Source organism: Streptosporangium heterodermiicola (assembly GCF_051390675.1).
Taxonomy (GTDB): Bacteria; Actinomycetota; Actinomycetes; order Streptosporangiales; family Streptosporangiaceae; genus Streptosporangium.
Genome location: NZ_JBPJSR010000001.1, coordinates 1 through 57,081, shown reverse-complemented (window position 1 = coordinate 57,081; position 57,081 = coordinate 1). Strand labels below are relative to the sequence as shown.

Annotated in this window: 51 protein-coding genes (1 of these 51 only partly in view); 45 read left to right on the top strand and 6 right to left on the bottom strand. The window is 71.4% G+C overall.

All coding sequences use genetic code 11. The features are described from left to right. The 12 genes from ACSC1Q_RS00255 to ACSC1Q_RS00200 form a co-directional block, all read left to right on the top strand. Window positions 1-1,463: the 3' portion of an alkaline phosphatase D family protein gene (locus ACSC1Q_RS00255; RefSeq protein ID WP_436756587.1), read on the top strand. 232 nt of this gene lie to the left of the window's left edge; the window shows 1,463 of its 1,695 coding nt (coding positions 233-1,695); its start codon lies off the left edge, out of view; the stop codon is at window positions 1,461-1,463. Window positions 1,464-1,631: 168 nt separating this feature from the next. Beyond that, entirely contained in the window at window positions 1,632-2,222 is a 591-nt protein-coding gene (gene pdxT / locus ACSC1Q_RS00250; protein ID WP_436756586.1) for a pyridoxal 5'-phosphate synthase glutaminase subunit PdxT, read from the top strand. Window positions 2,223-2,225: 3 nt separating this feature from the next. Continuing rightward, window positions 2,226-2,978, top strand: a complete 753-nt coding sequence (locus ACSC1Q_RS00245) for a YebC/PmpR family DNA-binding transcriptional regulator (protein ID WP_329078906.1) — start codon at window positions 2,226-2,228, stop codon at window positions 2,976-2,978. A gap of 74 nt (window positions 2,979-3,052) precedes the next feature. Continuing rightward, window positions 3,053-4,327 (top strand): cation:proton antiporter, encoded by a 1,275-nt coding sequence (locus ACSC1Q_RS00240; protein WP_436756585.1) that lies wholly within the window; start codon window positions 3,053-3,055, stop codon window positions 4,325-4,327. A gap of 314 nt (window positions 4,328-4,641) precedes the next feature. Beyond that, entirely contained in the window at window positions 4,642-5,226 is a 585-nt protein-coding gene (ruvC, locus tag ACSC1Q_RS00235) for a crossover junction endodeoxyribonuclease RuvC (protein ID WP_436757219.1), read from the top strand. Beyond that, window positions 5,223-5,843 carry a Holliday junction branch migration protein RuvA gene (gene ruvA, locus ACSC1Q_RS00230; protein ID WP_436756584.1) on the top strand — a complete coding sequence of 207 codons (621 nt, stop codon included), beginning with the start codon at window positions 5,223-5,225 and terminating at the stop codon, window positions 5,841-5,843. Before ruvC ends, ruvA begins: the two co-directional genes overlap by 4 nt. A gap of 109 nt (window positions 5,844-5,952) precedes the next feature. Continuing rightward, entirely contained in the window at window positions 5,953-7,011 is a 1,059-nt protein-coding gene (ruvB, locus tag ACSC1Q_RS00225) for a Holliday junction branch migration DNA helicase RuvB (protein WP_436756583.1), read from the top strand. A 225-nt stretch (window positions 7,012-7,236) separates the two neighbouring features. After that, window positions 7,237-7,602, top strand: coding sequence for a preprotein translocase subunit YajC (gene yajC / locus ACSC1Q_RS00220; protein ID WP_436756582.1), 366 nt, complete (start codon window positions 7,237-7,239; stop codon window positions 7,600-7,602). A gap of 84 nt (window positions 7,603-7,686) precedes the next feature. Further along, on the top strand, window positions 7,687-9,462 hold the full coding sequence (secD, locus tag ACSC1Q_RS00215; protein ID WP_436756581.1) for a protein translocase subunit SecD: 1,776 nt from the start codon (window positions 7,687-7,689) through the stop codon (window positions 9,460-9,462). Further along, a complete protein-coding gene (secF, locus tag ACSC1Q_RS00210; RefSeq protein ID WP_436756580.1) occupies window positions 9,462-10,553 on the top strand; it encodes a protein translocase subunit SecF in 1,092 nt (363 codons plus the stop codon). The genes secD and secF overlap by 1 nt, the downstream gene beginning before the upstream one ends. Window positions 10,554-10,695: 142 nt before the next feature. Then, complete coding sequence (locus ACSC1Q_RS00205) at window positions 10,696-11,214, top strand: adenine phosphoribosyltransferase (RefSeq protein WP_436756579.1); 519 nt, start codon at window positions 10,696-10,698, stop codon at window positions 11,212-11,214. Between the two features lie 237 nt (window positions 11,215-11,451). Next, complete coding sequence (locus ACSC1Q_RS00200; RefSeq protein WP_436756578.1) at window positions 11,452-13,647, top strand: RelA/SpoT family protein; 2,196 nt, start codon at window positions 11,452-11,454, stop codon at window positions 13,645-13,647. A gap of 378 nt (window positions 13,648-14,025) precedes the next feature. On the opposite strand, the gene ACSC1Q_RS00195 is transcribed toward ACSC1Q_RS00200, so the two are convergent. Together ACSC1Q_RS00195 and ACSC1Q_RS00190 are read right to left on the bottom strand one after the other, a co-directional pair. Further along, window positions 14,026-15,255 (bottom strand): DUF349 domain-containing protein, encoded by a 1,230-nt coding sequence (locus ACSC1Q_RS00195; protein WP_436756577.1) that lies wholly within the window; start codon window positions 15,253-15,255, stop codon window positions 14,026-14,028. Between the two features lie 65 nt (window positions 15,256-15,320). Then, on the bottom strand, window positions 15,321-16,181 hold the full coding sequence (locus ACSC1Q_RS00190) for a peptidylprolyl isomerase (protein WP_436756576.1): 861 nt from the start codon (window positions 16,179-16,181) through the stop codon (window positions 15,321-15,323). Window positions 16,182-16,328: 147 nt separating this feature from the next. Here ACSC1Q_RS00190 and ACSC1Q_RS00185 point away from each other — a divergent pair, with 147 nt between their 5' ends. Genes ACSC1Q_RS00185 through aspS form a run of 3 tightly spaced genes read left to right on the top strand, consistent with a single transcriptional unit; the run spans window position 16,329 to window position 20,072 of the window. Further along, window positions 16,329-17,066, top strand: a complete 738-nt coding sequence (locus ACSC1Q_RS00185; protein ID WP_436756575.1) for an MBL fold metallo-hydrolase — start codon at window positions 16,329-16,331, stop codon at window positions 17,064-17,066. Window positions 17,067-17,070: 4 nt separating this feature from the next. Then, window positions 17,071-18,339 (top strand): histidine--tRNA ligase, encoded by a 1,269-nt coding sequence (hisS, locus tag ACSC1Q_RS00180; protein WP_436756574.1) that lies wholly within the window; start codon window positions 17,071-17,073, stop codon window positions 18,337-18,339. Beyond that, the gene (gene aspS / locus ACSC1Q_RS00175) at window positions 18,336-20,072 is read left to right on the top strand and encodes an aspartate--tRNA ligase (protein ID WP_436756573.1); all 1,737 of its coding nucleotides are present in this window, start codon (window positions 18,336-18,338) and stop codon (window positions 20,070-20,072) included. Before hisS ends, aspS begins: the two co-directional genes overlap by 4 nt. 376 nt (window positions 20,073-20,448) lie before the next feature. Here aspS and ACSC1Q_RS00170 read toward each other — a convergent pair whose 3' ends face one another. Continuing rightward, window positions 20,449-21,339, bottom strand: a complete 891-nt coding sequence (locus ACSC1Q_RS00170) for a peptidylprolyl isomerase (protein ID WP_436756572.1) — start codon at window positions 21,337-21,339, stop codon at window positions 20,449-20,451. Window positions 21,340-21,541: 202 nt separating this feature from the next. On the opposite strand from ACSC1Q_RS00170, the gene ACSC1Q_RS00165 reads away from it, so the two are divergent. Further along, window positions 21,542-22,003: a DUF2231 domain-containing protein gene (locus ACSC1Q_RS00165; RefSeq protein ID WP_436756571.1), complete on the top strand. Its 462-nt coding sequence runs from the start codon at window positions 21,542-21,544 to the stop codon at window positions 22,001-22,003. Between the two features lie 79 nt (window positions 22,004-22,082). Further along, entirely contained in the window at window positions 22,083-23,393 is a 1,311-nt protein-coding gene (locus ACSC1Q_RS00160) for a replication-associated recombination protein A (protein ID WP_436756570.1), read from the top strand. A gap of 171 nt (window positions 23,394-23,564) precedes the next feature. Here the strand turns inward: ACSC1Q_RS00160 and ACSC1Q_RS00155 are convergent, their stop codons facing one another. Further along, the gene (locus tag ACSC1Q_RS00155) at window positions 23,565-24,239 is read right to left on the bottom strand and encodes a TetR/AcrR family transcriptional regulator (RefSeq protein ID WP_436756569.1); all 675 of its coding nucleotides are present in this window, start codon (window positions 24,237-24,239) and stop codon (window positions 23,565-23,567) included. A 120-nt stretch (window positions 24,240-24,359) separates the two neighbouring features. Between ACSC1Q_RS00155 and ACSC1Q_RS00150 the strand changes: the two genes are divergently transcribed. The 17 genes from ACSC1Q_RS00150 to ACSC1Q_RS00070 all read left to right on the top strand — a co-directional run bounded on the left by ACSC1Q_RS00150 (window position 24,360) and on the right by ACSC1Q_RS00070 (window position 41,663). After that, window positions 24,360-25,286 (top strand): hypothetical protein, encoded by a 927-nt coding sequence (locus tag ACSC1Q_RS00150; RefSeq protein ID WP_436756568.1) that lies wholly within the window; start codon window positions 24,360-24,362, stop codon window positions 25,284-25,286. Further along, on the top strand, window positions 25,283-26,614 hold the full coding sequence (locus tag ACSC1Q_RS00145) for an isoprenylcysteine carboxylmethyltransferase family protein (protein WP_436756567.1): 1,332 nt from the start codon (window positions 25,283-25,285) through the stop codon (window positions 26,612-26,614). The genes ACSC1Q_RS00150 and ACSC1Q_RS00145 overlap by 4 nt, the downstream gene beginning before the upstream one ends. A 67-nt stretch (window positions 26,615-26,681) precedes the next feature. Beyond that, window positions 26,682-27,074: a DUF948 domain-containing protein gene (locus ACSC1Q_RS00140; RefSeq protein ID WP_436756566.1), complete on the top strand. Its 393-nt coding sequence runs from the start codon at window positions 26,682-26,684 to the stop codon at window positions 27,072-27,074. Continuing rightward, window positions 27,071-27,325: a hypothetical protein gene (locus tag ACSC1Q_RS00135; protein WP_436756565.1), complete on the top strand. Its 255-nt coding sequence runs from the start codon at window positions 27,071-27,073 to the stop codon at window positions 27,323-27,325. The genes ACSC1Q_RS00140 and ACSC1Q_RS00135 overlap by 4 nt, the downstream gene beginning before the upstream one ends. Before the next feature lies 1 nt (window position 27,326). After that, window positions 27,327-29,996 carry an alanine--tRNA ligase gene (gene alaS, locus ACSC1Q_RS00130; protein WP_436756564.1) on the top strand — a complete coding sequence of 890 codons (2,670 nt, stop codon included), beginning with the start codon at window positions 27,327-27,329 and terminating at the stop codon, window positions 29,994-29,996. A gap of 52 nt (window positions 29,997-30,048) precedes the next feature. Next, window positions 30,049-30,549: a Holliday junction resolvase RuvX gene (gene ruvX / locus ACSC1Q_RS00125; RefSeq protein ID WP_436756563.1), complete on the top strand. Its 501-nt coding sequence runs from the start codon at window positions 30,049-30,051 to the stop codon at window positions 30,547-30,549. Next, the gene (mltG, locus tag ACSC1Q_RS00120; RefSeq protein WP_436756562.1) at window positions 30,546-31,583 is read left to right on the top strand and encodes an endolytic transglycosylase MltG; all 1,038 of its coding nucleotides are present in this window, start codon (window positions 30,546-30,548) and stop codon (window positions 31,581-31,583) included. Before ruvX ends, mltG (ACSC1Q_RS00120) begins: the two co-directional genes overlap by 4 nt. A 163-nt stretch (window positions 31,584-31,746) precedes the next feature. Next, on the top strand, window positions 31,747-32,922 hold the full coding sequence (gene mltG / locus ACSC1Q_RS00115) for an endolytic transglycosylase MltG (RefSeq protein ID WP_436756561.1): 1,176 nt from the start codon (window positions 31,747-31,749) through the stop codon (window positions 32,920-32,922). Next, on the top strand, window positions 32,919-33,743 hold the full coding sequence (locus ACSC1Q_RS00110; protein ID WP_436757218.1) for a shikimate dehydrogenase: 825 nt from the start codon (window positions 32,919-32,921) through the stop codon (window positions 33,741-33,743). The genes mltG (ACSC1Q_RS00115) and ACSC1Q_RS00110 overlap by 4 nt, the downstream gene beginning before the upstream one ends. Window positions 33,744-34,090: 347 nt before the next feature. Continuing rightward, window positions 34,091-34,705 (top strand): translation initiation factor IF-3, encoded by a 615-nt coding sequence (infC, locus tag ACSC1Q_RS00105; RefSeq protein WP_436756560.1) that lies wholly within the window; start codon window positions 34,091-34,093, stop codon window positions 34,703-34,705. Window positions 34,706-34,835: 130 nt separating this feature from the next. Further along, window positions 34,836-35,030, top strand: coding sequence for a 50S ribosomal protein L35 (gene rpmI / locus ACSC1Q_RS00100; RefSeq protein WP_030920046.1), 195 nt, complete (start codon window positions 34,836-34,838; stop codon window positions 35,028-35,030). Between the two features lie 24 nt (window positions 35,031-35,054). Continuing rightward, window positions 35,055-35,438 (top strand): 50S ribosomal protein L20, encoded by a 384-nt coding sequence (gene rplT / locus ACSC1Q_RS00095; protein ID WP_012892552.1) that lies wholly within the window; start codon window positions 35,055-35,057, stop codon window positions 35,436-35,438. A gap of 81 nt (window positions 35,439-35,519) precedes the next feature. Then, window positions 35,520-36,335: a TrmH family RNA methyltransferase gene (locus ACSC1Q_RS00090; RefSeq protein WP_436756559.1), complete on the top strand. Its 816-nt coding sequence runs from the start codon at window positions 35,520-35,522 to the stop codon at window positions 36,333-36,335. Between the two features lie 79 nt (window positions 36,336-36,414). Then, window positions 36,415-37,497 carry a sensor histidine kinase gene (locus ACSC1Q_RS00085; RefSeq protein WP_436756558.1) on the top strand — a complete coding sequence of 361 codons (1,083 nt, stop codon included), beginning with the start codon at window positions 36,415-36,417 and terminating at the stop codon, window positions 37,495-37,497. A gap of 121 nt (window positions 37,498-37,618) precedes the next feature. Continuing rightward, window positions 37,619-38,668, top strand: coding sequence for a phenylalanine--tRNA ligase subunit alpha (gene pheS / locus ACSC1Q_RS00080; protein WP_436757217.1), 1,050 nt, complete (start codon window positions 37,619-37,621; stop codon window positions 38,666-38,668). Then, window positions 38,668-41,238, top strand: a complete 2,571-nt coding sequence (locus ACSC1Q_RS00075; protein WP_436756557.1) for a phenylalanine--tRNA ligase subunit beta — start codon at window positions 38,668-38,670, stop codon at window positions 41,236-41,238. The genes pheS and ACSC1Q_RS00075 overlap by 1 nt, the downstream gene beginning before the upstream one ends. Window positions 41,239-41,417: 179 nt before the next feature. Next, window positions 41,418-41,663: a hypothetical protein gene (locus ACSC1Q_RS00070; protein ID WP_436756556.1), complete on the top strand. Its 246-nt coding sequence runs from the start codon at window positions 41,418-41,420 to the stop codon at window positions 41,661-41,663. Between the two features lie 205 nt (window positions 41,664-41,868). On the opposite strand, the gene ACSC1Q_RS00065 is transcribed toward ACSC1Q_RS00070, so the two are convergent. Together ACSC1Q_RS00065 and ACSC1Q_RS00060 are read right to left on the bottom strand one after the other, a co-directional pair. Continuing rightward, a complete protein-coding gene (locus ACSC1Q_RS00065; RefSeq protein WP_436756555.1) occupies window positions 41,869-43,173 on the bottom strand; it encodes an MFS transporter in 1,305 nt (434 codons plus the stop codon). Window positions 43,174-43,379: 206 nt separating this feature from the next. After that, on the bottom strand, window positions 43,380-45,041 hold the full coding sequence (locus ACSC1Q_RS00060; protein WP_436756554.1) for a class I adenylate-forming enzyme family protein: 1,662 nt from the start codon (window positions 45,039-45,041) through the stop codon (window positions 43,380-43,382). A 268-nt stretch (window positions 45,042-45,309) separates the two neighbouring features. On the opposite strand from ACSC1Q_RS00060, the gene argC reads away from it, so the two are divergent. The 11 genes from argC to tyrS all read left to right on the top strand — a co-directional run bounded on the left by argC (window position 45,310) and on the right by tyrS (window position 56,475). Next, entirely contained in the window at window positions 45,310-46,332 is a 1,023-nt protein-coding gene (gene argC / locus ACSC1Q_RS00055) for an N-acetyl-gamma-glutamyl-phosphate reductase (RefSeq protein WP_436756553.1), read from the top strand. After that, on the top strand, window positions 46,329-47,483 hold the full coding sequence (argJ, locus tag ACSC1Q_RS00050; RefSeq protein WP_436756552.1) for a bifunctional glutamate N-acetyltransferase/amino-acid acetyltransferase ArgJ: 1,155 nt from the start codon (window positions 46,329-46,331) through the stop codon (window positions 47,481-47,483). The genes argC and argJ overlap by 4 nt, the downstream gene beginning before the upstream one ends. Continuing rightward, entirely contained in the window at window positions 47,480-48,457 is a 978-nt protein-coding gene (gene argB / locus ACSC1Q_RS00045; protein ID WP_436756551.1) for an acetylglutamate kinase, read from the top strand. The genes argJ and argB overlap by 4 nt, the downstream gene beginning before the upstream one ends. Before the next feature lie 56 nt (window positions 48,458-48,513). Further along, window positions 48,514-49,665: an acetylornithine transaminase gene (locus ACSC1Q_RS00040; protein WP_436757216.1), complete on the top strand. Its 1,152-nt coding sequence runs from the start codon at window positions 48,514-48,516 to the stop codon at window positions 49,663-49,665. Beyond that, window positions 49,655-50,656 carry an ornithine carbamoyltransferase gene (gene argF, locus ACSC1Q_RS00035; protein ID WP_436756550.1) on the top strand — a complete coding sequence of 334 codons (1,002 nt, stop codon included), beginning with the start codon at window positions 49,655-49,657 and terminating at the stop codon, window positions 50,654-50,656. Before ACSC1Q_RS00040 ends, argF begins: the two co-directional genes overlap by 11 nt. A gap of 5 nt (window positions 50,657-50,661) precedes the next feature. After that, window positions 50,662-51,168 (top strand): arginine repressor, encoded by a 507-nt coding sequence (locus ACSC1Q_RS00030; protein ID WP_436756549.1) that lies wholly within the window; start codon window positions 50,662-50,664, stop codon window positions 51,166-51,168. Window positions 51,169-51,415: 247 nt separating this feature from the next. Next, window positions 51,416-52,624 carry an argininosuccinate synthase gene (locus tag ACSC1Q_RS00025; RefSeq protein ID WP_436756548.1) on the top strand — a complete coding sequence of 403 codons (1,209 nt, stop codon included), beginning with the start codon at window positions 51,416-51,418 and terminating at the stop codon, window positions 52,622-52,624. Window positions 52,625-52,677: 53 nt separating this feature from the next. Beyond that, on the top strand, window positions 52,678-54,075 hold the full coding sequence (argH, locus tag ACSC1Q_RS00020; RefSeq protein WP_436757215.1) for an argininosuccinate lyase: 1,398 nt from the start codon (window positions 52,678-52,680) through the stop codon (window positions 54,073-54,075). Further along, a complete protein-coding gene (locus ACSC1Q_RS00015) occupies window positions 54,075-54,425 on the top strand; it encodes a hypothetical protein (protein WP_436756547.1) in 351 nt (116 codons plus the stop codon). The genes argH and ACSC1Q_RS00015 overlap by 1 nt, the downstream gene beginning before the upstream one ends. Further along, complete coding sequence (locus ACSC1Q_RS00010) at window positions 54,415-55,065, top strand: DNA-3-methyladenine glycosylase (protein WP_436756546.1); 651 nt, start codon at window positions 54,415-54,417, stop codon at window positions 55,063-55,065. Before ACSC1Q_RS00015 ends, ACSC1Q_RS00010 begins: the two co-directional genes overlap by 11 nt. 141 nt (window positions 55,066-55,206) lie before the next feature. Further along, entirely contained in the window at window positions 55,207-56,475 is a 1,269-nt protein-coding gene (tyrS, locus tag ACSC1Q_RS00005) for a tyrosine--tRNA ligase (RefSeq protein WP_436756545.1), read from the top strand. The last annotated feature ends 606 nt before the right edge of the window (window positions 56,476-57,081 follow it).

Below are 57,081 nucleotides of genomic sequence, written 5' to 3'. Positions count from 1 at the left end.
CGCTCGCCGAGGACGGCCTGGGCGGCATGCCCGCCCGGCCCTTCGCCGTCGAGTGGCACGTCTACGGCGACGAGAGGGGCCGCCGCGTGCTGCGCAGGGGCGTGGCCGTCGCCACCCCCGAGTGGGGCCACAGCGTCCACGTCGAGCTGAACGGGCTGCCCTCCGACAGGGACTACTGGTACCGCTTCAAGGTCGGCCCGTACGTCTCACCGATCGGCAGGGCCAGGACGGCCCCGCACGCCCTCTCCCACGGCTCGGCCCTGGCGATGGCGTTCGTCTCCTGCGCCCAGTACGAGCACGGCTACTTCACCGCCTACGGGCGCCTGGCGGAGGAGCGGCCCGACCTGATCCTGCACCTGGGCGACTACCAGTACGAGTACCGGCGCGACACCTACACCATCCCCGGCGGCAACATCCGCCACCACGAGGGGCCGGAGACCGAGAGCCTGGCGAACTACCGCCAGCGGCACGCCCAGTACAAGACCGACCCCGACCTGCAGGCCGCGCACGCCGCCGCCCCCTGGCTGGTCGTCTGGGACGACCACGAGCTGGACAACAACTGGGCCGACGAGGTGCCGGAGAAGCCCGAGGTGCCCCAGCCGAACTTCCTCGCCCGGCGCGAGGCGGCCTTCAGGGCCTACTACGAGAACATGCCGCTGCGGCGCTCCGCCATTCCCAGGGGCGTCGACATGCAGCTCTACCGGCGCGTCCGGTGGGGGAAGATGGCGACCTTCCACATGCTCGACACCCGTCAGTACCGCAGCGACCAGGGCTGCGGCGACGGCTACAGCGACTGCCCGGCCGCGGTCGACCCCGCCCGCTCGATCACCGGCGACGCGCAGGAGCGCTGGCTGCTGGACGGCATGCGGCGCTCGGAGGCGCGCTGGGACGTGCTCGGCCAGCAGGTCTTCTTCGCCCAGCGCGACAACAACGCCGGGCCCGCCAAGATCACCAGCCAGGACGCCTGGGACGGCTACGTCGCCTCGCGGCAGCGCATCACCCAGGGCTGGGTGGACGCCAAGGTGCGCAACCCCGTGGTGCTCACCGGCGACGTGCACGCCCACTGGGCGAGCGACCTCAAGCTCGACTACGACGACCCCACCACCCGCACGGTCGGCTCCGAGCTGGTCGCCTCGTCCATCACCACGGGCGGCGACGGCGTCGACTCCGACCCGGCGGCCCACCCGTACCTGACGATCAACCCGCACCTGAAGTTCTACAACAACCAGCGCGGCTACGTGCTGACCCGGATCGAGCGCGACCGTCTCACCGCCGACTTCAAGGTGCTGCCGCAGGTGACGCGGCCGGGGGCGGCGGCGCACACCAAGGCGACGTTCGTGATCGAGGACCGGGTCCCCGGCGTGCAGCGGACGTACCTGCGCCCGGTCGACCCCTCGGCCGCCAGGACCCCCGGGATCGACTGGATCCAGGAGACCGTGGACCTGGAGACCAAGCGTCCCTGAGCTCGTGGTGATCACCTGTCACCACCGTCACGGGCGCCCCGGCGGATCCTCGCCGGGGCGCCCGTGGCGCGTTCCGGCGGGGTTTTCCCCGGGGCGAACCGGTTTGGGAACGCCCGGCCGGTAGCCATACGCTGAAGAGGCACCCCACCCGCACGGGAAGGACCATCGGTGACCATCGTCCCCACGATCGGCGTGTTCGCGCTGCAAGGAGACGTGCGCGAGCACGTGCGCGCCCTGGAGGCGGTGGGCGCGAGAGCGGTCACCGTACGGCGTCCCCGCGAGCTGGAGGCGGTCGACGGCCTCGTCGTCCCCGGCGGGGAGTCCACCACGATGTGGAAGCTCGCCGAGACCTTCGAGCTGCTCGAACCGCTCCGTATGCGGATCAAGGCGGGCATGCCCGCCTACGGCTCCTGCGCTGGGATGATCATGCTGGCCGACCGGATCGAGGGCGGGATCGAGGGCCAGCAGACGATCGGCGGCATCGACATGGTCGTCCGCCGCAACGCCTTCGGGCGCCAGGTCGACTCCTTCGAGGCCGACGTCGACTTCGCCGGTCGCGGCGGCATGCGGGCCGTCTTCATCCGCGCCCCCTGGGTGGAATCCGTGGGTTCGGAGGTCGAAGTGCTGGCGCTGGCCGAACCTGGGGATAGGATCGTCGCGGTCCGCCAAGGACCGTTGCTCGCCACGTCCTTCCACCCGGAACTTACCGGGGATGTCGGTGTGCATTCATATTTCGCTGAGATGGTGAGGGAGCTCTAGGCGATGTCCGGCCACTCCAAATGGGCGACGACGAAGCACAAGAAGGCCGCGCTCGACTCCAAGCGCGGCAAGCTGTTCGCCAAGCTCATCAAGAACATCGAGGTCGCGGCCCGGACGGGCGGACCCGATCCGGACGGCAACCCGACGCTGTACGACGCCATCACCAAGGCGCGCAAGAGCTCGGTCCCGATCGACAACATCGAGCGCGCCCGTAAGCGCGGCGGCGGCCTGGAGGCCGGCGGCGCCGACTGGCAGACGATCATGTACGAGGGGTACGCCCCCGGCGGCGTCGCGGTGCTGATCGAGTGCCTCACCGACAACCGCAACCGCGCCGCCTCCGAGGTCCGCGTCGCGCTGACCCGCAACGGCGGCTCGCTGGCCGACCCCGGCTCGGTGTCCTACATGTTCAACCGCAAGGGCGTCGTGCTCGTCCCCAAGGGTGAGCTCGCCGAGGACGACGTGCTGGTCGCGGTCCTCGACGCGGGCGCCGAGGAGGTCAACGACCTGGGTGACCAGTTCGAGGTCGTCTCCGAGGCCACCGACCTCGTCCCGGTCCGCAAGGCCCTGCAGGAGGCCGGGATCGACTACGACTCGGCCGAGTCCAGCTTCATGCCGACGATGAACGTCCCGCTCGACGAGGACGGCGCCCGCAAGGTCTTCAGGCTGATCGACGCCCTGGAGGACAGCGACGACGTGCAGAACGTCTGGGCCAACTTCGACGTCTCCGACGAGGTCATGGAGAAGCTCGACGCCTGACCCGGGCCATTCCGGTGTGACCTCGTGTTGTCTGCGAGGTTTGTCCGCGTGGTCAAGGGCATATCACGCGGACAATGGGCAATCCTGATCTGATCTTTGCCGTGGCGGGCGTCGCCGCGCTGCTCGCGGCCACGCTCCCCCGGCTCCTCGACCGGCGTCCCTTCTCGCTCCCGCTGGCCTGCCTGCTGGGCGGCCTGCTCCTCTACTTCCTTCCCCTGGAGCTGCCGGATCCCGATCCGGTGGCCCACCGGTCACTGATCGAGCACGCCACCGAGATCTGTGTGCTGATCTCGCTCATGGGCGCCGGGCTCGCCATCAACCGGCCCTTCGGGCGGCGCGCCTGGTCCTCGACCTGGCGCCTGCTGGGGTGGACGCTCCCGCTCACCGTCCTCGGCGTGGCCGCCGCCGCGTACGGCCTGCTCGGCTGGCCGCTCGCCGCGGCGCTGCTGCTGGGCGCGGTGCTCGCGCCGACCGACCCGGTGCTCGCCTCCGACGTGCAGGTCGGCGAGCCCGTCGACTCGGAGAAGGCCGACGACGAGGTCCGCTTCACCCTCACCTCCGAGGCGGGCCTCAACGACGGCCTCGCCTTCCCCCTGGTGTACGCCGCGATCGCGCTGGCCGTCAGCGGGGGCGTCGGCTGGGTCGCCGAGTGGACGCTGGTGGACCTGCTCTACCGGTGCGCCGCCGGAGTGGTGTGCGGCCTGCTGATCGGCAAGGGTCTGGGGCGGCTGTTCTTCCGCTCCCAGAAGTCCGACCTGCGGCTGGCCGAGCACCGCGACGGCTTCGTGGCACTGGCCGCGACGTTCCTGGCCTACGGCCTCACCGAGCTGGTGCACGGGTACGGCTTCATCGCGGTGTTCGTGACCGCCTGCACCATCAGGGCGGCCGAGCGCAGCCACGGCTACAACGGGGTGCTGCACGGCTTCATCGAGCAGATCGAGCGGCTGTTCACCGCCTGGCTGATCCTGCTGCTCGGCGGCTTCGTCGCGGTGGGCGGCCTGGCCGCGCTCACCTGGCGGGGCGCCGCGGTCGGCCTGTTGCTGCTGCTGGTCATCCGGCCGCTGACCGGTTGGCTCGCCGAGCTGGGGGGCAGGGCGGGCCCGCGCGAGCGCGTCGCGACGGCGTTCTTCGGCATCCGAGGCATCGGCTCGCTGTTCTACCTCGCCTATGCCCTCGGCCAGGCCGACTTCGGCGTACCCGCCGAGGAGCTCTGGGCCGTGGTCGCCTTCACCGTGCTGGCCTCCCTGGTGATCCACGGCATCTCGGCCTCGCCGGTGATGAACCGCCTGGACCGGTTGCGCGACAGGAAGAGCGACGAGGACGCCGAACCCGCCGCCCAGCACCTGTGAGCCGCGAGGCCGCCCCGGGCTGAGGCCGGAGCACCTCCGTGGCCGGGTCCGATGCCCGCTCGCGGCTGAGCCCGGAGTACGCCCGTGACTGGGTCCGACGCCCGCCCGTGGCCGAGTCCGGGGCGGGCTCGCGGCCGGGGCCGACGCCCGCTCGCGGTCGAGGCCCGGAGCCCGCTCGTGGCCGGGACCCGGGGCCCGCTCGCGGCCTCTCCGGCGGGCCGGGGAAGAGCCGTGCGCGGGCCGCCCGCACGCGGTAGAGTCTGCCACCGAACAGGTGTTCGGCGAGCGGAGGCGTGTCGGTGCGGTTGCCCGAGTTGCGGGTGATGGGGGTCGATCCCGGGCTTACCCGATGCGGGCTCGGCGCCGTCGAGGGGCGGCCGGGCGCCCCGCTGAACCTGGTGAAGGTCGGGGTCGTCCGCACCCCCTCCGACGACGAGATCGGCGCCCGGCTGGTGGCGATCGAGGCGGGCATCGAGCAGTGGCTCGACGAGATCCGGCCTGACGCGGTGGCCGTGGAGCGGGTCTTCGCCCAGCACAACCTCAGGACCGTGATGGGCACCGCGCAGGCCTCCGCCGTGGCGATCCTGTGCGCGTCCCGCAGGGGCCTGCCGGTCGCGCTGCACACGCCGTCCGAGGTCAAGGCCGCCATCACCGGCAGCGGCACGGCCGACAAGCAGCAGGTCGGCACGATGGTGACCCGCCTGCTGCGGCTGGACGCCATGCCCAAGCCCGCCGACGCCGCCGACGCGCTCGCCCTCGCGATCTGCCACGTGTGGCGGGGCGGGGCCCAGAGCAGGCTGGCCGAGGCCGCCGCGAAGGCGGCGGGCGCCACCACGACCCCCGCCGCCTACTTCCGAGGCCGTGGCAGGGCCGGACACCCGAGAGGAACCGCGAAGTGATCGCCTCGGTGCGAGGACAGGTGACCGCGATCGCGCCCGACGGGGCGGTCGTCGAGGTCGGCGGGGTGGGGGTCCTCGTGCACTGCACGCCGGGCACGCTGGCGACGCTCAGGACGGGCGAGGAGATCAGGCTCGCCACCTCGCTGGTGGTCCGCGAGGAGTCGCTCACCCTGTTCGGCTTCGTCACCGACGACGAGCGCGGCACCTTCGAGCTGCTGCAGACGGCGAGCGGGGTCGGCCCCAAGGTCGCCCTCGCGATGCTCGCCGTGCACACCCCCAACGCGCTCCGGGTCGCGGTGGCCTCCGCCGACGTCAAGGCGCTGACCAGGGTCCCCGGGGTGGGCCCGAAGGGCGCCCAGCGGATCATCGTCGACCTCAAGAACAAGCTCGGCACGCCGGAGGAGGCCGTCAACGCCGCGCTCGACGGCCGCGCAGCCGCACCCGCCTGGCGGTCCCAGGTCCACTCCGGGCTGGTCGGCCTGGGCTACTCGGGGCGAGACGCCGACGAGGCGGTCGCCATCGTCGAGCCGCAGGCCGACGCGGACCTGGCCGAGGGCCGTCCCCCGCAGGTGGCGGCCCTGCTCAAGGCCGCGCTCCGCGCGCTGAGCGCGCGATGAGGCGCGAGCGTGGCGGGCCTCACCGGTTTTCCTGGGGTGAGCGTGCCGTACGGGACACGCGGGGTGACTGCGGGAGAGGCCGCCGTACGGCGGGCGGGGGAGGGGCGGCGTGAGTTCCGACCGTGATCTGGTGTCGCCGGACGCAGAGGGCGACGAGAGATACATCGAGGCGGCGCTCCGGCCCAAGCGGCTGGACGAGTTCATCGGCCAGGCACGGGTGCGCGAGCAGCTGTCGCTGGTGCTGCAGAGCGCGCTGCGCCGCAACCGGCCGCCGGACCACGTGCTGATGAGCGGCGGTCCCGGGCTGGGCAAGACGACCCTTTCCATGATCATCGCGACCGAGCTCTCCGTGCCTCTCCGGATCACCTCGGGGCCCGCGCTGGAGCGGGCCGGCGACCTCGCGGCGATCCTGTCGACCCTCTCCGAGGGCGAGGTCCTGTTCATCGACGAGATCCACCGGATGGCCAGGCCCGCCGAGGAGATGCTCTACCTCGCGATGGAGGACTTCCGCGTCGACATCGTGGTGGGCAAGGGGCCGGGGGCGACCGCGATCCCGCTGGAGATCGCCCCGTTCACCCTGGTCGGGGCCACCACCAGGGCGGGTATGCTCCCCGCGCCGCTGCGCGACCGCTTCGGTTTCGTCGCGCACATGGACTTCTACGGGGTCGCCGAGCTGGAGGAGGTGCTGCACCGCTCCTCGCGCCTGCTGGGCGTCACGCTCCCCGGCGACGCCGCCCACGAGATCGCCGGTCGCTCCCGGGGCACCCCCCGCATCGCCAACCGGCTGCTGCGCCGGGTCCGCGACTTCGCCGAGGTGCGCGCCGAGGGCGTCGTCACCAGGGACGTCGCCTCCGCCGCGCTCAACCTCTACGAGGTCGACGCCGAGGGGCTCGACCGGCTCGACCGGGCGGTGCTCGGCGCGCTGCTGCGCAAGTTCGGCGGCGGGCCGGTGGGACTGTCGACCCTGGCGGTCGCGGTGGGGGAGGAGCCGGAGACGGTCGAGGTGGTCGCCGAGCCGTTCCTGGTGCGGCAGGGCCTGCTGGCCCGCACCCCCCGGGGCCGGGTCGCGACCGCGGCGGCCTGGACCCACCTGGGGCTGGTGCCCCCGCCGGACGCCTTCGGGGCCTCGTTCCTCGTCGATCTTGAGGATGATCCCGGGCAAATCTAGCGTTGGGAGTCGGTGGGGGAGCCGTACAGGATTGATCACAGAACGATGACAACTGTATCGAAATGGGAACTTCCCTGCGTGCCGAAACGTGACTTCGTTGCCGCGCTCTTAACAGCTCGCCTAAACTCCGAGCCTTGGCTGGCTGTGTAGGCTGACGTGCTGAGCGGCGTGGCCGTATGTGACGTCCGGCTTCCGCCGGTCAATCTCAAGAGAGGGAGCGGCCCTGTGGGCGGCAACTATTCGAGCCTGATCATGATCGCTCTCATGGTCGTGGTGTTCTACTTCCTGCTCATCCGGCCGCAGCGCAAGCGGCAGCAGGAGCAGGTCAAGATGCAGAACAGTCTCACGCCGGGCACCGGTGTCATGACCACGACGGGTCTCTTCGCGACCGTGGTGGCCATCGACGCCGACGACGTGATCCTGGAGATCGCCCCCGGCGTGGAGACCCGCTGGGTCAAGGCGGCCATCGGCCGTGTCCTGGTTCCGGTTGACGACGTGGAGGAGGAGAATGTCAAGGCTGTCGACCACGATGTCGTGGTGACGGCGGAACAGCAGGGTGCAGACCACGACACGACGAGCAAGAAGCCGTGAGTGGCCTCACCTCCAACCCCCTATAACCGAAAGAACTGACGACCAGTGGCCCGACCGACCAGCGGCCAGAGCAGACCGGGGCGCATGCTCCTGGTGCTTCTGGCGATCATTCTCGCCATGGGCGGGGCGATGCTCCTCAACAAGGCGTACACCCCGGAGTATGGCCTCGACCTCGCCGGCGGCACGACCGTGACGCTGCAGCCCGTCACGCCGAACGGGGGCGCTCCCTCGCAGGAGAGCCTCGACCTCGCCGTGAACATCATCCGCGAGCGGGTGAACGGCAGCGGCATCTCCGACGCCGAGGTCGCCAAATCCGGCGACAACATCGTCATCTCCGTTCCCGGAGCCGGCCAGGAGGAAGTCGTCAAGCTGGTCGGCACCACCGCGGAGCTGAGATTCCGCCAAGTGCTGGCGATCGGGGCCGGGTCGCCTCCGCCCCCGGGCCAGCTCTCCACCGAGGCGCCGACGCCGACTCCCTCGCCCAGCGCCTCCGGACGCAAGGGCGACAAGGGGTCCAAGCCCGCCGAGTCGGCGACCCCGAAGCCCGGCGCGACCGCCGCGCCCGACACGGGAGCCTCACCGGCCGGCCGCGCGCTGTCGTCGGCGCTCACCGACCCGAGCCCCGGCGCCACTCCCGCGCCCTCCGCCGAGCCGAGCGGCGACACGTCCGCCAAGCCGGGTAAGAGCGCGGCCCCGGACGCCAGCGCCGCGCCCGACGCCAGTGCCTTGCCGACGGCCCCGCCGGCATCGCCCGACGACCCCATGGCGGGCGTCGACACCACCGGGATCGACCCCGCGGCGCTCAAGCGGTTCGAGACGCTCGACTGCGCCAAGGACGCCGGGGTGGGCGCCCAGGACGCGCCGGACAAGCAGTACGTCGGCTGCAGCCAGGACGGCAGCACCAAGTTCGTGCTGGACAAGGCGGCCGTGACCGGCACCTCGATCGACAGCGCGTCCTCCGGCGTCGACCAGACCACCGGTGAGTGGCTCGTCCAGCTCGCCTTCAAGGGCCAGGGCCCCGACCAGTGGTCGAAGGTCACCACCACCGCCTTCAACTCGCAGGCCCCCCGCAACCAGGTCGCCATGGTCCTCGACGGCGTGGTCATCTCCGCGCCCGTCATCCAGGAGCCCATCACCGGCGGCCGGGCGCAGATCTCCGGCAGCTTCACCCAGGTGACGGCCGACGAGCTGGCCAACCAGCTCAAGTACGGCGCGCTGCCGCTGAAGTTCGAGAAGAGCTCCATCGAGGAGGTCTCCTCCACGCTGGGCGCCGACCAGCTGCGCGGCGGTCTCATCGCGGGCGCGATCGGCCTCCTGCTGGTCGTGATCTACTCGATGCTCTACTACCGGGGTCTGGGCGTCGTCTCGGTGCTGAGCCTCGTGGTGGCCACGGTCGTGACCTACCAGGCCGTCGTGCTGCTCGGCGCGTTCGCGGGCTTCCGCCTCTCGCTGCCGCACATCATCGGACTGATCGTCTCGATCGGTATCACCGCGGACTCGTTCATCGTCTACTTCGAACGGATCCGCGACGAGATGAAGGAGGGCCGGCGCTCGCTGCGCACGGCCGTCGAGGTCGCCTGGGTCCGCGCCCGGCGGACGATCCTCATCGCCGACGCCGTCATGTTCATCGCCGCCGTGGTCCTCTACTTCCTGGCGGTCGGCGGCGTGGCCGGGTTCGCCTTCGCGATGGGCCTGACCACGCTCATCGACATCGCGGTGGTGTTCATGTTCACCAAGCCGTTCGTCGCGATGCTGGCCAAGTTGCCGTTCTTCGCCAAGGGGCACAAGCTCTCCGGGCTCGACGCCGAGCGCATGAGCGAGGCCCCCGTCGCGCCCAAGACCGTTCCGCAGGAGGCCTGATGTCCGGCATCGCGCGCCGGCTGTACCGGGGCGAGGTCGACGTCGACTTCGTCGGCCGCAAGAAGCTCTGGTACACCCTTTCCGCAATCCTGCTGGTGATCTCCATCGCCGGTCTGGTCTTCAACGGGCTCAACCTGGGCGTGGAGTTCAAGGGCGGCTCCGTCTTCTCCTTCAAGGCCCCGACGGCCAACATCGAGCAGGTGCGCGCCACGTTCACCGACGCCGGCGCTCACCAGGTCATCGCGCAGACGACCCAGAACGGCTGGCGGGTCACCACGGAGAGCCTCCCGGCCGACCAGGTCACCAAGATGCAGAAGGCCGTGTCCACCGAGTTCAAGCTGCCGGTGGACCAGGTCAACCTGCAGGTGATCGGCGCCTCGTGGGGTGGTCAGGTGGCCAACAAGGCCGTCATCGGACTGATCGTCTTCATGCTGGCGATCATCCTGTACCTGACGATGGCCTTCGAGTGGAAGATGGCGCTCGCCGCCGTCGTGGCGCTGCTGCACGACCTGGTGATCACCGCCGGCGTCTACGCCTGGTCCGGCTTCGAGGTCACCCCGGCGACCCTGCTGGGCTTCCTGACGATCCTCGGATACTCGCTGTACGACGCCGTCGTCGTCTTCGACATGATCAAGGAGGTCACCGCCAAGATCGGCAGGACCTCCAAGATCACCTACACCGAGGCCGCCAACAACGCGCTGAACCACACGCTGATCCGGTCGCTGAACACCACCCTGGTGGCGATCCTGCCGGTCGCGGCGATCCTCTTCATCGGCACCACGCTGTTCGGCGCGGGCACGCTGAAGGACCTGTCGCTGTCGCTGTTCGTCGGCATGCTCGTCGGCACCTACTCCTCGCTGTGCGTCGCGACGCCGCTGCTGGTCACGTTGAAGGAGCGCGAGCCCCTCTACACGGAGATCGCCAAGAGGATCGCCGCGCACGGGGGCGGTTCCGGGGTCAAGACGGTGCGCCAGCCGGTCACCGCCGGAGCCTCCAACGGCGCCGCCACGGTCGCCGGCGGAGCCTCCGGTGGCACCTCCACGGTCACCGGCAGGGCCCCCTCGGCCGGTGACAAGCGAAGGAAGAAGTAAGCACGAGCACGTCCGCGCCTCCGCTCCCCGCACGGGGAGCGGAGGCGTTTTCCTTACCAACGCAACCCCAGCAGCCTCTTTCCCGTACCGTCACCGGCCCCCGGTGTCCTTCCACCCCGAGATCTCCACAGGAGCGCCGACCATGACCGAGCTGAGCAGCCTGATCCTCGACCGCATCCGCGACGTGCCCGACTATCCGCAGCCCGGGGTGCTGTTCAAGGACATCACCCCCCTGCTCGCCGACCCGGTGGCGTTCACCGCGGTGACCGAGGAACTGGCCGGGCTGTACGAGGTGGACAAGATCGTCGGGATCGAGGCGCGGGGGTTCATCCTGGCCGCCCCGGTCGCCGTCCGGGCGGGCGCGGGCTTCGTCCCGGTACGGAAGAAAGGCAAACTGCCCTCTGAGACGCTTGAGGCGTCCTACGATCTGGAGTACGGCTCCGCCACCATCGAGGTTCACCGGGACGCCTTCACCCCCGGAGAGCGCGTTCTCATCGTCGACGACGTGCTCGCCACCGGAGGTACGGCGCGCGCGGCGGTGGAGCTGGTCCGCAGGGCGGGCGCCGACGTCGTCGCGGTCGCCGTGCTCATGGAGCTGGCCTTCCTCAAGGGCCGCGAGCGCCTGACCGACGTGGAGCTGCACACCCTCGTCGTCGTCTGATCGACCCCGCGGACAAATGCACGCAACCCCGTCTGGATACACTGAGGGATCTGGACTCGAACGTAAGGAGTCTGAGTGCCCCGTGATGTGGTCGTCCCCGACGCGACCGCCGGCGGTGGCGGTCCCGAGATGGCCGTCCCAGCAGGCGATGCCGGTTCCGCCATGTCCGGAGCCGCCGAGGAGAAGCCGGCGGTAAGGCGAAGGCTCGCACGTTTCGGGGGGACATGGGGTGGCGGCATGAATCCGGTCCTGGAGCCGCTGTTCCGGACGGTCCGCGCGACCCATCCGAAGGCGGACCTGCGGCTCATCGAGCGCTCCTACGACGTGGCCGCCTACCACCACCGCGACCAGAAGCGTAAGAGCGGCGACCCGTACATCACCCACCCGCTGGCGGTGGCCACGATCCTGGCCGAGCTCGGCACCGACGACGAGACGCTGTGCGCGGCGCTGCTGCACGACACCGTCGAGGACACCGCCTACGGCCTCGACGAGCTGCGCTCGGACTTCGGCGACAACATCGCGCTGCTGGTCGACGGCGTCACCAAGCTCGACAAGGTCAAGTTCGGGGCCGCGGCCGAGGCCGAGACCGTGCGCAAGATGGTCGTGGCGATGTCCCGCGACATCCGGGTGCTGGTGATCAAGCTCGCCGACCGGCTGCACAACATGCGCACCATGCGCTACCTGCCCGAGCACAAGCGGCACCAGAAGTCGCGGGAGACGCTGGAGATCTTCGCGCCGCTCGCCCACCGGCTGGGCATGAACACCATCAAGTGGGAGCTGGAGGACCTCGCGTTCGCCATGCTCTACCCCAAGCGGTACGACGAGATCGCCCGGATGGTGTCGGAGCGGGCCCCGCGCAGGGACCTGTTCCTGCAGGAGGTCATCGAGAAGGTCTCCGGGGACCTGCGCGACGCCAAGATCCGCGCGGCCGTCAAGGGGCGCCCCAAGCACTACTACTCCGTCTACCAGAAGATGATCGCCAGGGACGTCGCCTTCGACGACATCTACGACCTGGTCGGCATCCGGGTCCTGGTCGACTCGGTCCGCGACTGCTACGCGGCGCTCGGCACGATCCACGCGCGATGGAACCCGGTCCCCGGCCGGTTCAAGGACTACATCGCGATGCCCAAGTTCAACATGTACCAGTCGCTGCACACCACGGTCATCGGCCCCGAGGGCAAGCCGGTGGAGCTGCAGATCCGCACCCACGGCATGCACCACAGGGCCGAGTACGGCGTGGCGGCGCACTGGAAGTACAAGGAGGACATGACCACCGCGGGTCCTCCCGGGGCGAAGCTGAAGCCCGCCAGCGACATGGCGTGGCTGCGCCAGCTCCTCGACTGGCAGAAGGAGACCGCCGACCCGGGCGAGTTCCTGGAGTCGCTCAGGTTCGACCTGTCGGTCTCCGAGGTCTACGTCTTCACCCCCAGGGGCCAGGTCATCGCCCTGCCGGAGAACGCGACGCCCGTCGACTTCGCCTACGCCGTGCACACCGAGGTCGGCCACCGCTGCATCGGGGCGCGGGTCAACGGCCGCCTGGTGCCCCTGGAGTCGCGCCTGGGCAACGGCGACACCGTGGAGATCTTCACCTCCAAGTCGCCCGACGCCGGCCCCTCGCGTGACTGGCTGAAGTTCGTCAAGTCCGGCCGGGCCCGCAACAAGATCCGGCAGTGGTTCTCCAAGGAGCGCCGCGAGACCGCGATCGAGGCGGGCAAGGAGGCGATCGGCCGCGCCATGCGCAAGCAGGGCCTGCCGTTGCAGCGCCTGATGTCCGGAGAGTCCCTCCTGGCCCTCGCCAGGGACCTGCGCTACCCGGACGTCTCCGCGCTCTACGCGGCCGTCGGCGAGGGCCACGTGGCCGCGCAGACGGTCGTGCAGAAGCTCGTGACGTCCATCGGGGGCGTCGAGGGCGCCGAGGAAGACATCGCCGAGACCTCCGTGCCGACCAAGCTGCGCGGGCGGCCCCGGGGCAGCGGCGGCGCGGGAGTGGTCGTCGCGGGCGACTCCGACGTGTGGGTGCGCCTCTCGCGATGTTGCACCCCCGTGCCCGGCGACGAGATCGTCGGCTTCGTCACCCGCGGGCACGGCGTGTCGGTGCACCGCACCAACTGCCCCAACATGGACCAGCTCCAGTCGGAGCCCGACCGCCTGGTCGAGGTCGCCTGGTCCGCCGCCGACGACTCGGTGTTCCTGGTCGCGCTGCAGGTCGAGGCGCTCGACCGGCCCCGGCTGCTCTCCGACGTGACCCGGACCCTCTCCGACCAGCACGTCAACATCCTGTCGGCGTCGGTGACGACGTCCAGGGACCGGGTGGCGATCAGCAAGTTCACCTTCGAGATGGGCGACCCCAAGCACCTGGGCCACGTCCTGAAGGCCGTCCGCAACATCCAGGGCGTCTACGACGTCTACCGGGTCAGCGGCGCCGGTTCCTGAGGCCTCCTCGTCCGGGCTGTCCCGTACGCCCCCTCGGGCCGCGTACGCCCGGCGTGCGGTCATCACCGTGCCGCTCCGCGACGTTCCATGTCCCTTGGGCCGCGTATGCCCGGCGTGCGCCCCGCGGCGTCCACACCCTCTCGGGCCGCTTGCACCCGGCGTGTGATTCGTCGTGTGCCGCTCCGCGACATCTCCGCTCCCTCAGGCCGCGTACGCCCGGCGCGTGGTCCGTCCACGTCCCGTGACGGCCGGGTCACGTATCCGGCACGAACCCGCCCCCGACCGTCCCGTCACAGGCGGCGGGGCCGCGGGGAGCACTCCGTGGTGGGAGTGTCCCCGCGGCCCCGCGGGTGTGTCAGCCGGTGACGATGCCGGGCGTCAGGAGAACTCGGCGAGCGTGCGCTCCGCCTCCTCCAGCCAGGAACGGCGGGCGGCCAGGGCCTCCTCGGAGTCCTTGACGTCCTTGTCCCTGCCCGCGTCCCTGGCCTTGGCCAGGCGGCCCTCCAGCTGCGCGATCGACTTGCGCAGCTGGTCGACCGTGTTCTGGGCGCGGGCGCGGGCCTCGGGGTTGGAACGCTTCCACTCCGTCTCCTCGGCCTTGCGGACCGCCTCGTCGATCTTGCGCAGGCCACCCTCCAGGCGGTCGCGCTGCTCGCGCGGGACGGGACCCGCGGCCTCCCAGCGCTCCAGGAGGTTGCGCAGGGCGCCCCTGGCGGCGCGGGCGTCGGTGACCGGGAGGATCTTCTCCGCCTCGACCAGGAGCTGCTCCTTGATCTCGGCGTTCGCCGCCAGCGAGGCGTCGCGCTCGGCGAAGACCGCCGACCGCGCCTGGAAGAACTGGTCCTGGGCGCCCTTGAAACGGCCCCAGAGCTCGTCCTCGACCTCGCGGGAGGCCCTGCCCGCCGTCTTCCACTCCTGCATAAGCTCGCGGTAGGCCGACGCGGTGGCGCCCCAGTCGGTGGACGAGGCCAGCGTCTCGGCCTCGGCCACGATGCGCTCCTTGGTGGAACGCACGCCCTCGCGCTGCTCGTCAAGCCCCGCGAAGTAGGCCTTGCGCCGCTTGGCGAAGGCCGTACGGGCCGCCGAGAGGCGCTTCCACAGCGCAGCCTCGGTCACCCGGTCGATGCGCTCGGCGGCCTTCCACTCCTCGATCAGCTGGCGCAGCCGCTCGCCACCGGTCTTCCAGTGGGTCGTGTCGTCGGCGATGCGCTCGGCCTCGGCGACGATCCGCTCCTTGATGCCCTTGGCCTCTGCCCTGGCCACGTCGCGAGCCGCCTTGACCTCCTCCCGGCGCTGGGCGACCAGCTCCGTGAGGGCGTTGAGGCGGTTCAGCAGCGCGTCGAGATCGCCGACCGCGTGCGCGTCGGTGATCGCCTCACGGAGCTTGACGATCGTCGCCTCGGCCTGGGCGGGTGGCAGGTCGGTGCCGCGGACCCGCTGTTCCAGCAGGGTGACCTGCCCGGCCAGCTCGTCGAACTTGCGATGGAAGTAGGCAAGCGCCTCCTCCGGTTCGCCGGCCTTCCAGGACCCGACGGCCCGCTCTCCCTCAGCCGTACGTACGTAGACGGTGCCGTCGTCGTCTACCCGGCCCCACGGGTCGGTGCTCACCGTGTCCTCCCGCACTTTCATCAGCCTTTCGGGACTTACCGCCCCTTGTATGTATTACGTCAGCTCTAACTGGACATTGTCACGTCTTTGATTTCGACGGTTTCCTTCGGTGCCCCGGTGCCGTCGGGGCCCGGGGTGATGACGCCCGCCTTGTTCACCTTGTCGAGGATCTCCAGACCCTTGGTGACCGTACCGAACGGTGTGTAGTCCGGGCCCAGCGGGGCGTCGCCGAAGACGATGAAGAACTGGCTGCCGTTGGTGTCGGGGCCGCTGTTGGCCATGGCCACGACGCCGCGCGTGTATTTGGCGCCCTCCAGGTTCTCGTTCACGAAACGGTAGCCGGGGCCGCCCTGGCCGTCGGTCTGGCTCTTTCCGTCGGCCTTGGCCAGCGGGTCGCCGCACTGCAGCATGGGGAACTGGTCGGAACCCAGCCGGTGACACTTCGAACCGTCGAAGTACTTCTTCTGCGCCAGGAAGGCGAAGGAGTTGACCGTGCACGGGGTCTTGTCGGCCGACACCTTGATGACGATGTCGCCCTGGTTGGTCTTCAGGGTCATCGTCTTGGGCGTCAGGTCGACCTTCTCCGGGGGCAGGCCCACGTTCTTGGCCGGACCGCCACCGGCCTCCGCGACGTAGCCGCAGGTGCCGCTCGCCGGGTCGAAGGCCTTGGGCTTCGCCCCGGCGTCCGCCGACGCGGCCGGCGAGGCGTTGTCCGACGGGGCCGGGTCGGTGGTCGCGGTCGCCGTCGTGTCGGAGCCCCCGAACAGGGTCGTCGCGGCGATCACACCCGCCACCACGACCACACCGGCCACGGTGCTGCCGATGATCGCGTTGCGCTTGGCCCTGGACTCACGTTCGACGCGTCGCTGCGTCTGCCGCTCGTAGTGCTCGCGCGCCAACTGCTTCTGACGCTCCTTGCCGCTCACCGCTTCGCCCTCCCGAGTGCCGAGTAGTACTTAATGAGGTGGGCGAATCGTATCGGCCAATGGGTAATGGTTCGCAGCCCGCCGACCCGCACCGGTACCCTTCGGTTACATTCCCATCCGCATTCTTGACGAGATCAGCTGAGGCAGATGCTCATCGCCGGGTTTCCCGCAGGGTCCTTCCAGACCAACTGTTACGTCGTCGCTCCCGCCGCGGGCGAGGAGTGCGTGGTCGTCGACCCCGGTCAGAACGCCGTCGGCGACCTCGACGACCTGCTGCGCGAGCACCGGCTCAAGCCCGTCGCGGTGCTGGTCACCCACGGGCACATCGATCACATGTGGTCGGTCGCCCCGGTCTGCGGCGCGCGTGACGTTCCCGCGTGGATCCACCCGCAGGACCGCGACCTGCTGTCCGATCCGGGCAGGGGGCTGTCGCTGTCGACGAGGCAGCAGCTGTTCGGCGGGCTCACCTTCACCGAGCCCGACGACGTGCGCGAGCTCGCCGACGGCGAGGTGCTGCGGCTGGCCGGCCTGGAGCTCACCGTCGACCACACCCCCGGCCATACCAGGGGGTCGGTGACCTTCAGGCTGCCCAGCACCGAGGAGATCCCGGACGTGCTGTTCTCGGGCGACCTGCTGTTCGCCGGCTCCATCGGCCGCACAGACCTTCCGGGCGGCGACTACCCGACCATCCTGCGCAGCCTGGCGGCCAAGTGCCTGCCGCTGCCGGAGGACACGGTGGTCCTGCCCGGCCACGGACCACAGACCACGATCGGTCACGAGCGTGCCACCAACCCGTACCTCGCGGAGGCGAGGGCGGCCGCGGGCGCGGAATCCGCGGGTTCCGCCGACGCCGGGCACGACCGCGGCCCCGGCAGGGGACTCTAAGACAATGACTTTGCAGGCGCCCAAGGGCACCTTCGACTGGCTTCCGCCGCGCTCCGAGCGGGCGCTCGCCGTGCGCGAGGCGCTCACCGGGCCCGCCCGGCGGGCGGGCTACGGCTACATCGAGACCCCGGTCTTCGAGGACACCGCGCTGTTCGTCCGCGGTGTCGGCGAGTCGACCGACATCGTCTCCAAGGAGATGTACACCTTCGAGGACAAGGGCGGGCGCTCCATCACGCTGCGCCCCGAGGGCACCGCGTCGGTGGTGCGGGCGGTCCTCCAGCACGGCCTGCACAACAACGGGCAGCTCCCGGTGAAGCTCTGGTACTCGGGCAGCCAGTTCCGCTACGAGCGGGCCCAGAAGGGCCGCTACCGCCACTTCTGGCAGGTCGGCGCCGAGGCGCTGGGCTCGGAGGACCCGGCGCTCGACGCCGAGCTGATCCTGCTCGCCGTCGACGGCTACGCCGCCCTGGGGCTCACCGGGGTCCGGCTGCTGGTCAACACGCTGGGCGACAAGGTGTGCCGCCCCGTCTACCGGGCCGCGCTCCAGGACTTCCTGCGCGGCCTCGACCTCGACGAGGCCACCCGCGCCAGAATCGAGATCAACCCGTTGCGCGTGCTCGACGACAAGCGCCCCGAGGTGCAGGCCCGGCTGGCCGGGGCGCCGCTCGTCGTCGACCACCTGTGCGAGGCGTGCAAGGCCTACCACGAGGAGGTCCGCTCGCTGCTGACCGCCGCCGGAGTGGCCTACACCGACGACCCCCGGCTGGTCCGCGGCCTCGACTACTACACGCGCACCACGTTCGAGTTCGTCCACGACGGGCTCGGCTCGCAGTCCGCGGTGGGGGGCGGTGGCCGCTACGACGGGCTGAGCGAGATGCTCGGCGGACCCCCGCTGCCCAGCGTCGGCTGGGCGCTGGGCGTCGACCGCACGGTCCTGGCCATGGAGGCCGAGGGCCTGTTCGGGGACGAGAGCGCCGAGGCGCGCGTGCGGGTGTACGGTGTGCCGCTGGGCGAGGAGGCACGCCGCCGGATGTTCCTGCTCGTCACCGAGCTGCGCCGGGCGGGCCTGGCCGCCGACATGTCGTTCGGCGGCAAGGGCGTCAAGGGCGCCATGAAGGGCGCCGACCGCTCGGGTGCCGGCTACGCGGTGATCCTCGGCGAGCGGGACATCGCCGAAGGGGTCGCCCAGGTCAAGGACCTGGCCAGCGGGGACCAGACCGCCGTACCGCTCGCCGAGATCGTCACGATGTTGAAGGAGAGACTGGACAAATGATCCGCACGCACGAAGCGGGATCACTGCGCGAGGAGCACGCCGGGCAGCGGGTGACGCTCGCCGGGTGGGTGGCGCGGCGCCGCGACCACGGCGGCGTGGTCTTCATCGACCTGCGTGACGCCTCGGGCTCGGCCCAGGTGGTCTTCCGCGAGGAGGACGACGCCCACGGGCTGCGCGCCGAATACTGCGTCAAGGTCGTCGGAGAGGTGCGGGTCCGCCCCGAGGGCAACGAGAACCCCGAGCTGCCGACCGGCGCGATCGAGGTCGTCGCCTCCGAGGTCGAGGTGCTCAGCGAGTCCGCGCCGCTGCCGTTCCCGATCGAGGGCACCGCGGGCATCTCGGAGGAGGCGCGGCTGAAGTACCGCTACCTCGACATCCGCCGCCAGCAGGTCGCGCACGCCATGCGCATCCGCTCCCGGGCCACCTACCTCGCCCACCAGGTGATGGACGAGCAGGGGTTCACCTACGTCGAGACCCCGACGCTGACCCGCTCGACCCCGGAGGGCGCCCGCGACTTCCTGGTCCCGGTCCGGCTCCAGCCGGGCAGCTGGTACGCCCTGCCCCAGTCGCCCCAGCTGTTCAAGCAGCTGCTCCAGGTGGCCGGGCTGGAGCGCTACTACCAGCTCGCCAAGTGCTACCGCGACGAGGACCTGCGCGCCGACCGGCAGCCGGAGTTCACCCAGATCGACGTCGAGATGTCCTTCGTGGACCAGGACGACGTCATCGCGCTGGGCGAGCGGCTCATCGGCCGCATCTGGAAGGAGACGGCCGGCTACGACCTGCCGGTCCCCCTGCCCCGGATGACCTACCGGGACGCCATGGCGCGTTACGGCTCCGACAAGCCCGACCTGCGCTTCGGCCAGGAGCTCGTCGAGATGACCGAGTTCTTCGCCGGCACCACCTTCCGGGTGTTCCAGGCGCCGTACGTGGGCGCCGTGGTCATGCCGGGAGGCGCGTCGCAGACCCGCAAGGAGCTCGACGGCTGGCAGGAGTGGGCCAAGTCGCGCGGCGCCAGGGGCCTGGCGTACGTGCTGGTGGGCGAGGACGGCACGCTCGGCGGGCCGGTCGCCAAGAACCTGTCGGAGACCGAGGCGGGCGGCCTGGCCGCCAAGGTCGGCGCGGCGCCCGGTGACGCGATCTTCTTCGCGGCCGGCGCGGCCTCCGCCTCCCGCGACCTGCTCGGCGCGGCCCGCCTGGAGATCGGCCGCCGCCGCGGCCTGATCGACGAGTCGGCCTGGAACTTCCTGTGGGTCGTCGACGCCCCCATGTTCGAGGAGGACGGCGAGGGCGGCTGGACCGCGGTCCACCACCCCTTCACCGGTCCCAAGCCCGAGTGGTCCGACACCTTCCAGGACCACCCGGGCGAGGCACTGGCCTACGCCTACGACATGGTCTGCAACGGCATGGAGATCGGCGGCGGCTCGATCCGTATCCACCGGGCCGAGATGCAGCAGCGCGTCTTCGACGTGCTGGGCATCTCCAAGGAGGACGCGGAGGGCAAGTTCGGGTTCCTGCTGGAGGCGTTCAAGTACGGCCCCCCGCCGCACGGAGGCATCGCCTACGGCTGGGACCGGATCTGCATGCTCCTGGCGGGCACCGACTCCATCCGCGACGTCATCGCCTTCCCGAAGACGGCCTCCGGGTTCGACCCGCTCACCGGCGCGCCCACCCCGATCACGGTGGAGCAGCGCAAGGAGGCGGGCGTCGACGGCAGGCCCAAGGCCGACGCCTGAGTAAGGTCTGAGCCAGTTGTGAGTTAGGTGTGACGAAAGCCCCCGGACGGTGTTCCGGGGGCTTTCGCCGCGTCCGGGGCCGGGGACCCGCGAGACGGACGGCGGTGGCGCCCTCCGCGCGCCTCACAGGCCTCCTGGGCGGCCTGTGGGGCGATCCGGTCCTCCGGGGGCGGGAGAGGCGCGCGGTCCGCGCACGGCCGCGCTGAGGTCCGTAACGGCCGGGTGCCGCCCGTGTGCCGTTCGGGGTGCGCGGGGGGCGGGGTGCGCGGGGGGCGGGGGCGCGGGGTGTCGGCGTATCCGGGTGGAGACATGAGGACGCCCCGCCGGTCGTCCGACCGGCGGGGCGTCCTGTGGCGGCGGGCCGCCGCGGGTCCCGCTAGGAGAGCCGCACGTTCTTGATGATCACCGGGATCTTGGGGGCGTTGGAGCCGCCGTCGCCGGTGATGTCGTCGGGGTTGGTGATCCACCCGCCCTTGGCGATCTTCTCCAGGATCTCCATGCCCTGGGAGACGACGCCGAAGGGCGTGTAGGCCTTCTCCACCTGCTCGGTCTCGTTCCCCAGCGAGATCCAGAACTGGCTGCCGTTCTGGTTGACGGCGTCGACCGCCTGGGCCACCGCGACCGTGCCCTTGGTGTACGGCATCCCGCCGAGGTTCTCGCTGTCGTAGACGTAGCCGGAGCTGCCCTGGCCGTCGGTGGGGTTCTTCCCGTCGGCCTTGGCCTGCGGGTCGCCGCACTGCAGCAGGCTCAGGCCGGAGTTCTCGGGGGTGGCCAGGCGGTGGCACTTGGTGTTGTCGAAGAAGTTCTTCCTGGCCAGGAAGGCGAAGGAGTTGACCGTGCAGGGAGCCTGCGCGGTCGCCAGGTCGATCACGACGTCACCGTGGTTGGTGGTGATCGTCATGGTCTTCAGCTTCAGGTTCAGGTTGGGCTTGGCCGGCGGCATGCCCACGTTCTTCGCCGGGCTGCCGCTGGTGTCCTTGCGGTAGGAGCACTTCGTGCTGGCCGGATCGGCCGTGAAGGTCGGCTCCGGCGTCACGGCGGCGGTCTCCGAGGGAGCCGGTGAACTGGTGGCGGCGGCGTTCTTCACGTCGCCGTCGTCGTTTCCGAGAAGGGTGACCCCGGCGAACAGTCCTCCCGCGACGACGACCAGTGCGGCGACGGCTCCGATGACGACGTTGCGCTTCGACGCGGTCGTCTGCTCGGCACGCTTCGCCTGCCGCTCCTTGTGTTCCCGAGCCAGCTGGCTCTGGCGGTCCTCGGCGCTCACCGCTATGTCCTCCAAAATTGATGTTTCGTGGTCAAGGGCTGGCGAAAAGAGTACCGGCCCCAACATGTGCTGTACGTAAGTGGAGGAATTAGTCAGATGGGGGCAGAGGGGAAGACGAGCTCTCTTCACGCTCTCCATAACCCGCTCATGGTGGGATCCCCGTACCTGCTGATGATGAGCCACGCACCACCGGAGCGCCCCCATGTTCGACGAGATTCTCGGCCTGCCCCTCCACCCTCTGATCGTTCACGCGGCCGTGGTCCTGACGCCGCTCCTCGCGGTGCTCGCCACCGTGTACGCCCTGGCGCCCCGCACGCGGCCGGTGCTCACCTGGGCGGTGGCCGGGCTCGCCCCGGTCGTGCCGGTGAGCGTCTTCGCGGCGCGGCAGAGCGGGGAGGCGCTGGAGGAGGGCCGCTTCGCCTCCGCCAGTGGTCAGCTCGGCGAGCGCATCGCCGAGCACGCGGGCTTCGCCACCCCCCTGCTGCTCGTCACCTTCGCCCTCGGGGTGGTGTCGCTGGTCCTCGTCTACGTCACGCGCGGGGCCGGGTCCGGCCGCCCCGTCGAGCTGGCGGTCTCGGCGCTGACCGTGGTCCTGGCCGTCGTGGCGCTCTACTACGTGGTACGGAGCGGGCACAGCGGAGCCACCGCGGTCTGGGGAAGCTGAGCCCGTACGCCCCCTGAACGCGACGGGCGCCCCGCCCGGGAGGGCCGGGGCCCCGCCGGGCGGCGGTACTGTCTCAGGCGTGGACAGCCTGTTCGATTCGGCGGCGGAGGAGGCCCATCGCGGCCAGGAGCCCCTGGCGGTGCGGATGCGCCCCCGGAGCCTGGACGAGGTGATCGGCCAGCGGCACCTGCTGGGCCCCGGCACGCCGCTGCGCCGCCTCGTCGAGGCCGAGGCGCCGATGTCGCTGTTCCTCTGGGGGCCTCCGGGCACCGGCAAGACCACCCTCGCCTACGTGGTGGCGGGTGTCACCGAGCGCCGCTTCGTGGAGGTCTCCGCGGTGTCGGCGGGCGTCAAGGAGGTCCGCGCGGCCATCGAGCAGGCCAGGCGCGAGCTGGGCATGTCCGGCCGCCAGACCGTCCTGTTCGTCGACGAGGTGCACCGCTTCAACAAGGCGCAGCAGGACGCCCTGCTGCCCGCCGTGGAGAACCGCTGGGTCACCTTCATCGGCGCCACCACCGAGAACCCCTTCTTCTCCGTCATCTCGCCGCTGCTGTCGCGCTCGCTGCTGCTGACCCTGGAGTCGCTGTCGGAGGACGACATCCGGGTGGTGCTGGAACGCGCCGTCACCGACCCGCGCGGCCTGGACGGAAGGGTGAGCCTGGCCCCGGAGGCCGCCGAGCACCTGGTGCGGCTGGCCGGTGGCGACGCCCGCAGGTCGCTCACCTACCTGGAGGCCGCCGCGCTGATCGCCGACGGCGAGGTCACCGTCGAGGTGGTGGAGCGGGCGGTGGACAAGGCGGCCGTGCGCTACGACCGCCAGGGCGACCAGCACTACGACGTGATCAGCGGTTTCATCAAGAGCATGCGGGGCTCCGACGCCGACGCCGCGCTGCACTACCTCGCCCGGATGATCGAGGCGGGGGAGGACCCCCGGTTCATCGCCCGCAGGATCGTCATCTTCGCCTCCGAGGACGTCGGCATGGCCGACCCCACCTGCCTGCAGGTCGCGGTGGCCGCCGCCCAGGCGGTGGAGTTCATCGGGCTGCCCGAGGGGCGGCTCAACCTGGCCCAGGCCGTCATCCACTGCGCGCTGGCCCCCAAGTCCAACGCGGTGATCAACGCCATCGGCGCGGCCGCCGAGGACGTGCGGCGCGGCAACATCGGCCACGTCCCCAACCATCTGCGCGACGCCCACTACGCCGGGGCCAAGCAGCTCGGCCACGGCAGGGGCTACAAGTACCCCCACGAGTTCGAGCACGGCCTGGTCCGGCAGGAGTACGCCCCCGAGGAGCTCAGGGACCGGCGCTACTACCAGCCCACCCGCCACGGCGCCGAGGCGGGCTTCGCCGACCGCTGGTCCAGGATCCGCGCCTTCCTGCGCGGGGAGTGACCCCGTACCCCTCCGGGGTGTCCCGCACGCCGTCCCGGACGGGTTCACGGCCCCGTAGTCCTGGAGCTCCCGCGCTTCTGAGCCCTGAAACTTCTGAGTCCTGAAACTTCTGAGCCTTGAGGCTTCTGAGCCTTGAGGCCTCGGAGGCCCCCGCCTCCGGCCCGGGAAGGCTCACCCCTCTGGGCGGCGGTCCCCGGTGGACGGGTCCCCAGAGGGCGGGTCCCCGGCGGACGGGGTGCGGCGGCGCGGGAAGCGCATGGTCAGCAGCCGGGCGCGCGGGGCGACCCGCCCGGCCAGGTCGAACAGGGCCTCGGTGCGCGAGCGGTCGGCGTCGAGGTGGGTGAACAGGTTGACCCCCAGATAGAAGGTGATCGCCGCGTAGGCCAGGTCGCGGGGCGGCAGCAGTCTCGCCAGCGGCGATCCGCCGATCACCCTCTCCAGTGTCTGCTCGACGAAGTCGATCCACGGCTCCGAGCGTTTGACGATCTCCTCCTTCAGCTCCGGCCTGGCGATGCTCGCGCCGACGAGTTCGGAGAAGAGAGTGATGTGCCCGCCCTCCAGGTCGGCCCGGTAGATCCCGTTGGCGACCTCGACGAGCTCCTCCAGGGTGCGGGCACCGGCCACGGCCTCGCGGTAGGTGGCCATCCGCTGCTCCGACGAGCGGTCGAGCGCGGCCAGCAGCAGCGGGTCGACGCCGCCGAAGTGGTAGAAGACCAGCGCCGAGTTGACCTCCGCCGCCTTGGCGATGCTGCGGGCGCTGGTCCCGGCGTACCCCTCGGTCCGCAGGACCAGCGACGCGGCCTCGACCAGCCGCTCGCGCGTCTCGGCTCCCGGCTGCTTGCTCACTCGTGTCTCCCCGCTCCGGCCCCGCTCGCCGGTCCTGGTCCCGCCTTGATTCCGCCGCCCTCCTGAGCATACGGTTTAATCAAATGATTAAACCGGTCGATGAAGGCGGAGATGGAGCCCATGAACGACCTCCCGAGCGATCCCCCCGATCCCCCCGAGATTCCCGGACCGCCCCTCGGTCCCGGCGAGGATCCCGGGGCGCGGCGCGCGCTGGCCGGGCTGGTGCTCGCCGTGTTCGCCGGGCTCCTCGCCTACCGGGTGCTGCACGCGGGCCATCTGGAGCAGACCGCGCTGTTCTACGTCGGCGTCCCCGCCGTGATCGCCGTCACCGTGGTGCTCACCGTCAGGCCCAGGACCGTCACGGGGCTGATCATGGCGGTGATCACGGTCGCCCTCGCCATCGCCGGGCCCCTGCTCAACGAGGGGGTCGTCTGCCTGCTCTTCGCGGCCCCGATCTTCTACCTCGTCGGCCTGCTGGTCGGGCTCGCCGTCGACCACTCCCGCAGGCGCGGTACCAACGGCCTCGTCGCCCCGCTGGTACTGCTGGCGGTGCTCGGCGGCGGTGGCGAGATGGTCGCGCCGCCTCGCGACAGCGAGGTGACCGTCGTCCGCCCGGCCTCGGGGGCACGGGTGGAGCGGGCACTGGCCGTCGCCCCCCGGTTCGGCCGCTTCGACTCGCCGTTCCTGCGGCTGGGCTTCCCCGCGCCGGTACGGGCCGAGGGGGCGGGGCTGGAGGTCGGCGACCGGCGGGAGATCACCTTCACCCCGCGCCGCCCCCTGGGCGTCGGCGCCCTCCCCGAGCCGCGCTCGATGACCCTCCGGGTCAAGGAGCGGTCGCCGGGGCGGGTGACGTTCTCGGTGGTCCGCGACACCACCGTGGCGCGCTGGATGGACCTGCGGGAGGCGGAGTTCGCCTGGGGCGGGGACCGGCTCTCCGTGACACTGCGCTACGGCCGCACCTTCGACCCCGGCTGGTACTTCGACCCCCTCCAGCGGTACGCCGCCGCCGAGGCCGCCGGATACCTGGCGGGGACCTTCACCCGGTGAACGATCCCGCCCTGGTCCGCGGCCTGGCGCTCATGGTCCCCGTCGCCGCCGTACTGGCCGCGGCGGCCCGGCGCCGGCCGGGGGAGCGCGAGGTCGCCGCGGTGATCCTCGCCACGGCCTGGAACCTGCTGACGCTCGCCGCCGTCAACGCCCTCGCCACGCATCTGGGCTGGTGGCGCTTCCACGCCGAGGGCGCCGTCCACCGGGGGGTCCCGCTGGACCTGCTGCTGGGCTGGGCGCTGCTGTGGGGCGCGCTCCCCGTCCTGGTGGCGCCCGGGGCGCCGCTGCCGCTGACGGCCGCCGTGACGGCCTGGCTGGACCTGGCGGTGATGCCGCTGGGCGAGCCCGTCGTCGTCCTCGGCGAGCACTGGCTCGCGGGCGAGTCGGCCGCGATCGCGGTGTGCCTGGTCCCGGGTTTGCTGCTGGCCCGCTGGACGGTGGACGACCGCGCGCTGTTCGCCCGTTCCCTGATCCAGGTCGTCCTCGCGGGCGGCCTGGGGGTGGTCCTGCCCGTCGTGCTGACCGGGGTCTGGCGGCAGCCGGGCTGGGCGCTCGGCCTCCTCGTCCAGGCGCTCGCCGTGCCGCTGCTGCTCGGCGTGGCCGCGGCGCGCGAGTTCGCGGTCTCCGGGCGGGGCACCCCGTTGCCGTACGACCCGCCGAGAAGGCTGGTGACCACCGGGCCCTACGGCTACGTGCGCAACCCCATGCAGGTCTCGATGGCCGGCGCCTATCTCGTCCTCGGCGTGTTCGACGCGCGGTTCCTCGCCGCCGTGCCGGTCGTCGTCGCCTACGGCGCCGGCCTGGCGGCCTGGCACGAGGGGGAGCAGCTGGCCGGGCGCTTCGGCGCGGAGTGGGCGGACTACCGGCGGGCGGTGCGCCCCTGGGTGCCGCGCCCGCGTCCCGTCATGCCCCCGGCCTCGGTGTACGTGGCCGCCGGCTGCTCCACCTGCTCGGAGGTGGGGCGGTGGATCGTCGCCGGGAGGCCCTCGGGGCTGCGCGTACTGGCGGCCGAGGGCCACCCCGGGGGGCTCCGCAGGATCACCTACGAGCGCGCGGACGGGCAGGCGTTCCAGGGCGTGGCCGCGGTCGCGCACGTCCTGACCCACATCCACCTCGGCTGGGCGCTGGCCGGCTGGTTCCTGATGCTCCCCGGGATCACCTGGTTCGCGCGGCTGTGCGTGGACGCCTTCGGGTACGGCCCGCGGAAGCCGGGCCAGGAGAGGCCGAGCCCGGAGAGCCGGGAACGCCCGGAGAGCCCGCGCCGATCCCGAGGGCCCCGGCCCCGGGGGCGCGCGGTAAGCGGGGATGAGTGGTATCGGGCACGATAGGGTTTTGCCAATCCGCCCGACCATGGCCGGGGTCACCTATGAACCTATGAGGGGAGCGGGTCCGCAGATGCTTACCGCAGGAGAGGTCGCGGGGCTGATCGCCGCGATGGCCTGGGCGATCCTGGTCTCCTTCATGGCCGTCGTCATGGTCAGGCTGGCTCGGCTGCTCACCGAGACCACCAAGATGGTCTCCCAGCTGGGCGACCGCGTCGTGCCGCTGCTGGAGGACGTGTCGGCCGCCGTCGGCGAGACCAACCGGCAGCTGGTCGCGATCGAGGCCATCACCAGGGACGTCAAGCAGGTCAGCGGGCATGTGGCCAAGGTCAGCGACGTCACCCAGAACCTGGTCACCGGCCCGATGATCAAGGTCGCGGCCCTCACCCACGGCGTCCGCAGGGCCCTGGGCTCCCGCCGGCGGGCCAGGCCCGCCGCGCAGGCGCTGGAGAGGCGCCCAAGATGATCCGCAGGCTGTTCTACATGGGCCTGGGCGCGTTCGGCGCGGTGTGGACCATGCGTAAGCTTCAGGCGCTGCACCCGAACCACCTGGCCAGAAGGGCCGTGCGCAACGCCGGCGGCGCCCTGGAGCAGGCACGCGACCTCGCCGCCGACGCCCTGCGGGGCGCGGCCGAGCGGGAAATCGAGTTGCGGTCCAGGTTCGGGCTCGACACCGTGGAAAACCCCTATCACTCAAACGTAAAGGATGGCCGCTGACATGGAGTCGGCAGAGATCGCCCGCCGCTTCCTGCGCTTCTTCGAGGAGCGTGGGCACACCGTTGTGCCCTCGGCCAGCCTCATCGCCGAGGACCCGACGCTGCTTCTGGTCAACGCGGGCATGGTCCCCTTCAAGCCCTACTTCCTGGGCCAGCAGAAGCCTCCCTACAAGCGGGCCGCCAGCGCGCAGAAGGTCGTGCGGACCCTCGACATCGACGAGGTCGGCAAGACGACCAGGCACGCCAGCTTCTTCCAGATGCTCGGCAACTTCTCCTTCGGCGACTACTTCAAGGAGCAGGCGATCCCGTTCGCCTGGGAGCTGCTGACCAGGCCCGAGTCCGAGGGCGGGTTCGGCTTCCCCGAGGACCGCCTCTGGGCCACCGTCTACCTCGACGACGACGAGGCCGCCGACATCTGGCGCAAGGCCGGGGTGCCGCAGGAGCGCATCCAGCGCCGCGACCTGGCCGACAACTACTGGCACATGGGCGTGCCCGGCCCCGGCGGCCCGTGCAGCGAGATCTACTACGACCGCGGCCCCGAGTACGGGCGCGAGGGCGGCCCGGTCGTCGACGAGAACCGCTACCTGGAGGTGTGGAACAACGTCTTCATGCAGTACCAGCTCAGCGCGGTACGCACCAAGATTGACTTCGACATCTCCGGTGAGCTGCCCGCCAAGAGCGTCGACACGGGCATGGGCCTGGAGCGCATGGCGGCGATCCTGCAGGGCGTCGACAACATCTACGAGATCGACACCACGTACAAGATCCTCGACCGGGCCGCCGACCTCACCAAGACGCGCTACGGCCGCGACGAGCGCGCCGACGTGTCGCTGCGGGTCGTCGCCGACCACGTCAGGACCGGCGTGATGCTCGTCGCCGATGGGGTGCTGCCCTCCAACGAGGGCAGGGGCTACGTGCTCCGCCGCATCCTGCGCCGAGCCATCCGCAACCTGCGCCTGCTCGGCGCGGGCGAGGAGCGCTACATGCGCGAGCTCACCGCGGTGACCGTCGACGTGATGGGCGAGCAGTACGGGGAGCTCCGGGCCGACGCCCCGCAGATCCACGGCGTCATCGACGCCGAGGAGGAGTCCTTCCTGCGCACCCTGCGCACCGGCAGTGCGATCTTCGACGTGGCGGCCGAGGAGACCAAGCGCAAGGGGCAGGCCACGCTCGCCGCCGCCCAGGCCTTCCAGCTCCACGACACCTACGGCTTCCCGATCGACCTCACCCTGGAGATGGCCTCCGAGCAGGGGCTGCAGGTCGACGAGGAGGGCTTCCGCCGGTTGATGAAGGAGCAGAAGGACCTGGCCAAGGCCGACGCCGCCTCCAAGAAGACCGGCAACGCCGACATCTCGATCTTCGGCACGCTCCTGGAGAAGACCGGCAGGGTCGAGTTCCTCGGCTACGACCACGTGACGGCCGAGGCCGAGGTCGTCGGCCTCCTCGTCGACGGGCTCTCCGTCCCCGCCGCGGGCGCGGGCACGTCGGTCGAGGTCGTGCTGGGCCGTACCCCCTTCTACGCCGAGGGCGGCGGCCAGCTCTCCGACCAGGGCGTCATCCGCACCGGCGGGGCCGAGGTGGAGATCGTGGACGTGCAGTCCCCGGTCTCCGGCGTCGTCGTGCACCGGGGCAAGGTCCGCTCAGGGGAGATCCGGGTGGGCGACCAGGCCCAGGCCGAGATCGACGTCGAGCGGCGCCGGGCCATCTCGCGCAGCCACACCGCCACCCACCTGGTGCACCGGGGCTTCCGCAACGCGCTGGGCGAGACCGCCGCGCAGGCCGGTTCGGAGAACTCGCCGGGCCGCTTCCGCTTCGACTTCACCGCCGCGGGCGCCGTGCCGCCCAGCGTGCTGCGCGACGTCGAGGACGAGGTCAACGCCGTCCTCATCAACGACCTGCGGGTCAACGCCTTCCACACCTCCCAGGCGGAGGCCCGCGCGATGGGCGCGCTCGCCCTGTTCGGCGAGAAGTACGGCGACACCGTCCGCATCGTCGAGGTCGGCGAATACTCCCGCGAGCTCTGCGGCGGCACCCACGTCGCCAGCTCCGGGCAGCTGGGCCTGGTCAAGGTGCTCGGCGAGGCCTCGATCGGCGCGGGCGTGCGCCGGGTGGAGGCCCTGGTCGGCCTCGACGCGTTCCGCTTCCTGGCCAGGGAGAGCGTGCTCGTCGCCCAGTTGTCGGAGCAGCTCAAGGCCCGCAGGGAGGAGCTGCCCGAGCGTATCGAGGGCATCGTCACCCGGCTGCGCGCCGCGGAGAAGGAGCTGGGCGCGCTGCGTTCGGCCCAGGTGCTCGCCGGTGCGGGGCGGATGGCGGAAGGCGCCGTCGACCTGCACGGGGTGTCCGTCGTGACGCACCGCGCGCCTGATGGCACCTCCCCCGACGACCTGCGTAAGCTCGCGCTCGACGTGCGCGGCCGGTTCCCGGGTGACCGCGCCGCGGTGGTCGTCGTCGCCGGTGTCCCCGGTGACCGGCCGGTCGTGGTGGCCGCGGTCAACGAGGCGGGGCGCGGCCGGGGCCTGAAGGCGGGCCGCCTGGTCGGCGTCGCCGCGAAGGCGCTCGGAGGTGGTGGTGGCGGCAAGGACGACGTCGCTCAGGGAGGCGGGGTGCGCCCCGAGGCGATCGGCGAGGCGCTCGCCGCCGTCGAGCAGGCGATCGCGCAGACGCTCACCTGACGAGGAACGACGCCCGCGCGCCGGGTCCGGCGCCTGGGCGGAGACGGGAACGATGAGAAACGGCATTCGGCTGGGCGTCGACGTCGGTTCGGTCCGCATCGGCGTGGCCCGCAGCGACCCCTCGGGGTTGCTGGCCACGCCGGTGGAGACCGTCCGGCGCGGCAAGGGCGACCTCGACCGGCTCGCGGAGATCGCGGCCGAGTACGAGGTCGTCGAGGTGGTGGTCGGCCTGCCGACCTCGCTCTCCGGGCGCGAGGGGCAGGCGGCGGAGGCCGCCCGCGACTTCGCGAACCGGATCTCGCTGCGGCTGGCGCCCGTCCCGGTGCGGCTGTTCGACGAGCGGCTGACCACCGTCACCGCCCAGCAGGGCCTGCGGGCCAGCGGGGTGAAGGCGAGGAACCAGCGTGGCGTGGTGGACCAGGCGGCCGCCATCGTGCTGCTCCAGGCCGCGCTGGACGCCGAACGCGCCACCGGCAGGCCCCCCGGCGTCCCCGCCGGGCCTCCCCCCGGCGGAGGGGACGCCGGGCGGCCGGGCGGCGGGACCCTCGGGTGAGCCGTCTGCGGCCGGTGTGGCTTTGGGTGGCCGGGACGTCCGTGCTCGCCGCCGCCACCGGGACGGCTGGGTTCCTGGTGATCCGTCCCTATCTCGTGCCCGCCGACTTCGAGGGGCCGGGGTCGGGTTCGGTCGTCGTCGAGATCCCCCGGGGGGCGAGCGCGGCCCAGATCGGGCTCGTGCTGGCCGACGCCGGGGTGGTGGCGAGCGCCAGGGCGTTCGTCACGGTGGCGAAGGAGCAGGCCAGGACGGGCGACCTGCCCCCCGGCCGCTTCAGGCTCCGCAGGGGCATGACCGCCCTGTCGGCGCTCGGCATGCTGGTGGCGCCCGGGTCACGGGTGGTCCGCACGGTCACCGTCCCCGAGGGGCTCCGCCTGCCCGAGCTGCTCGACCGGCTCGCCGGGGAGACCGGCATGCGCCGGGCCGACCTGGCCGGGGCCGCGGCCGACGGGCGGGCGCTGGGCCTGCCCCGGTACGCCCGGGGCGCCGAGGGCTTCCTGTTCCCCGCCACCTACGAGATCGAGCCGGGCACGACCGCCCCGGCGCTGCTCGCCGCGATGGTGGAACGTTACAAGCGGATGGCGGCCCAGCTAAACCTGCGGAAACGGGCCGTGAAGAAGGGCCTCTCGCCCCGGCAGGCCGTCACGGTGGCGAGCATCGTCCAGGCGGAGGGCGGGCGTGATCCGGACTACCCGAAGATCGCTAGAGTGATCTACAACCGGATCAGGGCCCGGACGCCGCTCCAGCTGGACACGACGGTGCTCTACGCGCAGGGGCGCAGGACCCTGGAGGTCTCCGAGAGGGACACCGAGGTGCGGTCCCCGTACAACACCTATCTCAGACCCGGCCTGCCGCCCGGGCCCATCGCGAACCCCGGGGAGAAGGCGTTGATCGCGGCACTCCAGCCAGATCAAGGTGATTGGTTCTGGTTTGTCACCACCAATCCGGAGCATAGAATCACGAAATTCACTGACAAAGAGAGTGAGTTTGTGAGATACCGGGAACAGCTGAACAGATACCTCGGGAAGCGTTGATGCCCGGCGGAATACCCTCCGTTCCGCCGCAGGCGGCGACCCGCACCCGCGGTTCAGACGACGGTTCCCGGAGCCCCGGGACGTCTGGCCGGGTGCCCTCCTTCGGTTCGGCACACCCGCTTGACGCCAGGCCGTCTCTAGCGGGAGATTGGCCAGCGACGCTATGAACGATCTCGATATGGACTTCCTGGTCGGTTCCGACGACGAAGGTCGGTCGCGCCGAGGATCAAACACGTCCCCAGGCCGCGACTCCGGCGGGCGGCGCGGCCGCCGCAGGAAGCGCCGCCGCAACCGGGGCGGCTTCCTCGCCCCCATGCTCGCGATCATCGTCCTGATCGGCGGCGTCGGCGCCGCCGGCTTCTACGGCTACACCTGGGTCCGCGACGTGATGACCCCCGACGACTACACCGGCCAGGGGTCCGGCGAGGTCGTCGTGCAGATCAAGGAGGGCCAGAGCGCCTCCGACATCGCGCAGACCCTGCAGGAGCAGGACGTCGTGAAGAGCGTCAAGGCCTTCGTCGACGCCATCGGCGCGGCGGGCAAGAGCTCCTCCCTGCAGCCGGGCGAATACACCATGCGCAAGCAGATGGCGGCCGCCGAGGCCGTCAAGCTCCTCGACCCGGAGAAGCGGCTGCGGGAGAAGGTCACCCTCAAGGAGGGGCTGCGCCTGGTCGACACCCTCAAGCAGCTCTCCAAGGAGACGGGCAAGCCGCTGCGCGAGTTCCAGCAGGCCGCCAAGAACGTCCGCGAGCTCGGCCTGCCCCCCTACGCCAAGGGCAAGCTGGAGGGCTACGCCTTCCCGGCCACCTACGAGATCACGCCCAGGATGACGGCCTCGGAGATCCTCACCAGGATGGTCGACCGCTTCAACCAGACCGCCGACAAGGACGACCTCCAGGGCAAGGCCAAGGCCCTCGGGCACACCTCGCACGAGATCATGACGATCGCCAGCATCGTCCAGGCCGAGTCCGGCAGCAAGGACGACATGGGCAAGGTGGCCCGCGTCATCTACAACAGGCTCGACCGTGACCCGCCCCTCAAGCTGTCGATGGACAGCACGGTGATGTACGGGCTGAACAAGTACGGCATCGAGTCCTCCCACAAGGACCTGGAGAGCATCTCGCCCTACAACACCTACAGGCACCTCGGCCTGCCGCCGGGGCCGATCGCCAACCCGGGAGACGACGCCATCCAGGCGGCCCTCAACCCCACCAAGGGCGACTGGCTCTTCTTCATCACCACCTGCCCGGCCAAGGGCATCACCAAGTTCGTCTCCACGGAGTCGGAGTTCTTCGTGCTCAAGCAGGAGTACGAGAGGAACAAGGTGAACGGGTGCTGAGGGCGGCGGTCCTGGGATCGCCGATCGTCCACTCGCTCTCCCCGCACCTGCACCGCGCCGCCCACCAGGGCATGGGACTGCTCGACTGGCGCTACGAGGCGATCGAGTGCGGCGAGGAGGGGCTCCCCGGCCTCCTCGCCGGGCTGGACGGCGACTGGGCGGGGCTCTCGCTCACGATGCCGCTCAAGCGGGCGGTGATGCCGCTGCTCGACACCGTCTCCGACCTCGCGGTCCAGGTGGGCGGTGTCAACACGGTGATCCTGCGCGACGGCGCCAGGCACGGGCACAACACCGACGTGTACGGCGTCGTCCAGGCGCTCGCCGAGGCGGGCGTGCCCCCGCCGCGGGCGGCGACCGTCCTCGGCGGCGGCGCGACGGCGGCCTCCGCGCTGGCGGCCCTGCGCGAGCTGGGCCTCGACGAGGCGATCCTCGTGGTCCGCGACCCGGCCAGGGCGTGGGAGACCGCGGAGGTCGCCGAGCGGCTGGGCATGTCCCTGTCGGTACGAACCCTCGACAAGCTCGACACCGCGCTGGAGGTCGACCTGGTCGTCTCGACCCTGCCCTCCGGCGCGGCCGACGACCTCGCAGGGACGCTGGCGGATGTGCCCGCCCTCTTCGACGTGGTCTACGCGCCCTGGCCCACCCGGCCGGCGGCGGCCGTGGCCGGCCGGGGCGGGATCGTCGTCGGCGGCTTCCCGATGCTCCTGCACCAGGCGGTCCGGCAGGTCGAGATGATGACCGGCCGCGCGGACGTGCCGGTGGAGGCGATGCGCGAGGCGGGAAAGGCCGAGATCGTCAGGCGTGCCGCCCCGGCGGGATGATTCTGCGTGAGCGGGCTGTTGTGGTAGAGTAACGACTCGATCGGTCCGGCGTGCCTGCTGGACGCGCAAGCGGAGGTCGTCCTCCCACCTCGTCGACCGCAAGGCTGACAGGTCAGGATCACGACCGGGGTGAATCCCCGGGGAGCTTACGGCGTGAAGCCTTCGAGTTCATGTGGCCCCGCATGCGTGACGTGCGGGGCATCTTGCGTTCGAACGCCCTCAACAGGGTGTGCGTTCTACGACCTCCCGGCACGATCGAGCATGTTGCGGCCTCCTCCAGGACGGCCGCGGATCGCAACCTAGGAGGCCCCATCAGCGCCGAGCCCCGCATCAATGACCGCATTCGCGTGCCCGAGGTCCGCCTCGTCGGCCCGAACGGCGAGCAGGTGGGCATCGTCTCCATCGGCGATGCCTTGAAGCTGGCTCAAGAATCCGATCTCGACCTGGTCGAGGTCGCGGCAACGGCCCGCCCGCCCGTGTGCAAGCTCATGGACTACGGCAAGTTCAAGTACGAGTCCGCGATGAAGGCACGCGAGGCGCGCCGTAACCAGGCGTACACCATCATCAAGGAGATCAAGCTCCGGCCGAAGATCGACCCGCACGACTACGAGACCAAGAAGGGTCACGTGGTGCGGTTCCTCAAGGCCGGCGACAAGGTCAAGGTCACCATCATGTTCCGCGGCCGGGAGCAGTCCCGGCCGGAGCTGGGCTTCCGGCTCCTGCAGCGGCTGGCGGAGGACGTGACGGAGCTCGGCTTCGTCGAGTCCCAGCCCAAGCAGGACGGCCGAAACATGATCATGGTGATCGGCCCGCACAAGAAGAAGGCCGAGGCCAAGGCCGAGAAGGCGGCGGCCAAGGCACGGCATGACGAGACCCCTTCGGGTGACGGACCGGCCGCCGGCGAGACGCACGTCAACGACGAGGTGTCCGTCAGCGGAGCGGTGGCGGCTCCGCAGGAGTAACTCGCATAGCCTGGATCGTCAGGTAGTCGCGAGATCAGTCCGAGACCGGGTCCGGTCTCGTAGTCAGGCACGCCCTTGACTTGGGTTACCGGCCCGGGACATCGGCACGATCGAGGGAGAGACGGCTGAGATGCCGAAGATGAAGACGCACAGCGGTGCGAAGAAGCGGTTCAGGCTCACGGGTTCCGGCAAGCTTGTGCGCCGTCGCGCCAACCGTGCGCACTACAACGAGCACAAGCCGTCCACCTTGACGCGTCGTCTCAAGCCCGAGGTCGTGCTCTCCGACGCCGACTCCAAGAAGATCAAGAAGCTGCTCGCTAAGTAACCGCCCCCGGGGAGATAGATACACATGGCACGCGTGAAGCGGGCGATCAACGCCAAGAAGAAGCGCAAGGTCGTTCTCGAGCGGGCGAAGGGCTACCGGGGTCAGCGATCCAGGCTGTACCGCAAGGCCAAGGAGCAGATGCTCCACTCGATGACGTACGCCTACCGCGACCGCAAGGACCGCAAGGGCACCTTCCGCCGTCTCTGGATCCAGCGCATCAACGCCGCTGCCCGCCAGAACGGCATCACCTACAACAGGCTCATCCAGGGCCTGCGGCTCGCCTCCATCGAGGTCGACCGCAAGATCCTCGCCGACCTCGCGGTCAACGACGCCGCCACGTTCGCGACGCTGGTCGAGGCCGCCAAGAAGGCGCTCCCGGCCGACGTGAACGCGCCGGTCGCCGGCTGAGCGAGACACTGACGACCGTGCGGCCCGCAGCGATCACGCTGCGGGCCGCATTCGCATTCTTGGGGTTCTTGGGGGACGGGCATGGCCGGGTCTGAGCTGACCAACATCAAGTCGCCGCGGGTCAAGGCCGCGCGGAGGCTGACGAAGCGGGCCTTCAGGGACCGCGACCGTTCCTTCCTGGCGGAGGGGCCGCAGGCGGTCCGCGAGGCGCTCGCGCTGGACGGCGTCGTGGTGGAGCTGTTCGCCACGGCCGAGGCCGAGCTGCGTCACGCCGACGTCGTCGCCGCCGCCACCGCCGCGGGGGTGCCGCTGCACCGGGCCAGCGGCGAGGTCATGGCCGAGCTGGCCCAGACCGTCACCCCCCAGGGGCTGCTGGCGGTGTGCCGTTTCGTGCACGTGCCCCTGGACGCCTCCGTCGTCTCCGGCTCCAGGCTGGTGGCGGTGCTGGCCCACGTCCGCGACCCCGGCAACGCGGGCACCGTCCTGCGTACGGCCGACGCGGCGGGCGCCGACTCCGTCGTCTTCACCGACGCCTCCGTCGACCCCTACAACGGCAAGTGCGTGCGGGCCAGCGCCGGCAGCCTGTTCCACCTCCCGGTCAGCACGGGCGTCCCGGTGGCGCGGGCCGTGGAGCGCCTGAAGGGGTCAGGGCTGCGGGTGCTCGCCGCCGACGGCGCGGGCGAACAGACCCTGGACGACGTGGACCTGTCGGGACCGACGGCCTGGATCTTCGGCAACGAGGCGTGGGGGCTTCCCGAGGAGATCCTGAAGCTGGCCGACGAGGTCGTCAGGGTCCCCATCTACGGACGGGCCGAGAGCCTGAACCTCGCGACCGCCGCCGCGGTCTGTCTGTACGCATCTGCCCGTTCTCAGCGCACCGGTGCCGGCTCCGCGTGAGGCTCCCCGCCCGGCGAGGCTGCCGTACGGTGCGGGAAACCCGCTATTGTCGGCCATGTAGCGTCGAGGAGGCGGGGTCGTGCACGGCGAACACACCGGCGAGCGGAGCACCGATGCCGCTTCTGTGATCGACGTCGACGAGCTTCCCGACGGCCTCGTGGTGACCGACGGCGACGGCCACGTGCTCACCGTCAACCGGGCCGCGGCCCTGCTGACCGGCGTCACCCGCGAGCGGGCCGCGGGGCGGCACCTGCGCGACGTGTTCTCCTTCCGCGACCACGACGGGCGCGACTGGTGGAAGTGGCTCGACACCTACGGCGGGCTCTCCAGCCGCGCCCGCCAGCCCGAGCTGCCGCTGCGCACCCCCGGCGGCCAGGAGCTGCTGGTGGCCGCCCGCCTGGTGCGCGAGCCCCGGCGGGGCGGCGAGGTCGTCCGGGTGGTCATCACGCTGCGTGACGCCGGGGCCCGCGCCCGCCTGGAGCGCAGCCGCGCCGACCTGGTCTCCACCGTCGCCCACGAGCTCCGCTCCCCGCTGACCAGCGTGAAGGGGTTCACCGCGACCCTGCTGGCCAAGTGGACCCGCTTCACCGACGACCAGAAGCTCGTCATGCTGGAGACCGTCAACGCCGACGCCGACCGGGTCACCCGGCTGATCACCGAGCTGCTCGACGTCTCGCGCATCGAGTCGGGGCGGCTGGAGATCCACCGCCAGGTGGTCGACGTCCCGGCCAGGATCTCCAGGATCATCGCGGGACGGGTGGCGGCCGGGGAGCCGGAGGGCCGCTTCGTGCTGCAGGTGCGCGGCGAGCTGCCCGAGACCTGGCTCGACCAGGACAAGATCGACCAGGTGCTCGCCAACCTGATGGAAAACGCGGTGCGTCACGGGCGCGGTACGGTGACAATAGTCGTCGAGCCGAGCGAATGGGGAGTGACCGTGTCCGTCCGCGACCAGGGGGAGGGCATCCCGCCCGAGCTGGTCACGCGCGTCTTCCGGCAGTTCTGGCGGGGCAACGCCCGCCGCCGTGGCGGCACCGGGCTCGGCCTGTTCATCGTCAAGGGGCTGATCGAGGCGCACGGCGGCACCATCTCCGTGCAGCGCGGGCCCGAGGGCGGCGCCGAGTTTCGATTTATGGTGCCCACCGGCACCCCCGACTTCGCCTGATCGCGAATGTCGGCCCGGTGGGCTCATCCGACTAGACTCATGGCCGCTCAAGCCCTGGATTCGGAGCTCTCTCTTGTCAAACTACGACCCGGTCGAGGTGACCCCGCTGCACGCCGACGAGATGGCGCGCATGCGGGCCGACGCGCTCGACGCCGTCAAGGCGGCGCGCGACCTCGAAGAACTCAAGCAGGTGCGCCTCGCGCACGCCGGTGACCGCTCACCGATCGCCCTGGCCAACCGCGAGATCGGCGCGCTGCCCCCGGCGGCCCGCTCCGAGGCGGGCAAGCGAATCGGCGGCGCCCGCAAGGCGGTCGCCGACGCCCTCGCCGAGCGGCAGGCGCAGCTGGAGGCCGAGCGCGACGAGCGGGTCCTCGTCGAGGAGACCGTCGACGTCACGCTGCCCTCCGCCCGCGCGCCCCGCGGCGCCAGGCACCCGCTGACCACCCTCCAGGAGCGCATCGCCGACGCCTTCGTCGCGATGGGCTACGAGGTGGCCGAGGGCCCCGAGCTGGAGGGGGAGTGGTTCAACTTCGACGCGCTGAACATTTCCGCCGACCACCCGGCGCGCTCGGAGCACGACACCTTCTTCGTGGAGTCGGTCGACTCCGGCAAGGTGCTGCGCACCCAGACCTCTCCCGTCCAGATCCGGGCGCTGCTCGGCAGGGAGCTCCCGGTCTACGTGATCTCGCCGGGCAAGGTGTTCCGCACCGACGAGCTCGACGCCACCCACACCCCGGTCTTCCACCAGGTCGAGGGCCTGGCGATCGACGAGGGCCTGACCATGGCCCACCTCAAGGGCACCCTCGACCGGTTCGCCGAGGTCATGTTCGGCGAGGGCATCACCACCCGGTTCCGGCCCAACTACTTCCCGTTCACCGAGCCCTCCGCCGAGATGGACCTGAAGTGCTTCGTCTGCCGGGGCGCCTCGGCGGTGCCCGGCAACCCGCCCTGCCGCACCTGCAAGTCGGAGGGCTGGATCGAGTGGGGCGGCTGCGGCATGGTCAACCCGCGGGTGCTCATCGCCTGCGGCGTCGACCCCGCCCGCTACAGCGGCTTCGCCTTCGGCATGGGCGTCGAGCGCACCCTGATGTTCCGCCACAACGCCGAGGACATGCGCGACATGGTCGAGGGAGACGTCCGCTTCACCCTTCCCTTCGGAATGGAGGTCTGATGAAGGTCCCGCTTTCATGGCTGCGGGAGTACGTCGATCTCCCCGCCGTCACGGCGCACGAGATCGCCGAGAAGCTCACCGCCGCCGGGCTCAAGCTTGAGTCCGTCGTCTCCTACGGCCACGACATCAAGAACGTCGTCGTGGGCGAGGTGCTCTCCATCGAGACGCTGGAGGGGTTCAAGAAGCCCATCCGCCACTGCCAGGTCGAGGTGGGGGAGGCCGCGCCGCGCGAGATCGTCTGCGGCGCGACCAACTTCGAGGCCGGCGACCGCGTCCCGGTCGCGCTGCCCGGCGCCGTGCTGCCCGGCGGATTCGAGATCGCCTCGCGCAAGACCTACGGGCGGCTGTCCGACGGCATGATCTGCTCGGAGGCGGAGCTCGGCGTGGCCGACTCCTCGCCCGGCATCCTCGTGCTGCCCGCCGGCACCCCGATCGGCGTGGACGTGGTCGAGCTGCTCGGCCTGCGCGACGACGTGATCGAGCTGGAGATCACCCCGGACATCGGCTACGCCCTCTCCATCCGGGGCGTGGCCCGCGAGGCCGCGACCGCCTTCGACTCGGCGTTCATCGACCCCGCCGACGTCTCCCCGCCCGTCGCGGCGGGCCCGTCCTACCCGGCCTCGATCGCCGACCCGACGGCCTGCGACCGCTTCGTGCTCCGCGAGATCCGCGGGTTCGACCCGTCCGCGCCGAGCCCGCTGTGGATGCGCGCGCGGCTCTCCCGGGCCGGCATGCGCCCGGTCTCGCTCGCCGTCGACGTCACCAACTACGTCATGCTGGAGCTCGGCCAGCCGCTGCACGCCTTCGACGCGGCCAGGCTGACCGGCGAGATCGTGGTGCGCAGGGCCGAGCCGGGCGAGACGCTGGAGACGCTCGACCACGTGGTCCGCAAGCTCCACCCCGACGACATCCTGATCACCGACGGGTCGGGCGCGATCTCGATGGCCGGCACCATGGGCGGCCTGCACACCGAGATCTCCGACGCCTCCGCCGACATCGTGATCGAGGCGGCCCACTTCTCCGCCAGCGGCACCGCGCGCATGTCGCGCAGGCACAACCTGGTCAGCGAGGCCTCCAAGCGCTTCGAGCGGGGCGTCGACCGGGAGCTGCCGCTGTACGCCTCCTGGCGCGCGGCCCGGCTGCTCGCCGAGCTCGGCGGCGGCACGATCCAGCCGGGAGTCACCCACGCCGAGGTGGAGGTCGAGCCGGTCCACGTCGCCATCCCGAGCGACTACCCCGGCAGGGTCGCGGGCACCGCCTACGACCGCGAGACGGTGATCCGCCGCCTGGAGCAGGTCGGCTGCACGGTCGAGAGCACCACCGCCGGGACCGGCCCGGTGACGGGCGGCACGGGCGGCGGTACCGCGGCCACCGGAGACCCCGCCTCAGCCGGGATCGCCGCGAGGCTCGCGGTCACCGGTGACGACATGCTGGCGGTCACCCCGCCCTCGTGGCGGCCCGACCTGACCGACCCGAACGACCTCGCGGAGGAGGTCATCAGGCTGGAGGGCTACGAGAACCTGCCCTCGATCCTGCCCGCCGCCCCCGCGGGCGCCGGGCTCAGCGAGAGCCAGCGCCTGCGCCGCCGGGTCGGCCGCGCCCTCGCCGCCGCGGGCTACGTCGAGATCCTCGCCTACCCGTTCAACGGGGAACGCGACTTCGACAACCTGCAGCTGCCCGCCGGTGACGCGCGCCGCCTGGCCGTACGGCTGGCCAACCCGCTCAGCGAGGACGAGCCGCTGATGCGGACGACCCTGCTGCCCGGCCTGCTCAAGACGCTGGTCCGCAACGTGGGCCGGGGCTTCGGCGACGTGGCGCTGTTCGAGGCGGGCCTGGTCTACCGGCCCTCGTCCGGCGCGCCCGCCGTCGCCCCCGTGCTGGGCGTCGACCGCAGGCCGACCCCGGAGGAGCTCGCCTCGATCGAGGCCGCGCTGCCCGCCCAGCCGCTCCGGGTCGGGGCGGTGCTGGCCGGGGAGTTCGAGCCGTCCGGCTGGTGGGGCAGGGGGCGCGCGGCCGGCTGGGCGGACGCCGTCGAGGCGGCCCGGGTGGTGGCCGCCGAGGCCGGGGTCACCCTCGACGTCCGCGCGGACCGGCACGAGCCCTGGCACCCGGGCCGCTGCGCCGCGCTGTACGCCGGTGACGTGCTCGTCGGCCACGCGGGTGAGCTGCACCCGCGCGTCGTCGAGGCATACGGCCTGCCCCCGCGCACCTGCGCGATGGAGCTGGAGCTGACCCGGCTGGAGCCGCTGACCGCGGGTCCGCCGCAGGCCCCGGCGATCTCCGCGTACCCGGTCGCGGGGCAGGACGTCGCGCTCATCGTCGACGCGGCGGCCCCGGTGGCCGCCGTGGAGGCGGCGCTGCGCGAGGGAGCGGGCCCGCTGCTGGAGTCGATCCGGCTGTTCGACGTCTACACCGGCGCCCAGGCCGGCGAGGGCAAGAAGTCCCTCGCCTACTCGCTGCGCTTCCGGGCGCCCGACCGGACGCTCACCGTCGAGGAGACCACTGCGGCCCGCGACGCGGCCGTGGCCCTGGCCGGGGAGCGCACCGGCGCGCGGCTGCGCGGCGTCTGACCGGTTCACGAGGGGGCCCGGGGCGTGTCCCGGGCCCTTCTCGCCGTACCGGGCCGGATGGTTCGCGGTCCGGGTGGGCCGGGATGTTCGAGGTCCGGGTGGATTCTCCTTCGGGAGGCGACGATGAGATACCCGCCGGTCGCCCGGAGCGGTGGAGGGTCTTTTACCGGGAGAGGACGATGAGGCATCTGCTGGTGTTCGCCGGGCGCGACGACGCCGAGGAGGTCGCCGAGACCGTGGCCGGGGAGTTTCCGCTGGTCGGCGTGCCCGCGGTGGTCAGGGAGACCCTCGCCGGCGAGGACGACGCCGAGGACGCCCAGTGGCTTGTGGTGGTCGAGGACCCCTCCGGCGCGCTGCCGCCGGAGGGCGTGGCCCGCCTGGAGGCGCTGGCCGAGGAGTACGACGGCTGGCGCGAGAGCGGGTGACGCCCGGACCTCGCCCGGACCTCGCCCGGACCTCGCCCGGACCTCGCCCGGACCTCGCCCGGACCTCGGCCGGACGCCGTGTCGTTCGGGGAACCGGCCGTGGGGTCCGAGGTCAGCAGGAACGTCAGCCTCGGCCGGACGCCGTGTCGTTCGGAGAACCCGGCGTCCGCCGGTCCCGGTCGGGTCGGTCGCCCGCCGGCCCGGGTCAGGCGCGGGCGGCCTCCTCGCGGCGGGCGCGCTCCCTGATCGCGTGCTCGTCGACGCGGGCGTCGTAGGTGCGGAACTTCGGTAGCAGCGCGGCCATCGCGGCCACCGCGCCGACGCACAGCAGGCCGCCGACGCCCAGCGAGAAGCGGGTGCCGCCGATGCCGGCCATCAGACCGGCCCTGGCGTTGCCGAGCATCGGGCCGCTGGTGTAGGAGAGCAGCTCGATGCCCGCCAGGCGGCCGCGGAACTCGTCGGGGATGGTCTGGTTCCAGATGGTCGAGCGGAAGACACCGCTGATCATGTCGGCGGCCCCGGCCACGGCGAGGAAGGCGAAGATGCCCCAGACGCTGGGCATCAGCGAGGCCAGTGCCACCGCCACCCCCCACACGGCCGCCGCGATGATCACGCCGAGGCCGTGCCGGTGCACGCGCGCGGTCCAGCCGGAGGTGACCGAGGCGATCAGCGAGCCGATGGCCGAGGCCGAGAAGAAGAGCCCCAGGGCCTCGTGGGCGCCCAGCTCGTCGGCGAGGAACGGATACAGCGCGGTGGAGAACGCGAAGACCATCGCGGCGACATCGACCAGGTAGGTGCCCATCAGGTCGGAACGGCCCACGGCGTAGCGGACCCCCTCGACCAGGGACCTGATCGAGGCCGCCTGGGTGTTCTCGGGCCGCGGCTGGGCCCGGACCATCCAGAGCAGGACCAGGGAGGCGAGGAAGGTCACGATGTTGATGCCGTACGCGACGGCGACGCCGTACCAGGCCGCGATCAGGCCGCTGAGGCCCGGGGCGACGATGGCGCCCAGGTTCCAGCGGAAGGCGCCGAGGGCGGCGGCCGCGGTCAGCTGGTCGTGCCTGACCACGCGCGGCATCAGCGACTCCAGGCTGGGCCGCTGCAGGCTGCCCAGCCCGGCCGAGAGGGCGCCGACCACGTACAGCACCCAGACCTGCGGGTTGGGCAGCAGCGCGTTGACGGTCAGGATCGTGACCGTGACGCAGAGGCCGACCTCGGTGAGAAGGATGATCTTGCGCCGGTCGAGGGCGTCGGCGATCGCCCCGCCCCAGAGCCCGCACACCACCATCGGGACGAACTCGGCCACGCTGACCAGGCCGACCGCCAGGTAGGAGCCGGTGAGCTCCTTCATCTGCAGCGGCACCGCGACCAGCGTCAGGAAGGTGCCGAACATCGTGATGACGCCGGAGCCGAAGAGCAGCCGGAAGTCGCGCGAGTCGCGCAGAGGGCTGAGGTCCATCGCCAGACGGCGGAGCAGGGTCTTGATCGGTCGATCGGCGTTTTCCGGCACGAACAGCTAGTTTCAATGGTGATCTACGCGAAGGCAAATCATTTTCCGGCAGGTCACCGGCCTGCCGTCGCCGGGGGCGGCGCGAAAAGCCGCACCCGGCGCCGGACGCCCGCGGGAAGACGGGTGACAGGGCGACCGGGCGGGGCGACGGCGACGGTGACAACGACGGTGGCGGTGGCGGCGACGGACGACGGGGGAGCCGGGCCTCAGGGGCCCAGGACCTCCTGGCGCAGCCGGGTCTTGAGGATCTTGCCGCCGGGGTTGCGGGGGAGTTCCGTCTCGCGCGCCCAGAACCTGACCGGCACCTTGAAGTGGGCGATCCGCTCGCGCAGGAAGGCCCGCAGCTCCTCGTCGGTGACCGGGGACGACAGCCGGACCACCGCGCCGACCTCCTCGCCCAGCTCGTCGTGGGGGATCCCGATGACCGCGGCGTCCTCGACCGCCGGGTGCTCGAACAGGGCGGCCTCGACCTCGGCGCAGTAGACGTTCTCGCCGCCGCGGATGACCATGTCCTTGGCCCGGTCCACGATGAACACGAACCCGTCCTCGTCCACCCTGGCCAGGTCGCCGGTGTGCAGCCAGCCGCCGACGAAGGTCTCCGCGGTGGCCTCCGGCCGGTTCCAGTAGCCCAGGATGACGTTCGGGCCGCGCAGGCAGAGCTCGCCGACCGTGCCGACCGGCAGCTCGCCGCCGAGGGGGTCGGCGATCCTCACCTCGACCACGGCCATCGGCAGGCCGATGCTGTCGGGCTTGGCCAGGTAGTCGGCTCCGGCGTTGCTGATGGCGAGGGCGGTGGTCTCGGTCATGCCGTACCCGTTGGAGGGGGCGCGGTTGGGCAGCTGCTCGGTGATGCGCTCCAGCAGCTTCGGCGGGGCGGGGGCGCCGCCGTACCCGAGGCCGCTGAGGCTGGAGATGTCGTACTTGTCCAGGTCGGGGTGGGACAGGAGCTGCCACACGTTGGTGGGCACGCCGGTGAGGCCGGTGATCCTCTCGCGCTCGATCAGCTCCAGCGCGCGGCCCGGGTCCCACTTGTACATCAGCACCAGGCCGCCGCCGGTGAACATGGTGGTGGTCATCACCGCGAAGCAGCCGGTGACGTGGAAGAGCGGCACGGTGAGCAGGGTGACGCGGCGCTGCCCGGCCGCGTCGCCCGGGTCCTTGCCCGCCTTGATCACGGCGCGGTACAGGCCGTAGGCGACGGTCATCGGCGACTGGCCGAGGTTGCGGTGGCTGCCGAGCGCGCCCTTGGGACGGCCCGTGGTGCCGGAGGTGTAGAAGATCGTCGCGGGGTCCTCGGGGGAGAGCTCGACCGGGGGCAGCGTCACGTCCGCCGTCACCTCGCCCAGCACGTCCGCGAAGGAGCGGGCGCCCGCGGGCGTCTCGCCCCGGGTCACGATCAGCGCCGGCGCCAGGTCCGCGAGCCCGGCCGCCCGCTCGCCGTCGGCGATCAGCACCTTGGCCCCCGAGTCCGACAGCCCGTACTCCAGCTCCTGCGGCGTCCACCACGCGTTGAGCGGCACGGCTATCGCCCCGGCGGCCAGCGCGGCCGAGAAGGCGATCACCCACTCGGGGTAGTTGCGCATGACGATGGCCACCCGGTCGCCCTTGACCACGCCGTACTCGTCCACCAGGCGCCGCGCGAGCGTGGCGGCCCGCCGGAAGTGCTCCTCGTAGGTGAGGTGCTCGTCCTCGTAGGTCAGGAAGACCTTGTCGCCGTGGAACCTGCTCGTCTCCAGGAGGGCCCGGAAGTCGCGGGGCGCGTGCTTCCAGGTTCTGACGGTCCCGCCGTGGCTGAGGACCTCCTCCGTCTCGAAAAGCTGCCCCGGGGCGGTGAGCTGGGCCTGGACCTGGGCGTGGGTGACAGTCATGCGTTCGTACTCCCGGAGGTGAAGGGGCCGGAACCGTCACGATACCGACCGGTAGGTACGCGCAACAGTGCCGAAACATGACGGATGGTCTCGTGCCCTCGTTCACAAGCTGGTAAAGCAGGGTCTTCTTGGTTTTCACGCCCCGTGATGTACTTCTGAACAGCCAGGCCCACTCTTACCGGCTTGCATGACAATCCTCCGCGATGCATAATCTCTCTAGTAAGTCCATGAGTAACAATGCATAAGCATGCAGACACCGGGGGGACGGATGAGAGCGGCGATCGCGGGTGCCAGCGGCTACGCCGGAGGTGAGCTCCTGCGCCTGCTGCTGTCCCACCCCGGCATCGAGATCGGCGCGCTGACCGCGGCGTCGAGCGCGGGCACCGCCCTCGGCGCCCACCAGCCACACCTGGCCCCGCTGGCCGGCAGGATCCTGCAGGAGACCGGCGCCGAGACCCTCGGCGGCCACGACCTCGTCTTCCTCGCCCTGCCGCACGGCCAGTCGGCCGCCGTCGCCGAGCAGCTCGGCGACGACGCCCTCGTGGTCGACTGCGGCGCCGACTTCCGGCTCGCCGACCCCGCCGCCTGGGAGCACTTCTACGGCGGCGTCCACGCGGGCACCTGGCCGTACGGGCTGCCCGAGCTGCCGGGACGGCGCGAGGAGCTGCGCGCCACCCGGAGGATCGCCGTGCCGGGGTGTTACCCGACGGCCGTCACCCTGGCCATGTTCCCCGCCTTCGCCGCCGGCCTCGTCGAGCCCGACGTGGTGGTGGTCGCCGCCAGCGGCACCAGCGGGGCGGGCCGGGCGCCCAAGCCGAACCTCCTGGGCAGCGAGGTGATGGGCTCCGCCAGCGCGTACGGCGTCGGCGGCGTCCACCGGCACACCCCGGAGATGGAGCAGAACCTCTCCCCGCTGGCGGGCGGGCCGGTCACCGTCTCCTTCACCCCCGTGCTCGTACCGATGAGCCGCGGCATCCTCGCCACCTGCACCGCCCCCGCGAGGCCCGGCCTCACCCAGGCGGTCCTGCGCGAGGCCTACGAGGTCGCCACCAAGGACGAGCCGTTCCTGCGGCTGCTCCCCGAGGGCCAGTGGCCCGCGACCTCGATGACCCTCGGCGCCAACACCGCCGCCCTCCAGGTCGCCCTGGACGAGCGCGCGGGCCGCGTCGTCGCCGTCGTCGCCATCGACAACCTCACCAAGGGCACGGCCGGTGGCGCGATCCAGAGCGCCAACCTCGCCCTCGGCCTGCCGGAAGAGCTCGGCCTTCCTCTCAACGGAGTCGCCCCATGAGCGTGACCGCCCCTCTCGGCTTCCGCGCGGCGGGCGTCGCCGCCGGGATCAAGTCCAGCGCCGCCCGCGACCTGGCGCTGGTCGTCAACGACGGTCCCTCGCGCGCCGCCGCCGGGGTCTTCACCGCCAACCGGGTGAAGGCCGCGCCGGTCCTGTGGTCCGCCCAGGTGGTGGCCGGGGGCCGGGTCCACGCCGTCGTCCTCAACTCCGGCGGCGCCAACGCCTGCACCGGGCCGCTCGGCTTCCAGGACACCCACGCCACCGCGGAGAAGGTCGCCGGAGCCCTGGGAGACTCGGCCGGGGAGATCGCGGTCTGCTCCACCGGCCTGATCGGCGAGCGGCTGCCGATGGACCCGCTGCTCGCCGGGGTCGACCTCGCGGTCTCCCAGCTCGCCAGGGACGGCGGCCTGGCCGCGGCCGACGCCATCCGCACCACCGACACCATCTCGAAGATCTCCTTCAGGAAGGGCGCGGGCGGCTACATGGTCGGCGGCATGGCCAAGGGCGCGGGCATGCTCGCCCCCGGCCTCGCCACCATGCTGTCGGTGATCACCACCGACGCCGACCTGTCCGCCGAGCAGCTCGACGCGGTGCTCCGCAAGGTGACGCGGGTCACCTTCGACCGGCTCGACGCCGACGGCTGCATGTCCACCAACGACACCGTGCTGCTGCTGGCCAGCGGCGCCTCGGGAGTCGTCCCCGACCTCGCCGAGTTCGAGCAGGTCCTGCTGGCGGTCTGCGCCGACCTCGCCCGCCAGCTGCTGATGGACGCCGAGGGCGCCTCCAAGGCGATCGCCATCGAGGTCGTCGGCGCCGCCTCCGAGGACGACGCGGTCACCGTCGGCCGCGCCGTCTCCCGCTCCAGCCTCTTCAAGTGCGCCATCTACGGCGAGGACCCCAACTGGGGCCGGGTCCTGTCGGCCGTCGGCACCACCGACGCCGTCTTCGAGCCCGAGCGGCTCAACGTGGCCATCAACGGCATCTGGATCTGCCGGGGCGGCGCCGCGGGCGACGACCGCTCCAAGGTCGACCTCACCCCGCGCGAGGTGACGATCACCATCGACCTGTCGGCCGGACCGCACGCGGCGACGATCCACACCACCGACCTCACCGCGGCGTACGTCCACGAGAACTCGGCGTACTCCTCATGAGCCGCGCCGAGACGAGACGCGCCGAGGCCCTGAAGAAGGCCGCCACGCTGATCGAGGCGCTGCCCTGGCTCGCGAGCTTCCACGGCGCGACCGTCGTCATCAAGTACGGCGGCCACGCGATGACCGAGGAGCACCTGCGCGAGAAGTTCGCCGCCGACGTCGTCTTCCTGCGCTACGCCGGGCTGCGGCCGGTGATCGTGCACGGGGGAGGGCCGCAGATCAACGCCCAGCTCGACCTGCTCGGCATCGAGTCCACCTTCACCGCCGGGCTCAGGGTCACCACCCCCGAGGCCATGCAGGTCGTCAGGATGGTCCTCGTCGGCCAGGTCAACCGCGACGTGGTCGGCCAGGTCAACCGGCACGGGCCGTTCGCGGTCGGCATGTCCGGCGAGGACGCCCACCTGTTCACCGCCGTACGCAAGCACGCCCTCGTCGACGGCGTCGGCGTCGACATCGGCCAGGTCGGCGACATCGTCAGGGTCGAGGCCGGAGCCGTGCGGGCCCTGCTGGACGACGGGCGGATCCCGGTGGTCTCCTCCATCGCGCGCAGCGAGGACGGCACCGTCTACAACGTCAACGCCGACACCGCCGCCGCCGCGCTCGCCGTGGCGCTCCGGGCGGCCAAGCTGATCATCCTGACCGACGTCGAGGGCCTGTACCGCGACTGGCGCCCCGACGCCGACGAGAACGAGATCATCGAACAGCTGTCGGCCACCGAGCTGGAGAAACTCCTGCCGGGACTGTCCAGCGGCATGATCCCCAAGATGGAGGCGTGCCTGACCGCCGTCCAGGGCGGCGTGCCACGGGCCCACGTGCTCGACGGCAGGGTGCCCCACTCGGTGCTGCTGGAGGTCTTCACCGACGAGGGCATAGGAACCATGGTGCTGCCGGACGCCCCCGAGGCGGCCGCCGCGCCTGAGCCGGTCAGGCGGCGGCCGGAGGCCCCCGCCCAGCTGAAGGAGAACGACCAGTGAGCCCGCAGGACAGTTCCGCAGGAGAGGCGCTCGCCAGGCGCTTCGAGGCCGCCTTCATGCCCAACTACGGCGTGCCCCCGGTGGCGCTGGCCCGCGGCGAGGGCGCGAGGGTATGGGACGTCGACGGCCGCGAGTACCTCGACCTGATCGGCGGCATCGCGGTCAGCTCGCTCGGCCACGCCCACCCCGCACTGGTGGAGGCCGTCTCCCGGCAGGTCGCCACGCTCGCCCACACCAGCAACCTCTTCCTGCACGAGCCCGAGGTGCTGCTCGCCGAGCGCCTGCTCGGCCTGCTCGGCGCCCCGGCCAGGGTCTTCCTCAGCAACTCCGGGACCGAGGCCAACGAGGCCGCGCTGAAGCTCTCCCTCAAGTACGGCAAGGCGAACGGCCGCACCTACTTCGTGGCCGCGGAGAACGGCTTCCACGGCCGTACCCTCGGCGCGCTCGCCCTCACCGGCAAACCCGCCATCCGCGACCAGTTCGGGCCGTTCCCGATCGACGTCCGCTTCGTCCCATACGGCGACGCCGACGCGCTCAAGAACGCGGTCACCGACGAGTGCGCCGCGGTCTTCCTCGAACCCACCCAGGGCGAGGCGGGGGTCGTGCCCCCGCCCGAGGGCTACTTCGCGGCCGCCAGGGAGATCTGCGACGTCACCGGCGCGCTGCTGGTCGCCGACGAGATCCAGTCGGCGATCGGCCGCACCGGGCACTGGTTCGCCCACCAGCACGAGGGCTTCCTGCCCGACGTGCTCACCCTGGCCAAGGGGCTCGGCGGCGGCCTGCCGATCGGCGCGTGTATCGGCTTCGGCGCGGCGGGCACCCTCTTCGCCCAGGGCGACCACGGGTCCACCTTCGGCGGGAACCCCGTCTCGGCCGCCGCCGCGCTCGCCGTGCTCGACACCATCGACAAGGACGGCCTGCTGGAGCGCGCCGGCACCGTCGGCGCCGAGCTCGCCGAGGGCGTCGCCGCGATCGGCCACCCGCTGCTCGCCGACGTCCGCGGCCGGGGCCTGTGGCGGGCCGTCGTGCTCACCGGCGCCCGCTCCGCCCAGGTCCAGGCCGCCGCCCAGCGCGCGGGCTTCCTGGTCAACGCCCTCCAGCCCGACGCGGTACGGCTCGCGCCCCCGCTGGTGATCACCTCGGCCCAGGTCGCGACCTTCGTCGCCGCGCTCCCCGCCATCCTCGACGAGGCCGCAGATGCCCAGTGACCTCGCCGGACGGGCACACGTCAGGCACTTCCTGAAGGACGACGACCTCTCGCCCGCGGAGCAGGCCCAGGTGCTCGACCTGGCAGAGGCCGTGAAGAAGGACCGCTACGCCTACCGGCCCTTCGAGGGGCCGCAGACCGTCGCCGTCCTCTTCGACAAGCACTCCACCCGCACCCGCGTCTCCTTCGCGGTCGGCATCGGCGAGCTCGGCGGCCTGCCCCTGATCCTCGACGCCGGATCCTCCCAGATGGGCCGGGGCGAGTCGATCGAGGACACCGCCCGTGTCCTGGAGCGCCAGGTGGGCGCCATCGTGTGGCGCACCTCGGGCCAGGAACGGATCGAGGCGATGGCCTCGGCGTCCTCGGTGCCGGTGGTCAACGCCCTCACCGACGAGTTCCACCCCTGCCAGATCCTCGCCGACCTGCAGACCGTCAGGGAGCACTTCGGCAGGACCGCGGGCGTCACGCTCGCCTACTTCGGCGACGGGGCCAACAACATGGCCCACTCCTACCTGCTCGGCGGAGCCGTCGCCGGCATGCACGTGCGGGTCGCCACTCCGGCCGGATACCTGCCCGACCCGGAGATCCTCCGGCGCGCCGCCGAGGTCGCCGCGGAGACCGGCGGCTCGGTCGCCGTCCTCGCCGACCCGGCCGAGGCCGCCGCGGGCGCGGACGTGCTCGCCACCGACACCTGGGTCTCCATGGGACAGGAGGGCAAGGAGCAGCGGATCGCCGACCTCATGCCGTACCAGGTCAACGCCGCGCTGCTGGGCCGGGCGGCCCCCGGCGCCGTCGTCCTGCACTGCCTGCCCGCCTACCGCGACCTGGAGATCACCGCCGAGGTCCTCGACGGCCCGCGGAGCCTGGTGTGGGACCAGGCGGAGAACCGGCTGCACGCCCAGAAGGCCCTGCTGCACTGGCTGGTCGCGGTGGCGGGCCGGGACACCGGGTACGGCTCCTCGCGCGGCGGCGACGCGTCCGGAGGCGGGTGACCCGCATGGCGATCCCGATGACCAAGGTAGCCCGCCAGGCGCGGATCACCGACCTCCTGCAGCGGCAGCCGGTCAGGTCCCAGCCCGAGCTGGCCAAACTCCTGCTGGAGAGCGGGGTCGAGGTCACCCAGGCCACCCTCTCCCGCGACCTGGACGAGCTCGGCGCGCTCAAGCTGCGCGCCGAGGACGGCTCCCTGGTGTACGCGCTGCCGGGTGAGGGCGGCGGCCGGATAAGGCTCGCCAGGCTCGGCACCGGCGAGTCACCGGCCGCGAGGCTCGGCAGGCTCGCGGAGGAGCTCCTCGTCTCCGCCGAGGCCTCCGCCAACCTGGTCATCGTCCGCACGCCACCCGGCGCCGCCCAGTTCCTCGCCTCCGCCATCGACCACGCCGACTGGGAGTCCATTCTCGGCACGGTCGCGGGGGACGACACGATCCTCGTCATCAGCCGCGACCCGCTGGGCGGGGCGGCGGTCGCGGAAGCACTGCTCCGGCACGCCGACCGACGTATTTAGCCCGCTCAGGCGGGCCATCCCCGGCGGCACCCGACAGTCGTGACGGCTGTATCCAATGCCCGTGACGGCTGTGCCCGACAGCCGTGACAGCGGCATTCAACGCTCGTGACGGCGGCATCCGACAGCTGTGACGGCGGTTATCCGACGTCCGTGACGGCTGTATCCAATGCCCGTGACGGCGGCATCCGACAGCCGTGACGGCATCGTCCGGCACCTGTGACCAATGAAGATCCTGGAGATACCCATCATGACCGATCGGGTCGTACTCGCATTCTCCGGAGGCCTGGACACCTCCGTCGCCATTCCCTTCCTCGCCGAGAAGACCGGCGCCGAGGTCGTCGCCGTCGCCGTCGACGTCGGCCAGGGCGGCGAGGACATGGAGGCCATCCGCAAGCGCGCCATCGACTGCGGCGCCGTGGAGTCCGTCGTCGTGGACGCCCGCGAGGAGTTCGCCACCGACTTCTGCGTGCCCGCGCTGCAGGCCAACGCCCTCTACATGGACCGCTACCCGCTGGTGTCCGCCCTGTCGCGGCCACTGATCGTCAAGCACCTGGCCGCGGCGGCCAAGGAGTTCGGCGGCACCCACGTCTCGCACGGCTGCACCGGCAAGGGCAACGACCAGGTCCGGTTCGAGGCCGGGCTGGCCGCCCTGTACCCCGAGCTCAAGGTCATCGCCCCGGCCCGCGACTACGCGTGGACCCGGGACAAGGCGATCGCCTACGCCGAGGAGAAGAGCCTGCCGATCGAGACCACCAAGAAGAACCCGTACTCCATCGACCAGAACATCTGGGGCAGGGCCGTCGAGACCGGCTTCCTGGAGGACATCTGGAACGGCCCGATCGAGGACGTCTACGCCTACACCGCCGACCCGGCGCAGCCGCGCGAAGCCGACGAGGTCGTCGTCAGCTTCGTCAAGGGCGTCCCCGTGGCGCTGGACGGACGGCACCTCACCCCGTTCCAGGTCATCGAGGAGCTCAACCGCCGCGCGGGCGCCCAGGGCGTCGGCCGCCTCGACATCGTCGAGGACCGGCTCGTCGGCATCAAGTCCCGCGAGGTCTACGAGGCACCCGGCGCCATCGCCCTGATCACCGCCCACATGGAGCTGGAGAACGTCACCGTCGAGCGCGACCTCGCCCGTTTCAAGCGGTCGGTGGACCAGCGCTGGGGCGAGCTCGTCTACGACGGCCTCTGGTTCTCCCCGCTCAAGAAGGCCCTCGACACCTTCGTCGCCGAGGCCCAGGAACACGTCACCGGCGAGATCCGGATGACCCTGCACGGCGGCCGGGCCACCGTCACCGGGCGCCGCTCAGAGGCGTCGCTGTACGACTTCAACCTCGCCACCTACGACACCGGCGACACCTTCGACCAGTCCCTGGCCAAGGGCTTCGTCGAGCTGTGGGGCCTGCCCTCCAAGATTGCCTCTGCCCGGGACGCCCGGCTGGGCCGATTGGGCTAAGGTCGCGGATTGAATGGGGAGGGAGAACAACGGTGACTGATGGTGGCAAGCCCATGCGGCTGTGGGGCGGCCGGTTCGAGGGAGGTCCGGCCGACGCGCTGACCAGGCTCTCGGTGAGCGTCCACTTCGACTGGCGGCTGGTGCCGTACGACCTGCTGGCCTCGCGCGCGCACGCCAGGGTGCTGCACCGCGCGAACCTGCTGAGCGACGACGAGCTGGCGCGCATGATCGGCGCCCTGGACGACCTGGAGCGCGCCTGCAAGGAGGGCGAGTTCCGGCCGACCGTCGCCGACGAGGACGTCCACACCGCGCTGGAGCGCGGCCTGCTGGAACGCCTCGGCACGCTCGGCGGCAAGCTCCGAGCCGGTCGCAGCCGCAACGACCAGGTCGCCACCGACCTGCGGCTCTACCTGCGCGACCATGTCAGGCACATCGTGTCCCGGCTGGTGGAGCTGGAGACCGCGCTGATGAGCCAGGCCGAGGAGCACGCCGAGACGGCGGCCCCCGGCATGACCCACCTGCAGCACGCCCAGCCGGTCTCCTTCGGCCACCAGCTCCTGGCGCACGTGCACGCCTTCGCCCGCGACATCGACCGCCTGCGCGACTGGGACCGGCGCGCGGCCGTCTCCCCGCTGGGCGCGGGGGCGCTGGCCGGATCCTCCCTGCCGCTCGACCCGCAGGCCGTGGCCAGGGAGCTCGGCTTCGACTCCGCCGCGCCCAACTCGATGGACGCCGTCGCCGACCGCGACTTCGCCGCCGAGTTCCTGTTCGACGCGGCGATGATCGGCGTGCACCTGTCGAGGCTGGGCGAGGAGATCGTCCTGTGGGCCTCGCAGGAGTTCCGCTGGATCGAGATGGACGACGCCTACTCCACCGGCTCGTCGATCATGCCGCAGAAGAAGAACCCCGACGTGGCCGAGCTCGCCCGGGGCAAGAGCGGCCGTCTCATCGGCAACCTCATGTCGCTGCTGACGACGCTCAAGGGCCTGCCGCTGACCTACAACCGCGACCTGCAGGAGGACAAGGAGCCGGTGTTCGACTCCGTCGACAGCCTGCTGCTCGTCCTGCCCGCGATGGCCGGGCTCGTCGCGACCATGCGCGTCAACACCGCCAAGCTGGAGAGCTCGGCCCCCGACGGGTTCGCCCTCGCCACCGACCTGGCCGAGCTGCTGGTCCGCAGGGGCGTCGCCTTCCGCGAGGCCCACGAGGCGGTCGGGCACCTGGTCGTCTGGTGCCAGGTCAACGACAAGGACTTCGGCGAGCTCACCGACGAGGAGCTGGCCAAGGTCTCGCCGCACTTCACGCCCGACTCCCGCGAGGTCCTCTCGGTGCCCGGCGCGCTGGCCGCCCGCAAGGCGCACGGCGGCACGGCCCCCGACCGGGTCCGTGACCAGCTCATCGCGCTGCGGGAGATCGTCGACGCCCAGGCCGCCTGGGCGAGCGGAAGCTGATGTCCGGCGACGGCCGTCCGGTCATCGGGGTATCGGGTGACGCTCGCGGGGCCGTCCGGGAACCGGGTGACGGCCGTCCGGTCGCGGGGCGGGCGGGCGTTGGCCACCTGGCGACCGGGGATCTGGACGGTGGCCGCCTGGTCATCGAGGGCCTGGCTCGTGGCGGTTCCGTCGTCAGGGGCCTGGTCCGTGGCGGCCTGGTCGCCGAGGGCCCGGACGATGGCTGTTCGGTCACCGGTGATCCGGGCGGTGGTTGTTCGGTGGCCGACAGCCTGGGGGTTGACCGTTCGGCCGCCGAGGGCCGGAGCGGTGGCCGTCTGGTCGCCGGGAGCCTGGGCGATGGTCGCTGACGAGGACGGCGGGCGACCGCCCGCCGCGGCCGCGCCGCTGACCCGCGACCTCTTCGACCGGCCCGCCCCCGAGGTCGCCCCCGACCTGCTGGGACGGGTGCTCGTGCACGGGCCGGTCGCGTTGCGGATCACCGAGGTCGAGGCGTACGGGGTGCCGGGCGAGGATCCCGCGTCGCACACCTACCGGGGCCGGACGCCGCGCAACGCGGTGATGTTCGGCCCGCCGGGCCACCTGTACGTCTACTTCACGTACGGCATGCACTTCTGCGCCAACCTCACCTGCCTTCCCGAGGGGATCGGCTCCGGGGTGCTGCTGCGGGCCGGAGAGGTGATCTCCGGTGTCGAGACCGCCCTGGCCCGCCGGAGCGCGGGAAGCGCCCGTCCCGTCAGGGAAGCCGATCTCGCCAGGGGACCGGCACGACTGGCGGTGGCGCTCGGCCTCACCCGTGAGCACAACGGGCTCGACGCCTGCGGTCCCGGATCACTCTCCGTGGTCGAGGGCGAGCCGGCCAAGGCGTCGTCCATCCTGTCGGGGCCGCGCACCGGGGTCTCGTCGGGGAAGGAGACGCCGTGGCGCTTCTGGATCGAGGGTGATCCCACGGTCTCTCCGCACCGCCCGCACGTCCCGCGCCGCCGATAGGCCACGCGTGCCCCGGCGCCCTCGCCCCTCCTCTCGCCGGCCGCCTCGCGCGCGAGGGTTTCGAGTGGCGCGAGGGTGCCGTGATCGGGCAGGGTGTACGAGAGCGCTGAAAGTCCCTTCGAGCATTGGAAAGCAAGGATCGTGACCGACATTCTGGATGACCTCGCCTGGCGCGGCCTGATCGCGCAGTCCACCGACATCGACGCCCTGCGCGCGGCGATGGCCGAGGGTCCGATCACGGTCTATTGCGGCTTCGACCCGACCGCCCCCTCCCTGCACGTCGGCAACCTGGTCCCGCTGCTGACCCTCACCCGCATCCAGCGGGCGGGCCACCGGGCCATCGGCCTGGTGGGCGGCGCGACGGGCCTGATCGGCGACCCCAGCGGCCGGAGCACCGAGCGCTCGCTCAACTCCTCCGACGTCGTGGCCGAATGGGTGTCGCGGATCCGTGTCCAGGTGGAGAAGTTCCTCGACTTCTCCGACGAGAAGGCCGGGATCCTCGTCAGCAACCTCGACTGGACGGAGGGCATGTCCGCGATCGACTTCCTGCGCGACGTCGGCAAGCACTTCCCGGTCAACCGCATGCTCGCCCGCGAGTCGGTCTCGGCCAGGCTGGGCGGGGACGGGCTCAGTTACACCGAGTTCAGCTACCAGATCCTGCAGGCCAACGACTACCTGGAGCTGAACAGGCGCCACGGCTGCACGCTCCAGATCGGCGGCAGCGACCAGTGGGGCAACATCACCGCGGGAACCGACCTCATCCGCCGGGTGACGGGCGGCCACGTGCACGCCCTCACCGTGCCGCTGATCACCAAGGCCGACGGGACCAAGTTCGGCAAGACGGCCGGCGGCGCGGTCTGGCTCAACCCGGAGATGACCTCCCCGTACGCGTTCTACCAGTTCTGGCTGAACGCGGACGACCGTGACGTGGTGAAGTTCCTCAAGATCTACAGCTTCCGGTCCCGTGAGGAGATCGAGGGGCTGGAGAAGGCGGCCGCCGAGCGGCCCGCCGGGCGCGAGGCGCAGCGGGCGCTCGCCGAGGAGTTCACCACGCTGCTGCACGGCGCCGACGAGTGCGCCGCGGTGATCGCCGCCTCGGCGGCCCTGTTCGGCCAGGGGTCCCTGGAGGAGCTGCCCGCGCGCACGCTGGGGGAGGCCCTCGCCGAGGTGCCGCGCGCGGAGGTGCCCGCGCTGGGGGCGTCCTTCGTCGACCTGCTCGCCGAGAGCGGCCTGGTGAAGTCGAAGTCGGAGGCGCGCCGCGCGGTGAAGGAGGGCGGCGCCTACCTCAACAACGTCAAGGTCACCGACGAGGCGTACGTGCCGTCCGCCGACGACCTGCTCCACGGGCGCTTCCTGGTGCTGCGCCGTGGCAAGCGTTCCGTCGGCGGTGTCGAGATCGTCACGCCCTGACCCTTCGAGATCGTCGAGCTCTGGTTCCTCCGTTCTTCATGGTTCTTGGGGCCCGGGTGCTCGGCGGCTCCCGGTGTCGTTCCGAGCTTCCGCGTCATCCTGGCCTTCCGCCAGGTCAGCGGCCTGAGCCGGAGCGTCTGACGTCCCGGCTCAGGCCGGGACGTCAGCTGTCCCATCGCGTAACGTTCCGGTAGCAAACGCTCCTGTTTTCCTTAAGGAACTGCGCTGACCTGCGGTTTTGCCAAGCGTGGCTGATTTGACGATGTTCCGAAGGGCGCATAATCTTTCCAATGCCCCGGAGCGAGCCGGACGCCGATCGGCGGACGGGCCCAGGGCCACTCCACCTGAAACGAACCTGAGCGTTCGGACTCCGCGTAGGTCACCGGAAAATCGGTTGATTCGCTGTGGCCTGGATGACACGGTAGGTTCAGGGGGCCGCCTTGGAAGCGAGGCAAACGAGAATCCTAGCAAGTTTGCAGGTTTTGTGACAAACGGCTGATAGCTAGCAATTTGACACAATCTTGACAGGCCTGTACGGTTTAAATACGAAATGGAACGCCCCGGAGTTCTGCTCGGCTGGTTGGCCGGGTCTGGGTGATGGTGTAC

What these genes read in the sequence shown, in the direction of transcription:
- ACSC1Q_RS00090 (WP_436756559.1), top strand. Translation starts at nt 35,520, where the DNA reads ATGGCCGGGTCTGAGCTGACCAACATCAAGTCGCCGCGGGTCAAGGCC.
- pheS (WP_436757217.1), top strand. Translation starts at nt 37,619, where the DNA reads ATGGCGCGCATGCGGGCCGACGCGCTCGACGCCGTCAAGGCGGCGCGC.
- rpmI (WP_030920046.1), top strand. Translation starts at nt 34,836, where the DNA reads ATGCCGAAGATGAAGACGCACAGCGGTGCGAAGAAGCGGTTCAGGCTC.
- argC (WP_436756553.1), top strand. Translation starts at nt 45,310, where the DNA reads ATGAGAGCGGCGATCGCGGGTGCCAGCGGCTACGCCGGAGGTGAGCTC.
- secF (WP_436756580.1), top strand. Translation starts at nt 9,462, where the DNA reads ATGTCCGGCATCGCGCGCCGGCTGTACCGGGGCGAGGTCGACGTCGAC.
- ACSC1Q_RS00150 (WP_436756568.1), top strand. Translation starts at nt 24,360, where the DNA reads ATGAACGACCTCCCGAGCGATCCCCCCGATCCCCCCGAGATTCCCGGA.
- ACSC1Q_RS00245 (WP_329078906.1), top strand. Translation starts at nt 2,226, where the DNA reads ATGTCCGGCCACTCCAAATGGGCGACGACGAAGCACAAGAAGGCCGCG.
- ACSC1Q_RS00030 (WP_436756549.1), top strand. Translation starts at nt 50,662, where the DNA reads ATGGCGATCCCGATGACCAAGGTAGCCCGCCAGGCGCGGATCACCGAC.
- ACSC1Q_RS00205 (WP_436756579.1), top strand. Translation starts at nt 10,696, where the DNA reads ATGACCGAGCTGAGCAGCCTGATCCTCGACCGCATCCGCGACGTGCCC.
- rplT (WP_012892552.1), top strand. Translation starts at nt 35,055, where the DNA reads ATGGCACGCGTGAAGCGGGCGATCAACGCCAAGAAGAAGCGCAAGGTC.
- aspS (WP_436756573.1), top strand. Translation starts at nt 18,336, where the DNA reads ATGATCCGCACGCACGAAGCGGGATCACTGCGCGAGGAGCACGCCGGG.
- ACSC1Q_RS00185 (WP_436756575.1), top strand. Translation starts at nt 16,329, where the DNA reads ATGCTCATCGCCGGGTTTCCCGCAGGGTCCTTCCAGACCAACTGTTAC.
- argJ (WP_436756552.1), top strand. Translation starts at nt 46,329, where the DNA reads ATGAGCGTGACCGCCCCTCTCGGCTTCCGCGCGGCGGGCGTCGCCGCC.
- ACSC1Q_RS00070 (WP_436756556.1), top strand. Translation starts at nt 41,418, where the DNA reads ATGAGGCATCTGCTGGTGTTCGCCGGGCGCGACGACGCCGAGGAGGTC.
- ACSC1Q_RS00140 (WP_436756566.1), top strand. Translation starts at nt 26,682, where the DNA reads ATGCTTACCGCAGGAGAGGTCGCGGGGCTGATCGCCGCGATGGCCTGG.
- ACSC1Q_RS00075 (WP_436756557.1), top strand. Translation starts at nt 38,668, where the DNA reads ATGAAGGTCCCGCTTTCATGGCTGCGGGAGTACGTCGATCTCCCCGCC.
- ACSC1Q_RS00025 (WP_436756548.1), top strand. Translation starts at nt 51,416, where the DNA reads ATGACCGATCGGGTCGTACTCGCATTCTCCGGAGGCCTGGACACCTCC.
- ACSC1Q_RS00240 (WP_436756585.1), top strand. Translation starts at nt 3,053, where the DNA reads ATGGGCAATCCTGATCTGATCTTTGCCGTGGCGGGCGTCGCCGCGCTG.
- argF (WP_436756550.1), top strand. Translation starts at nt 49,655, where the DNA reads ATGCCCAGTGACCTCGCCGGACGGGCACACGTCAGGCACTTCCTGAAG.
- ruvX (WP_436756563.1), top strand. Translation starts at nt 30,049, where the DNA reads ATGAGAAACGGCATTCGGCTGGGCGTCGACGTCGGTTCGGTCCGCATC.
- ACSC1Q_RS00135 (WP_436756565.1), top strand. Translation starts at nt 27,071, where the DNA reads ATGATCCGCAGGCTGTTCTACATGGGCCTGGGCGCGTTCGGCGCGGTG.
- mltG (WP_436756561.1), top strand. Translation starts at nt 31,747, where the DNA reads ATGAACGATCTCGATATGGACTTCCTGGTCGGTTCCGACGACGAAGGT.
- ACSC1Q_RS00060 (WP_436756554.1), bottom strand. Translation starts at nt 45,041, where the DNA reads ATGACTGTCACCCACGCCCAGGTCCAGGCCCAGCTCACCGCCCCGGGG.
- argH (WP_436757215.1), top strand. Translation starts at nt 52,678, where the DNA reads ATGCGGCTGTGGGGCGGCCGGTTCGAGGGAGGTCCGGCCGACGCGCTG.
- secD (WP_436756581.1), top strand. Translation starts at nt 7,687, where the DNA reads ATGCTCCTGGTGCTTCTGGCGATCATTCTCGCCATGGGCGGGGCGATG.
- alaS (WP_436756564.1), top strand. Translation starts at nt 27,327, where the DNA reads ATGGAGTCGGCAGAGATCGCCCGCCGCTTCCTGCGCTTCTTCGAGGAG.
- ACSC1Q_RS00015 (WP_436756547.1), top strand. Translation starts at nt 54,075, where the DNA reads ATGTCCGGCGACGGCCGTCCGGTCATCGGGGTATCGGGTGACGCTCGC.
- ACSC1Q_RS00010 (WP_436756546.1), top strand. Translation starts at nt 54,415, where the DNA reads ATGGTCGCTGACGAGGACGGCGGGCGACCGCCCGCCGCGGCCGCGCCG.
- hisS (WP_436756574.1), top strand. Translation starts at nt 17,071, where the DNA reads ATGACTTTGCAGGCGCCCAAGGGCACCTTCGACTGGCTTCCGCCGCGC.
- ACSC1Q_RS00200 (WP_436756578.1), top strand. Translation starts at nt 11,452, where the DNA reads ATGAATCCGGTCCTGGAGCCGCTGTTCCGGACGGTCCGCGCGACCCAT.
- ACSC1Q_RS00040 (WP_436757216.1), top strand. Translation starts at nt 48,514, where the DNA reads ATGCCCAACTACGGCGTGCCCCCGGTGGCGCTGGCCCGCGGCGAGGGC.
- argB (WP_436756551.1), top strand. Translation starts at nt 47,480, where the DNA reads ATGAGCCGCGCCGAGACGAGACGCGCCGAGGCCCTGAAGAAGGCCGCC.
- ACSC1Q_RS00165 (WP_436756571.1), top strand. Translation starts at nt 21,542, where the DNA reads ATGTTCGACGAGATTCTCGGCCTGCCCCTCCACCCTCTGATCGTTCAC.